The organism is Actinoplanes sp. NPDC020271 (assembly GCF_044388125.1).
Classification (GTDB): domain Bacteria; phylum Actinomycetota; class Actinomycetes; order Mycobacteriales; family Micromonosporaceae; genus Actinoplanes.
Genome location: NZ_JBIRWQ010000018.1, coordinates 6,594 through 63,270, shown reverse-complemented (window position 1 = coordinate 63,270; position 56,677 = coordinate 6,594). Strand labels below are relative to the sequence as shown.

Genomic DNA, 56,677 nt, shown 5'->3' with positions numbered 1-56,677 from the left:
CTGACCCGGCTGCCCGATCCGGTACGCCGGTGCACGCTCAGCTGGATCGCCGAGGACCTCAAGCAGCCCGACCCCTGGTACGCCTGGAACCTCGGCCGGTCCCGTGCCCGGGCCGCGCTGGACAAGCTGCCCAAGAGTGCGATCGGCAAACCGTCCGACTGCCGGGCCGCCGACGCGTACGACCTGCCCAAGAAACGCCGCTGACGCACGTCGCGGCCCGGTGGTGCCGGGCCGCGACACGTGTGGTGAAGTCTTTCGATACAGTCGCGCGCGGAGTACACGGGGAGGCTGCGAGCGACATGGTGGATTCGGCGGACGAGAAAGATCCCGGCCCGGCCTCCCCGGATGCTGCCCAGCCCTCGGATGCTGCCCAGCCCGCGGATGCTGCCCAGCCCGCGGATGCTGCCCAGCCCTCGGATGCTGCCCAGCCCTCGGACGCTGCCCAGCCCGGGGCGCCCGCTCTCCCTGCGTGGCCGGCACCGTCGCCCGTCGAGACCGACACCGCGCTCGGTCAGCCGGAGCAGCGCGCCGGCACCGCGCACGGCGAGAAGACCGAGCACGCGCCCCTGGCCCAGTTCGCCTCCCGGGCCGGCGGGCGTCCGCAGCCCGCGATCGGCACGCCGCCGGAGATCCAGGCGCCGGTCGACCCGTGGCCTTCGCCGATCCAGGGCCTGGTCCCGCCGGCCGGCGCCCAGTCGTTCTCGGACCTGGAGCTGATGCAGCTCCAGCGGCCCGCGACCAGCGCGGCCCGGAACACCCGCATCCTGGTGACGGTCCTGGCGGTCGCGGTCCTGGCCCTCGTCGCGGGTGCGGTCGGCGTGGTCGCGCGCGGCTGGTCCGACGACGAGCGGCAGAGCACCCCGGTCGCCTTGACGTCCTCGGCGGCGGCCCGCCCGTCGACCGGGACCGCGCCGCCGGCGGCCGTCCCGCCGTCGGCCACCGTCACCGAGAACGCGCCGGCGGTGCCGACCGGCCCGGTCCCGCAGACCGTCGTGCCCGACTACGTCGGCGACCTGGGCGAGATCTGCGAGGGCACGGTCTACTGGCCGGCGCTGCCGAAGCGGAGCTCCACCAAGGTGCCGCACCCGATCCTGGTCTACGGCGACACCGGCGGCGGCAATCGGATGATCTACACCATGTTCGACGCCACGTTCCTGAAATCGACCGCGGCCGTCAAGACCTGGTCAAGCTCCGACATGAAATCCTCGCAGGTCCAGATGGTGGCCTGCATGGAACGGATCGCGGTCGGCAAGAAAGTCCGCAGCTGCACCTACACGAGCCCGGGTTCGGACATCGAAGGCGGGACGGCCACGATGTACCACGCCACGTACCGCCTGCACGTGCACGAGACGGCCACCGGCAAGAAAATCCTGGACACCAAGCTCGAGGCGGACAGCCCCAAATGCCCGTATTCCCTCGGGGTGCCCGACGACCGGAAGGCCTACATGGAGGTCAAGGACTACACCCTGACCTCCACCATGAGCAAACTCTCCGGCCTCTGACCCTCAGACCGCGGTGCCGGCCATCAGATCGGCGAACGCCGCAGCCGCCGGCGGCGAACTGAACAGCCGGTCCAGCCGCGCCAGCGCCAGCCGCCGCCGGAACGCGTCGGACTCATCACCCGCGAAATGCATCATCTCCGTGTACCACCGGGAGAACTCCTGATAATCCCAGGTGCGCCGCAGACAGGCCGACGAATAGCCGGCCAGCCCGGACACGTCACCGTCCCGCTCGGCCGCCACGATCGCGCGCGCCAGCAGATAGGCGTCGGCGATCGCCAGATTCATTCCCTTGGCGCCCATCGGCGTGATGATGTGCGCCGCGTCGCCGACCAGAAACATTTTCCCGTACGCCATGGGCTCCGCCACGAAGCTGCGCATGTCCACCACCTCGCGCCCGGTGATCCGCCCGTCCCTCAACCCGTCGTCCCCGAGCCGCAGCCGCAGCTGCTCCCACGTGTACTCGTCTGGCCACTGCCGCGGATCCTCACCCGTCGGGTGCTGCAGGTAGAACCGGCTCGCGTGCGGCCCCCGCGCGAACTGCGCCGCAAACCCGTGCCGGCTCACGGCCATCAACGGGTACCGCGGAGCCGGCGACTCCGCCAGCACCGTGTACCACCCGATCCCGTGATCAAAGCTGTAGGTGGTCAGCACCCCGTCCGGAACACTGCGCCGGCTCACCCCGTGAAACCCGTCGCACCCCGCGACGTAGGAACAGCTCAGCTCCCCATCGCCATAGGTGACCCGCGGCCGCTCACGGTCCAGATCCCGAGGCGTCACGTCGCCCACCCCGAACCGCAGATCCCCGCCGCCGTCGAGAAAACTCCGGATCAGCCGCTGCACCAGCAGTTGCTGCGGCACCAACCGGCTCGGCCGCCCACCGGCCAGCCCCGGCACGTCGAGCAGCCTCGGCACCCCACCGACCCGGATCTCCAGCAGCGTCTCCAGCGGCGCCCCACCGGCCACCTGCTCGGCCAGCCCGAACTCCCCGAAGATCTCCTCCGCCCGATGATCGATGACCCCGGCCCGCTGCCGCCCCTCGACATACTCCCGGTCCCGCGCCTCAAGCACCACACATCCCACCCCGCGGCGCTGCAGAAAGTTGGCCAGCGACATCCCCGCCGGCCCCGCCCCCACAATCACCACGGTCGTCTCCGCCGCCATCCCGCCCCTCCGATCGTCCATTGCGGATGCTAAGCGCTCGGCGGCGGAATGCCCTGCCCGCCGGCCACCGGATCCGGCGGCCCGCACCGGCGCGGACTTCCCGCGCTTCGCCCCCGGGCACGGCCTCCTAGTCTGGGTCGATGTCAATCGAAGAGGAAGTGCTGGCGGCCGCGGCCGCCCGGTCCGCCGCGCTCGTCGCCGGGGATGCCGAGCAACTGAAGCGTCTGCATCACCCGAGCCTGCGGTGGACGACGCACCGCGGCGAGGTGCGTGACCGGGCGGCCTACCTGGCCGGCAACGAGCCCGGCACGCTGCGCTGGCTCGACCAGAAACTCTCCGGCGTGGACGTCGTGGTCGCCGGGACGGTCGCGGTGCTCACCGCCGAGGTGACCGACGTGGTGTCCCGTGACGGGCAGCCGCGCACGTTCCGGATGCGGCTGACTCTGACGTGGGTGGCCGGCCCGGACGGCTGGCAGTGCCTCGCCGGCCACGCTGGTCCGCAGCTGGACTGACATGGTGTCGAACGGCAGCGCCGGCCGCGCACCTGGCAGAACCGCGGCATCAGCGGACTCGAACGACTCGCGCCGTGCTGCGTTGTCGCAGGCGGTGACCTAACGGTTCGAGCGGCTCAGACGCCGCCAGATCCAGCTCGACGGCACCCGCCGGCCGTACAGGATGTATTGGCTCACCGAGTCGATGGTCACCGTGTCCATCAGCGCCCGCTGTTCCCGCCGCTGTCCGGCGAGCAGGAGCTGGTCGCCGGCCTGCAGTTCGTCGTCGTCGGCGGGTCCGAGCGTCACCTGCCCGTCCCGCAGGATGAGCAGCGGGACGATGTCGAGGCGCTGCTCCCGATCGTCGGGATGGCGCAGGAGATCGCCGAGTGTCGCCCGCCCCTCGCGCAGCCAGTGGTTGAGCGCCGGGGCGTCGCTCGCGTCCAGCGTCGTGCGCCACAGCCCGGGCAGACGGCGCCCGCAATGCCGTTGGAGGCGCTCGACCATGGTCTGGGCCCATTCGTCGCCGAGGGCCGGCATCTCCCGCAGGAAGCGCCACAGCAGCGGGGTGCTGAGCTGCGCGTAGATCTCGTGGGCGACCACTTCGGCCGGCACCAGCAGGGAGTCGATCTGCATGGCGGCGAACAGTGGCGCCGTCTCCGGCCGGTTCTGCCGGGACGTGACGAACAGTTCGGGATTGATGTGGCGGGCGGCGGCGACCAGCGACAGGTTGGTGGTGTCATTGTCAGTGCCGGCTACGAAGCCGACCGCGTGTGCCAGGTCGGCAGCGGCCATGACGTCCGGTTCGGAGCCGTCGCCGGGGATGACCCACGGTTCCGCTCCGGCTTGCGCCCGGATGTCGATCGCGGTGACGGTGAGGCCTTCGGCGTGCAGGTCCTCGGTGAGTTCCCGGCCGAACCGGCCGTAGCCGCACAGCACCCAGCGCCCGGCTCGCGGCGGCTGGGCCCGCTTCGGCAGTTCGGCGCCCGGCCCGCTTTCCAGCCAGGCCATCAACTGGTACGACGCCGGGGCGCGCAGGGCGAGTCGTAGATGATCCCCGTACCGGTCGAACGGATTCACCACCGTGGGTGATCCGAACGCGGCCATCCGGTGTTCGACGGCGGGCGACACCGTCCTGGCCATCACCGGCAGCTCCGGGCGCACCAGGGCGGCCGTCATCGTGACCGCCAGGTTCACGTCGTCGTCGTCGGTCAGGGCCAGCACCCCTTCGCAGTACGGGTGGCCGAGCCCGGCGTGTTCCATCGTCTGCGGGTTGCGCGCGTCACCGGCCAGCCCCGGCACGTCGGAGCGGTACGCGTCGATGTCCAGCGCGTCCACGCGCTCCGCGTCGGTGTCGATCACCACGAGCCGGCGGCCGAGCGCGTCGAGTTCCCGGCCCAGCAGCCGGCCGGTCTGCCCGTATCCGGCGATCAGCAGGAACGGCTCGCGAAGCCGGGCGACCGTACGGGTGAAACGCTGCAGCGCGAGCGCCTGGCGGAACGCGCGGTCCTGCAGCAGCGTCAGCAGCGAGCCGATCGCGTAGGCCCAGCCGATGACGGTGAGGTAGATGGTCGCCGTCACCCAGAGTCGCTGCGCGCCGGTGAACGCGTGCGGGATCTCGCCGTACCCGATGGTCGTGGCCGTGTAGCTCATGAAGTAGAACGCGTCGAAGAAGCCCATGCGTGTCGGCTGCCCGGCGTCGTCGCTACCCGGGATCAGCGTCAGGCCCAGCACGCTGACCGCGACGATGGTGATCAGGACGATCAGCGGTGCCCGCATCCGGCGCAGGATCAGGAAGACGGTGGGCGGGCCCTGTACGGCGACGGCGATCCGCGTCCAGCGGCGCGCCTCGCGGGGCCGATTCGATCCGGGCACGGCTGCCGCTCAGCGCCGCTGGAAGGAGACGGTCTCGACGACCAGCAGGACGACGGAGACGATATTGGCCAGCAGAGCGCCGCCGGACAACGACACCACGGCGGCCGTCGACTGGCCGTTCAGGCCGGCCGCCGAGACCTGTGTCGCCCAGATCCAGGCCAGCGCGGCCGCGATCAGCTGCAGGTCGGCGACCAGGCTGGTGGCCAGGTGCACCGCGCCGATCTGCGTGCGGTCGCCGAACTTCAGCACGGTGGCGATCAGGTTCACCACGACGGCGGCGAACAGTTCGTACTCGTTGTGCAGCTTCGGATCGGCGAGGTCACCGATGAAGAAACCGAAGTTCAGCGTCGCCGCGAGCAGCACGAAGAATCCGAAGATCACTTTTTCCAGACTCATCGGCACCCCCTGGCGGTCAGTGTGCCGCATTACCCCCGACCGACACCCGTCAAGCCTTGAACCGGTCCCGGTGTCGGCCTGCGCGTCCGGGTCGTCCCGGTCAGGACTCCTCCTTGCTTCCGAGCTGACGCTGTGCCCGTTCGGTGATGTCGCCGGAGACCTTGCCCATCATCGATTTGGCCCGGCCGAAGGCTCTCACTCCGAACCGGCCCGCGGCGCCGATGCCCTCAGCGCCGGTGTCGAGGACCTTGGTGCCCACCTCGGCTCCGGTGTCGAGAACCTTGTCGCGGACGTCCGCGGCGGCGTCCAGCCATCGCCTCGCCTCGCGTGATTGACGGTCACGTTCGATGCCGAGCAGGCCGGTGAACCGGACGACCGCGACGGCGACGTAGTTGGTCGAGTGCACTACCACCTGCGAGCTGGTCGGGTTCAGCAGCACCTTGGCGTTGGCGGTTCCGGCCGCGGCGTCCATCCGGGTCAGCAGACGCTCGGTGCTGTGGGAGATCACGTCCAGACGGTTCCGCCGGGCGATCCGGATGCCGACGCGGTGCTCTTCCCATTCCTCGGGAGACGCGTCCAGGACCCGGTCGAGTTCGAGCACCGCGACCGCGTCCTGGAGTTGAAAACAGCGGGCCAGCACCGCGAGCCACTCCTGAACTTTGATCTCGGCTTCCCTGGTCGTCTTGGCCAGGTCGCTGACATCAGTCGTCTCCAGCCTCTCGGCGATGGCGTCGAGCCGGCGCAACGCATATGCCTGGGTCCGAGCCAGCGGCACCGGCGTGGCCTGCACCTTCGACCACGTGATCTCGGAGACCCGGCCCACCTGCTCCCGGATCGTCAGCGCCTCGTCGATGACGAGCTCCACCCCGATCATGTCTGCCACCACGGCGTCCGTCTGGGCGCGGAGCACGGCGTCGACCTTGGCGTCGATCACGGCGAGATACTCGGTGATCTCCGCCATGCTCTGCTTCATCGCGAGCTGTGCCATGAGCCCGGCGGCACCGGTAAGAATCGCCGGGTTGGTCAGCATCCCCGTGGGACTTGCCTTCACCACTTGGAGAAGGCCGGTGATCTTGCCATGGTCGGTCAGGACCGCCCGCTTGACGTCGTTGCTCGGCCCGGTCATCAGGTTGTACTTCTTCATCGCCTGAGCGGACTCCGCGGTCAGCTGAACCCAGCGCCCCGAATGCTCGGCGGCCGCAGCGCCGGCCTTGGCGACCGTGGATCCGGTGCCGAGGGCCGAGCTGAGCCGTTTCAGCCCGAGGTCTTTCGACGGCAGCCGTTCCGCGGTGAGGAAACGATCGACCGCGGCCGGATGCCCGATGACCGCCAGACCGTCCCCATCAGTGATCAGCTGGATCTCGTTCTCCACCGCCGGCTCCTCAGAATGTGATCGCAAAGTGGTCTTACGCTCCGTCATCGTTCTGAATGAGCTCGCGAGTGCTGTCGGGCTCCGCCGCATCTGAGCCTTCATCGTAAGACGACAATCACTTCACGAAGTCTGGCCGTTCCGCCAGACCGGTATACGCCGCCTCGCCAGAATCGGCCGGTTCGGCCACCGGGTTCGGGCTCTCGGAGCCGCCGGCGGACGGGCGAGTTCGAAGCCGGCCTCCGCTGACTGAGAAGCGGCACTGTCTCGGATCAACGGCTGAGCCCCGGGATGAGCGGCCGGCCCCCGGAGGGCAGTGGCCGATCTCGAGGTTGTCCCGAGGCGGGCGACGCGGCGCTGAGAAGCCTCCTGCCAAACCTTTGCGCAGCCGTTATAGTGCTGCTAATTAATCGAGACTGATCTATCTTCAGCCTGGCCGGCTCAGTGGTTCAGGGCCATCGAGGGATCGGAGTTCGCCACCTTGGACAGGGAGACCTTCACATGGTGAAGACCAGTTCTGTGCCCTCGCGAGGGAAAGGGCACGGCAGAGGCTCCAGGAGTCCAGGGCGCGGGTTCTTGGCGTTCGGGCTGGCGTGGGCTGTGGCCGTGGGCTCACTCGGCGGGTTCGTGCGACCGACTTCGGCGTCCGCCGACGGAACGCCGGCGTACAAGGACACCTCGCTGCCGTTCAGCGTCCGTGCGGCGGACCTGGTCTCCCGTATGACGCTGGAGGAGAAGTACGACCAGCTCATAGCGATGCAGCCGCATGCGACCTGGCGTCCGAAGCCGAAGGCGATCGACCGGCTGGGCGTGAAGTCGTACGGGTACTGGGGGGAGGCGAATCATGGGATCTACTTCCCGACCATCCCCGGCAACGGCAACTACACGCAATATCCGCAGAGCACCTCGATCGCATCGACGTGGAATCCGGCCATCACCCGGGAGATTGCCGGCGGTATCGCCGACGAGGCCCGCGTCACCTACAACACGTCCTGCCCGCCGGGTGTGGCGAACCCCGACCCCGTCGGTGGCGCCTGTCACGGCTTGACCTATTGGTCGCCGAACCAGAACCTCAACCGCGATCCCCGGTGGGGGCGGGCGGACGAGTCGTACACCGAGGATCCCTTCCTGGCCGGCCAGGTGGCCGGCGCCTTCGTGACAGGTTTGCAGGGCGACACCGTGTCGCGTCCCGACACGATTCCCACCAGGGCGCACGACTACGTTCAGGCGGTTGCCACGCCGAAGCATTATCTGGCGAACAACTCCGAGGCGAACCGCGACTTCGGCACGTCGAACTTCACCGAGCGTTCGATGCACGAGTATTTCCTGCCGCCCTTCGCGGCCTCGGCCGGCAAGGCGGGCGCGCGGTCGCTGATGGCCGCCTACAACGCCTTGTCCTTGGTGGAGGACTACACGAGGGACTATCCGTCCGCCGCGAGCTACCCGACCCTGTGGAGCCCGCGCGACAATGCCACCCCCGGCGGTACTCCCGGGACGCCCGCTGCGGCGAGCCGGTACTCCCTCGAGACCATGCTGCGCCGGTCGTACGGCTTCGACGGTTACGTCGTCTCCGACTGCGATGCGATCACCCGCGTGTACGGAACCGGGACGTCGGGACATTCCTGGCATCCGGTCCAACTCGGCGGTCAGACGCAGATCGGCAAGACCCTCGGCAACGCCTGGGCGCTCAAGGCCGGAACCGACCTCGACTGCTCGGGCGGTGACTACCCCACGGCGACCGGCCTCCCGGCGGCTCAGAGTCAAGGCTTCGTCAGCGAGTCCGACCTCGATGTCGCGCTTGTCCGCGCCTTCACCGCACGGTTCCAGTTGGGCGAGTTCGACCCCGTCGGCTCGGTCCCCTGGAACAGCGAGTCCTACTCGCTGTCCGCGGCCGGTGATCCGGACGTCAAGCTGGCTTCGCCGGCGCACCGTGCGGTTGCGCACGAGTCCGCCCTCGAGGCGCCCGTGCTGCTGAAGAACACCCTCAGAACGCTCCCGTTCGCGGGCGCGGCGACCGGCAGGACAATCGCCCTGGGGCACGTGGACTCCCTCAACGCGTTCCAGTCGGGCTCCTACTCCGGGCCCACGGCTGTCAACACCACCTTCGCCCAAGCGCTGGCCGAGCGGACGGGGCTGCCCGCCTCGGCCGTGACCGCGGGGTCCAGAACGCCGTTCCTGTCCGACCACCTCGCGCTGTTCCCCGACGTCCTTGACGCCGACGGCACCGCGATCACCACCTCGGTGTGCGCCAGCAGCCCCTGCGATCCCGTGACGGACGCGGCGACCGCCGAGTACCAGATCTCGCAGGCCGACAATATCGTGGTCGTCGCCGGTCACCGGAACAACGACGGCGGCGAGGGCGCGGACCGCTCCACGGTCGTCATGCCACGCATGCAGGCCGAACTGATCCGGGACTCGATCGCCCCGCTCGCCCAGAAATACGGCAAGAAGATCGTGGTGTGGATCCAGGCCAAGACCATGGTCGACGTCAGCGCGTTCAAGGACCTGCCGGGCGTAGGGGCGATCGTCTGGTCGTCCTTCAACGGCATGTACCAGGGCAAGGCGATGCCCGAGTTGCTGTTCAACGACGCGGTGAAGCTCGAGGACGGGCGTACCGCGGTGGCCAACTTCTCGGGCAAGCTGCCGCTGACCTGGTACTCCGACGTTGACGCACAACTCGGGCCGGCGGCCGCTCCGGACCGCGCGATCGAGGACTACCGGATGACCAAGGCGGAAGGCGCCAAGTGCGGCCGGACCTATCTCTACTACCGGGTCGGTCCCGGCTGCGCGGCGCCCCACTACGTGTTCGGTCAAGGTCTGTCGTACTCGCCGTTCGTCTACGGCACCCCGAGACTGTCCTCTCCGAAGATCACTCCCGACGATGCGGTGACGGTCTCGGTGCCGGTGTCGAATCGGGTCGCCGACAACCCGGGTAAGGCCGTCGTGGAGGTCTACGCCCGAGCTCCGAAGGGAGCCGACGGGAGTCAGCGCCCGCTCAAGCAGCTGAAGGGTTTCGTCAAGAGCGGCCTGATCGCCGGGACTCCCGCGACCGTGAAAGTCACCATCGGTGCGGGTGACCTGTGGTTCTGGGACGACATGAAGCACACGAAGGTGTTCCCCACGGGAGACTGGACCATCCTGGCCGGTCCGAGCTCGGCCGGCGCGGACCTGAAGTCGGTGAGCCTGCGGGTGACCGGGCACCGCACGGCCGGCGTCGAGGTGGTCTCGGCCCAGCCGGACGCCACCGAGTTGAGCCTGGACACCCCCGACAACCGGATCAACGCCCAGCTGTCGGTCACCAAGCACGACATGACGTTCTGGGATCTCTCCGATCGGGCGCTCAAGGTGAAGTACACCTCCTCCGACCCGGCGGTCGCGACGGTCGACGCCAGCGGCTCCGTCAAGCCCGTGGCCACGGGCGCCGTCCTGATCACGGCCAAGGCCACCGCCAACCGGGAGAGCAAGTCGACCACCTTCCCGGTCGTGGTGACCTCCGGCGCACCGAACGCCGCCGGCTCGGCGTTCCCGAACGCCTACACGTCGCGGGTCGACTTCGGCGACCGGAAATTGCCGCTCGACCAGGCATCCTCGGGGACGAAGCTGTCCGCGAGTGTGGTCCCGGCCAACCCGGCAACGACGTACAGCTACCAGATCGCCCCGATGGACACCAACACCGCCGGAGCGAGCGTCACCTCGGCGGGAGTCCTGACCGCGGCCAGGACCGGGCACGTACGGGTCACCGTCACAGCAACCGGTGCCGGCGTGCAAACGTCAGAATCCGCCCTGATCACGATCACACCCAGGTGCCGGTTCAGCGGCGTGGGGCCACCGCCGGCCGGCGACGGCTCGCCCCCGGGCAGCGACGAGTTGCCGATCGACCGGGAAACGGCTCCGTCCAACGGCTGATCTCGCGTCACGCGGCCGGCCGCGAACGATCCTCCCGAGCAGGCCGGGTAGCCCGAGGGCGTCAGGTCCTCCGGCTACCCGGCAACGCTGTTGAGCACCTGTCTGGGCACCCCGGATCCGGACGAGGCTTTGCCGGCCGGGTGGTCGGCTGGGCCGCGGACACGCTCAAGACCACCATGTTGGCGATGTGCCCGGCGCCTCGTCGACGGAGATGACCAGCAATGAGCGGGCGGCCATGGCACGTACGGCTTCGTCCCGCCGAGCCCGCGCAGACGCTCGACGCCGCTTGGCACGCCAAGCTCGGGCGGCGGCTACGGACCAGATCTGCGTTACCGAGAACTACTCTATGTCAGGGTCAGAGGTCAGAAGCCAGGTGAGAGGCTGAGGCCCCGCGGGGTCGGGTTCGTACTCGCCGACATCGTTCAGGACGTGCCGGTGTACGGTCGCTCCACCGTCGCGCTCGACGACCCAGTATCGCGGAATGCCGGCTTTGGCGTACTCGGCCTTCTTGATGATCCGGTCAATGACTTCGGAACCGCCGGATACAACTTCGACGGCAAGCAGTAGCCCGGAGGTGCCCGCGTAGCTTGAGCGTGAGCGACGCGGGGGCATACCTTTGGCCCACACCGTCAGGTCGGGAACGCGGCCACCACCGACGTCGATGCCGCAGTCGGCCGCGAGCTGTTCGGCTTCGTAGCCGTGGCCGGCGAGCCAAAGGATCATGCGCATCACCAGCAACGCGTGTTCCGGGTCCGCGGGGGGCATGATAGAAAGCACTCCCTCGGGACTCAACTCGTACCGGTGGTTCTCGTCGGCGGCTGCCATGCTGGCGACGTCGTCCAGGGTCACGTGCGTCGGCATCTTTGCGCCGAAAGCTTGAGCGCTCACCGTGCCCCCTCCGCGATTCCCGAAGCCGACCGCAGCCTTTCGTCCCGACTACGATACCTGTCCGGCGTTCGCCGGACGCGTTCGACATGTGCACCGTTTCAAGGCCGCGAGCCGCCACGTCCTGCTGATCATCGTCCACTCCCGCGTCAAGCACTGGCCGACCGGTGGGTGACCGAGGTCTTCCATCTTAGGCCCCACCGAAGCGGTCGGCAGTGGTCCTGGGCCAGATCAGCATCATCGACAGGTCGGCAGAGTGCGCTGACCTCCGGCTGCAGTTCGAGCGCCTGACGAGTCGCGGCGAACGCGCGTGGTTTCGGCGTCCCGGGCTGGACGGCCAGGATCTCTGACGAGTGCGGTCTGGGTATTCGACCTCTGCCTCGGCGAACAGTGTCCCCTCGGCGTCGTTGTACGGGAAAGTGGGGAAGCCGCCTACCGTGACACCGGCGGCGATGTGAAGCAGATCGGGAAGGCGAAACAACGCGCCCTCGACGACTTCCCCGGCTTCGCCCTCACGTGAAGCAAGATCAACTCTCTGGAGATCAGCCGCAGCTGCATCTACGCCTGCCGATCAAGGGGCATCTTCTACCTGGGTGACCGATCGATGAGGTGATCGGTGCCTGCGGAGTCCGTGATCAGGCTCTGCGGCCTTCTATATGGCAAGGTCGGAGGTAAAGTTGTACGGTATAACGTACAACGCCAAAGGGGGATTGATGAAGGTCATAACCGCGTCCGACCTGCGCGCCAATCTTGCCAACGCGTTCGACGCTATCGAGGACGACGCCGAGGATCTTGTCGTCACCCGAAGCGGACACGAGCCGCTGGTGGTCATGCGTAAGAGTGAGTACGACGCCTGGCGGGAAACCGAGTACCTGTCTCGGGGCGCCAACGGCCGCGAGCTACGGCGCCGGATGGCGGAGATGGAAGCGGGTGAAGGCGTTGTGCGCGCGTTGATCGAGGATGGCGCGGAGCCTGGTAGGTGAAAATCCTGTGGCACCCGAGCGCGTGGGACGAGTACGTCCACTGGCATTCGGCTGACCGAAAAGTCCTCAAGCGGACCAATGCGTTGATCAAGGACATTCAGTGCGGCGAGGATGGTGGTATCGGGAAGCCTGAACTCCTCAAGGGCGACCTCTCGGGATGGGCATCCCGGCGGATCAACGAGGAACATCGACTGGTGTATCGAATCGCAGGGGCCTCCGATCAGTTGGAGATCCTGTCCTGCCGTTACCACTACGTGGATAAATAGCGTTGGACGTCCAACTCCGACCGAGGACCGTCGCTGGAGGGCGCAACCCGCGATGAGCCAGCCGGTCAGCGCGCCCCTGGAAGTCAGCTGACCAGCTCTCTGTCAAAGCCGGCGCTTGACATACCATGGGCAGCGAGTTGCGTTCGGCGCTGTCACGGCTGCCGGTGGTTCTGGCGCGGGCGTCAGTCTGGGCGGTGAGCCGGCACCATGCCCGACGCATCACGTCGTTTTTGCCCCGATCCTCGGTCGCGGCACGATCATCCTCGATATGGACATCGGCTTGTTGGTAGACCTGTTGTCAGGTCGGCGCGACGATACCTCTGCGCGAGCCCTGAGGCGATGTCAGGGTGCGTCAGCGCGCGACTGAAGGGCGGCGGCGTCGCGTACCAACATCCGGCGGTAGCCGGTGGCTATGATGCCGGCCGTTCGCAGATCGCGCAGGGCCTTCTGCAGCGTGATCTCGGCGGCGCCACACATGGTCGCCAGCTCGTCCTGAGTCAGGTGGATGTCGACGGCGATGCCGTTGTGGTCGCGATAGCCGTAGGCTGTAGCGATCTCCCAGAGGATCCGAGCCAGGCGTACCTTGACGGGGTGGGCCGCGAAGTCGACGCGCCGGCGGTTCGCGGTGCGCAGGCGGTTCGCGACGATGCCGGCCAGTTCCATGGCCGCGTCCGGATGGCCGCGGAGGAAGGCGCGAAGTTCGCTGCGCTGGATGATCCGGATCCTCGAGGTCCGGCACGCGGTCACCGTTGCTGAGCGCGGTTCGCCGATCACGTCGCCTGAGACGCGGACATCGATGAGCGCCTGCCGGCCGTCGGCCATCGCCACGGTCACCTTCGCGAGGGCGTCGTCCAGGAGAATCACGTGTGACTCCTGGACGCCCTCGCGCAGCAGCACGCGGGACGCCGCTGCGGTCCGCTCAACTCCCAGCCGGAGCAGCGCGCGGCGGCTGGTTTCGTCGATGCGACGCAAAAGCGTTCCGGGTAGCCAGGAAGTGTCGGTCACGCCTACCTCCGCGTCATCGAGGGATATGACCTCTCGTGCATGTCTGACTACATCACGTCACCTCTTTCCGTGCTACATGGCGATCGCCGCGATCGTGGTGAGCGCCGTCAAGGTCCCCGCCGCCATCGCGGCGACCGCAACAGCGGGACTGGCCCGCCCTACCCGGGAATGCTTGGCCACTGCGATGCCAGCCAGGACCGACACCAGATCCCAGGCCTCGTTGCGCTGTTCACGGGCGCTGATCGTGGCGGGTCGCTTGGTCGGCAAGGTGAACCGATTGGCGCGGCTGGCCGGAGACAGGCGCGGCGACACCGCTGCCAGTAGATGCCAGGCGCCGATTGTCAGAGCAGCGAGCCAGGCGACGGCTGCGACGGCGGTGGCAGCCAGCAGCGAAGTGCTGCCGCAGCGTTCCAGGGCCGGTACTTGCTGCAGGACGATGACAACCGAGCCGCCTAGCAGGCCGAGCATGCTCTGTGCCTTGACATCGGCGTGGCGAATGGTGGTCTGCAGCGACGTAGCGGTGTAGAGGGCGGAGCCGAGGTCGAGGTTGACGTCGGACTGATGGGCAACGGTCATGCTGTTCAGTGAATCGCTGGATGCCGGTGACGATGGCATCCTCCTACGTGTTCGAGCTGAAGATCAGGTTCCGGACAACCCATAGAAGTACGTAGTTGGCTGCTGTCTACGCCGGTAGGAAGGAGGGCGACCCGCACCCGTATCCGAAGGGCCCGTCATGCAGGATCCCCACCGCCGAGTCGTCGTCGCCGTCGACATGGAGAGTTACAGCAAGCGCAGCAACGTGCTGCAGCATCGCGCCCAGGTCGCGTTCAAGCAGATTATGGAGAAGGCTTGCGCGGAAGCCGGGTTGGACCGCAATAGCTGGCGTATCCAGCCAGGTGGCGACGGCGAGCTAGCCATCCTGCCGCCACAGGTCAGCGAGCGCGCGATCGTCGGGAAGCTCGCGCCGGTCGTAGATCGGCTGTTACGGGAACACAATCAAGGACTGGCTTCGGAGGCAAGGATTCGACTGCGTCTCGCGGTCCACCAGGGACTGGTTCATCTTGACGGCGCCAATGGCTTTCCCAGCGATGCGGTCGTGCATGTCTGCCGGTTGAACGACTCGCCGCAGCTCAAACAAGCGCTGCGGACGCACTGGGTTGCCAACGCCGCGCTGATCGTCTCCGACTCGCTGTATCGCGACGTCATCGTGCACTATCAGGACCTTCGGCCGGACCAGTTCGCCAAGGTTGTGGCCGAGATACCGGAAAAGAACTTCGAAGCGACAGCATGGATCCATGTTCCCGGCGAGACCATGGGCGGCGGCAGTTCTCGGGCGAACGAGCCGCGCCCGGCGCCGTCGGCCTCGGCCCCTGCGGCCGGTCAGGTCTTCCACGGCGTCACCACCCACGGGCCCACCCAGTTCGGCAACCACAACACCATGGGGAATCCCCGTGGATGACGAGCAGCCGCAGGATTCGCCCGTTGCGTCCGGACCTTCACGGGAGCACGAGGGGATGTCGGACGACGACGGCCCCATCGACCCCGGCGCGCTGAGCGTCGATCTGGATGTTGCCGAGGAGTTGTTCGGCGCCCGGTACCTCGGCCTGACTACCGTCGGGCAGTCTCAGCCCAGCATGCAGGTCACCGGCACTACCGCTCACGGGCCGACGCAACTCGGTGCACACAACACGATGCACAACAACTATTACGGGGAGAAGCCGCTTGATCCCATCATCGGTGTGCTTTCCGGTGTCGACGGTCTGCTGGCGGTCTATGCACCGACCGACGCGGACGCGACCCTCGACGCTTCGCTGGTGGAGCGGTCGACGCTCTGCCTGCTCGGCCCCCGGAACTCCGGGCGATTCAGTACGGCGGTAGCCGCGCTCGCCCGGCGGTACGGACCTTGGTGTGTGCATGAGGTGGTGCTGCCCACCGGCGTACCGCCCGAGCGGCTGATCGAAACGCCGGACCTGGTGGCAGGCGATAGCGGATTCGTGCTGAGGCTCGCGGAGGACGATCACCTCGCCGTGATGCGCAAGCTCACGCCCATGTTTCGCGGCCGCCACTCCAGTCTGCTCCTGATCAAAGAAGGCCGGGTGCGGCGGTGGGACCGGCACGGTGGTGAGGTGTCGCACTGCGCACCCGATCCGTTTGCCGTGTTCCACAACCACCTCGGTACGTTGCCGCAGTCCGTGCAGCTGACCGTGGATGAGAGCCGGGCGGCGGTGGACCACGAGCTCAAGGCGACCTACGGTCCGAAGGAGTGTGTCGCCCTCGCGGCAGCGGTCAAGGCCAAGTTGCCGTCGAATTCGGAGGCCCTGCACGCCATCCTTCAGGGCTCCCAGCCCAAGCGTCGGGAACGCGCTTCGAACATCATGCTGCCGAAGCCGGATGATCGTGCCCGCCTGCGCCGGACAAGTCAGCATGAGCGGGCCTTCCGGTTGGCATACGCGGTCTTCCGGCGCCGCCCGCTCCACTACGTTTTCGAAGCGGCGGACCTGCTTCTGAACGAGATTGACAGCGCGGCGCTTCGCTCGAACTGGGGCAGCATGGCACTGCAGCATCCAGTCCAGGAGTTGCTCGGCGAGGACCTGAAGGCCGACTGGGTGGCCGCCTCTGAATCGGGCACCGAGCGCATCGGATCCTCCCGCACCGCGTGGATCCGTGATCCTGGCCTGCGTGGTGCGATCATTGATGTGGCCTGGCACGATTTTGACGGCACTCGGCGGCCCCTGCTGAAGTGGCTCGATCGGCTGGTCCGAGAGAACGACGAGGTCATGCAGCGAGCGGCCGCCGAGGCCGCCGGACTACTGGCTGATCTCGACTTTGCCCGCGTGTACAAGGAATTGATCGACGACTGGGCGAAGTCGCCGAGGAGAGCGGTCCGTCAGGCTGCGGCGTGGGCCCTGACCTACTCGGCGAAGGGTGGCGATGCGGCGCCGAAGGTGCGGGCCAAGCTTCGCGAGTGGTGCTCTGGAAATTACAAGTATCAGCACGACACGGCCGCACGCGTCTACGCCAGCGGCCTTGAACAGACGTTCCTGGCGTGGAGCATGCTGGACCTGTTGCGAATAGCTGAGGATCCGATGCAGGAGCCTCGCCATGCGGTTGCGGCGGCGGTGAATCAGCTCTACCGCCCTGAGCGGGCCGGCTGGATCCTTGACGAGCTTGCTGGCTGGCCATCCGTCGCGCCATTCCGGGTACACGTCGCGCGGGCGGCCGTGGCATTGACTGCCCGGATCGAATCGACGTCCTTGGACGGCCGGCCCGATCTGCTGCAACGGATCGTCGAAGGACAGATCGATTCAGGAGGCCTGGGTCGCCTCTGGAGCTGCGCGTTCTTCGATCCGGTCTGCGCGTCGGAGGCTGGGGCCACCCTCGCTTCGTGGATTCGCTACGCGGACGGCAACGACGACGTGCGGGTACATGTTGTCGCGCTGCTGGACGCGATGATCTCGACCGCGGCGAGCCGACGACGGATCACCTTCTACCTGACCAGAGCGCCCGAAATTGGAAAAATAATTCCTAAGTGGGTAAAGATGGAAGGAAAGACGGCCCGTGAGCGTTGAGACCGGCCCGGTTGGGCCTTCGGTGAGTTGGTGGCTCCGGATCAGCGCTTGGCTTGGCCGGCTCTGGCGGGCGTTCATCCGGGCGTTGATCCCGCCGGATCCGCTGCCGGCGGCTCCGGTTCCGCCGACTCCGGTTCCGCCGCCTCCGCCCTCGCAGGTGCGTGGACGGCGCAAGCTGCAGACACCCCTGGTAGTACTGGCGGGTGGTCACGTCTTCACCTTCCGGGTGCACGCCACCTTTCACTGGTATGCGGAGGGCATCTACCAGGAGCAGTTGTCGAGTCTCATGGATGCCCTCGCGCCGTACCCGATCAGGCGGCTGACGGCGCTTGCAGCGCGGCACGCACGTAACCACGCACCCCACCACGCCCAGGACTTGGAGCAGGAACTGCAGCAGACACTCGTCGAGGACGGCCCGTGGCCGTTCGTCTGGCGGGGAGTGGGGGCGACCTGCCGACCGTACATATGGGTGGAGCTGGACGAGCAGGTCAAAGAGGCTGTCCGGCCGTACTGGGAGCAATTGATCAGACTGGATTGCGAGCATGATGTGCGGGTGCGTCGCGCCGAGTACACCGAGCGGCTCAGCCGGCAGTGGACGGATATCCTGACCGGCCTGCTCGGCAGCCCGGCCGCCGCGGGGGCCGCGGAGATGACCGAGAAGGAGCTCGCGGAAGTGGTGGGGCGCATCGTTGCGGAGCAGCGGGCGGCTGCGGAGAAGCTCGAGGACATGATGGCGGAGAAGGCCAACAGCGCCGACATGCAGGAGCGTTCCGAGCACTTCGAGCAGCTACGCGAGCGGTTGGAGCGCCGCGCCGACGGCCTTTTCCCATCAGCATCGAGTGCCCCGGCCGGCGATACGGGCGGCCTGGTGTGAAGGACCCGTGGCTGCATCTACGCCTACCCGTAGCCACCCGAACTGCTAGTTGTCCGTTCGCATGGCAATGTGCCCGGATCGCAGCCGTTGAGGCTCGCTAAAGGGGTTCGATGACCCGGCCGAACTGTGCGATCGAGCCATCCCGATCTATTTGGTCGAGGTCATCAGCAGCGAAGCTCGTTATCGGAGGATCGTCGGCCCGTCCGCGCCAGCCGGCCATGCGAACCGACTTCAACTCCAGGTCGACCTCGCCGTTCGCGGTGTGGAAGCCACCGCCGCGCTCGAACAACAGGATCAGAGGTTCGAAGGGATCCTCCAGCCGCTGGAGCAGATCAGCGTCGAGCGTGGGTCGAATCGCGGACCAGTGCAGAATGAAGGGCAGTAAGCGTTTGACGCTTCGGCTTCCACGGGTGTTCGCATCAGCCACAACATCGTCGATCAGATGTCGATCGGCGCGCACGGTGGAATCCACGCAGGCAGCGATGTCGAAGAACGGAACCGGTGAATCGCACCCGTAGGCGGCGGCCCAGCGCGCGGCACGGCGAAAGTACTCCTTCAGCAGTACCGCCTTGGACCAGGCCTTGTCGCCGTGACGGTCCCAATTGATGGCGCCGAGGCGGGCGGCCATGGCGCGTACGGCTTCGTCAGGTGTCATCGGTTCAATCCTCGCAGAGCGGTGGCGACAACCTCATCGAGGTTCGAAAGATCGTCGGCCAGGCGCAGGTGAGAGCCGTCGATGCCGAATAGTCGCCAGTGCGCCAGCGGCGCGTCGGGCCGGTATTCATGGGGAGCCACGTCATGGGCTCCGGGATGGTCGGGGCTGAGGATGGGATCGCCGTCCGCATCGAAGGCAGCGGGATGCGCCGATCGATAGGGCAGACCGGCGTCCATCAGCCGGTTCTCCACGTATTCATGAGCGGCAAGGCTGCGGAAAGCCTCCAGCTGCCCCGCATCGAGCGAGCCCGCGGCGGCTGCGTCCCAGAGGTCGGCGATGTCGTCGTCGGGAGTGAAGTAGCCGCGCTCGAAGTGGTTGGGTCCTAACGGAACGTCGTGCTGTTGGACGAACAGGTTCTGGCGCATGCCTTCGATGATTCGTGGGTCGATGCCGGTGTTCGCGGTGATCCGGGGCGTGTCTTGCGGGCTGTTGCGAATGCGCCGGTACGCCTCGGCGGCGCGCTCGGAGATGCCTTCGCCGCTGTGGACGAAGTCGGCGCCACGGGGAAAGTCGGGGCGGAACTCGCTGGTGACGGGCGGGTCAATCGGATCGGTGACGGCCAGATCGTGGTTGCGGGCGCGCAGCCTGGTGAAGGTGTCGGCGAGTTTGCCGAGCATGGGGTGCAGCCGGCGCAGGCTGCTGAGCAGGGCCCGGACGAAGTGCTGAATCTTGTTGACCCAGGTGGCGACGAGGGTGGCGACCTGGCCCGCGACGACGGGTGTGGCGAGGCCGAGGGTGACTCCTTCTTCGGCGAGCCACTGCGGTAGCCGGGCGGCGAGAGTGCCGATGAACTGGGCGATCAGGTCGCGGACGATGCCGCGGACCAGGGCCACGAGGAGGCCGGCACCTTCGACCGCGTACGAGATTCCCTGTGCCGCAGTGCTGAGCCCTTCCAGCACCTGAAGATGCGTGTCGGCGTGCCGGCGGTACGCGTCGCCGGCCGCGCCGAACCAGTCGGCGACCTCCGTACGGAGCCGATCGAGGTATTGCCGGCGGGCTTGGTCGGTGAACGCGGCGACGTTGGCCCACGTCGCCGCGTGGGCGGCGACCTCGTCGGCGTTGCCCGCGAGCCGATCCAGCGCGTCCCGGAGGGGGCGAACGTGTTCCATCAGCCATGCGACGCCCCAGGAGACCAGGGTGCCCAGTGGGTCGACGGTCAGCGACAGCATGTCCAGCCCGGCGCCCACCCCGCCGAGGGCAGGGTCGACCCAGCTGTGATTGCGGATGCCGTTGGTGATGTCGGCGGCGTCTTCGAGCAGGCCGAATCCGGTGTACGAGGTGGTCGAGCCGGTGCTTCCGGCCACCAACGGGTTCGCCGTCACAGGGGTTGACTCCCGGGTCGGGCGGCGTGGCGCAGATGGTCCGCAGCGGCGTCGTCAGTGCCCGTGATCTCGGCAGCCGCCGTGCGGAGGTGGTGAGCGCTCTCGCGCAGCGCTTCGCTGGTCTCGGCGAGCGTGCCGGCTGCCAGGGCGAAGATCGGGTTCAGCAGGCCCGGCAGGAACTGGCACAACTGGCCGTAAGCCGGGCTGTCCATCGTGATCTCGTCGACCGCGGAGCGGGCCTGCTCGACAGCGTCGGCGACGGCATCCGTGCTCTGGGCGTGCCGCTGCACGTCAGCGGCGGAGAATCGCAGTTCACCAGGCACGACGGTCGTGTCGCTGCTCGTCGGCCGGAGCCGGGAAGCGGGTCGCGTAGGAGTGCACCACGGCTTGTCCGGTTTCGGTGTCGAGGCCGACGGTCTGGCGGACCTGCTCGGTGACCTGTTCCGAGAGTTGTGCTTGGGCCTGCCCGATCAGCGTCATGATGAGCCGGCTCAGGTCCGCGCCGTTCGTCCGTAGGGCGCTGTCATCGAGGTCGAGCGATTGGAGTTGTCCGGCGGACCCGACCGTGACCGTGATGGACCCGTCCCGGCTGCGTGCGCTGCTGGTCAGCGCCGCCACCCGGCGAGACAGCTCCACCGTGCGGGAGGCCTGTGCATCCACTCCGGCCACCCAGGAATCGAGCCACTCCTCCGCCGCATCGGCATCATGCACGAACGTCAATCTATGTGCGCTGCAGGAGGCCGGGCAACCCGGTTGTCCCGTGTCGGACCCGGATGGTGGGAATCGGGCTGGCAGAATCGCCGCATGGCTGGTCTGGACCTCGTTCTGGTGCTGCGTTATCGCAAGGCGGTGACCTACGGCTTCCACGCGCTCCTCGGTGCCCTCGGCGAGCACGACACCACCACCCGCTACGAGGTCCGTTTCGGCGAGTCGGTCGAGGAGACCGCTCGTCACATCCGCGAGGCCGGCAATGTCCGCACCCTCGTGCTCTGGTCTTTCTATTCTCCTGACGCCGCTGCTCTGGCCGAGGAGTTGAAGCAGGTAAAAAGCTTGGCCAACGGGCCGAACGTGACGCATCTGGCCGGGGGAGTGCACGCCACCGCCGAGCCCGTGCAGACGCTCGACGCGGGCTGGGACATGGCCGCGATCGGCGAGGGCGAGTCCACGTTGATCAGCCTGGTCGACGCGAAGGGCGACCCGGCCGGCATCACCGGACTGGCCTATCACGATCACAATGGGCAAGTCGTCAAGACCGGGAAGGCGAAACAACGCCCCCTCGACGATTTTCCCGGCTTCGCCCTCAAGTGGAACAAGGTCAACGCCCTGGAGATCACCCGGGGCTGCATCTACGCCTGCCGTTTCTGCCAGACCCCGCTCATGTTCTCGGCCCGTTTCCGGCATCGCAGCGTCGCCAACGTCCGCTGGCACGTCGATCAGATGCGCGCCCGCGGCAACCGTGACGTCCGGTTCATCACGCCGACCGCGCTCTCCTACGGCAGTCAGACCGACGAGCCGAACCTGGCCGCGGTCGAGGAGTTGCTGGCCTCCTGCCGGGAGGGGATCGGCCCGGACGGGCGGGTCTTCTTCGGTTCGTTCCCCAGTGAGATCCGGCCCGAGCACGTGACCCGGGAGACCTTGCGGCTGGTCAAGAAGTACTGCGACAACATCATCGTGGGCGCCCAGTCCGGGTCGGACCGGGTGCTCGACGCGGCCAAGCGGGGGCACGGCGTCGAGGAGGTGAAGCGGGCGGCGCGGCTCGGCATCGAGGAGGGCTTCAAGATCAACGTTGACATGATCTTCGGGATGCCGGGGGAGAACCAGGAGGACGTCGACGACTCGTTGCGTCTGGCCCGTGAGCTGGCCGATCTCGGCGCCCGGATCCACGCGCACACGTTCATGCCGCTGCCCGGGACCCCGTGGCGGGACGCGCCGCCCGGGGACGTCGACCCGGCCACGATCCGGCAGGTGGATCGGCTGTCGCAGCGGGGCGCGCTCTACGGTCACTGGCAGAAGCAGCGCGACCACGCCGCCCGCCTGGCCGCGGCGGCGGAGGCCTATCCGCGCCCGGGGCGCAGCCGCACGATCCTGCCCCTGGCCGAATGACCTGCGCCACGCGAATGCAACCCTGACCCCTCGGCGCACGTCAGGGGTTCGTGAGATCAACTCGACTGTCGTTCCTGGCCGCGCTCCTCATCCTGGCCGGATGCGGGGTCGCGGTGTACGGCCTGATGGACCGCGGCACAGCCGTGCAGGCCCAGTCGCCGCTCCCGGAGCCGACGTCCCACGCACCGCCGGCGATCCCGGAGAAATCCGAGGCCCCGCGGGCGCAGAGGATCACCTACCCGGCCGGCGGCAGCCGGAAGTACGCGGTCGCCGCGGGGGAGACCGCCGCTCCGGCCGGCCAGAAGGGCACGCTGCTGCGCTACCGGATCGCCGTCGAGAAGGACATTCACGGCGTGACCGCCACCGAGTTCGCGTCCGCGGCGACCGCCACGCTGCGTGATCCGCGGAGTTGGACCGCGGGTGGGCAATGGCGGCTGCAGCGGGTCGGCCCGGACGATCGCGCCGACTTCACGATCTGGCTGGTCACGCCGAAGACCCGCGACTCGATCTGCGAGGGCGCCGCCGACGGCTACACGTCGTGCCGCAGCCACGACAACGTCGTCATCAACGTCGCCCGCTGGGCCAAGGGCGTCCCGGATTACGGCGCGAGCCTCGGCGTCTACCGCCAATACGTGATCAACCACGAGGTCGGCCACCGCCTCGGCCAGGCCCACGAACTCTGCCCCGGCAAGGGCGACCTCGCCCCGGTCATGCAGCAGCAGACACTCGGCCTGCACGGCTGCAGGCCCAACCCGTGGCCTTTCCTCGACGGCACCCGCCATCGCGGCCGGATCGGCGCCTACGACGACCAGGTACCCTCCCGCGACCAGGGCAATTCCTGAAGATCAACCCCATTTTCCGGTACGCCGAGCGTCGCCCCGCGGCCCGACGCGAGCGAGCGCCCCCGGGTCAGGCGGCAGCACCGGCCAGTTCGCGGGCCGGCGCACCGGGCGGCGGAGGTGGCAGTGGCCGCCGGGACCGCGCAGCCCAGATCGCCGCGTTCAGCGCCGCCCACGCCACCCCGAGCGCTATCGCCGCCACCGTCTCACTGGTCCGGCTCCACCCGAGGTACACCCACGAGCCGGCGCACGTAGCCACCAGCACCCCCGCCCCGGTCCAGACCGCGACCCGCCACTTCCACCGCAGCCCGTGCGTGAGCAGCCACGCGAGCAGCCCGGCGGCCGCCGCGACCTGGGCGGTGGCCCCGGCCGACATCCCGGCCAGCGCGGAGGCGGCCGCGTCCATCGGCAGGGGCCCGTCGAAGTCGGCCGGCCCGGGGAGGACGATCCGGTCGGCGGCCCGCCATCCGGGCGTGGACACCAGCGACAACGCCCCAGCGAACACGAGCGCGGGCAGCACCGGCCCCAGCGCCTCGAACAGCCCACCCGGGAAAAGCCCCGGCCGGGAAGCGCCGGGACCAGCGGCCCCGCGGGGGCGGCGGGACCACCACCAGCGCAGCACGGCGACCGGCACGGCGAACGTGATCAGCACGTCGGGCAGCACGGTCGTCGCGGTCCGCAACGCGAACAGGTACCCGTCGGAGGTCCACTGCCCACGCGCCCATTCCGCGATCGACGGGTCGGCCGCGGCGAGCCCACTGAACCGGACCACGGGTGGGATGACCTCGACGATCAGCACGGCCAGCAGGGTCAGCAGCCCGAGGCTGAGGGCGGCCGCCGCGATCGGGGGCCGGCCCCGGTCGAGCAGCCGGACGGGCGTGCGGCTCGGGGTCCGTACGGGAAAAGGGTGTTGACCTAGAAACCGGCCCACGAGCACCAGACCGACAACGATCAGTGTGAGGGCAGCCAGCGCCCCCGCTGCTCGACCGGCGCGGGCCGCGAGCACGTCGTATCCGGCCCCGGCCAGATAGCTGGTGCCGACCATCCAGAGAGCCCAGAGCGTTGCCGCCGGCGCATGCCAGAGAACGAACCGCCTGTAGGGTACGCCGTGACGCGCAGCCAGCCGTGGCATCAGCGTCCGCGCACCGACGATCCACTGTCCGATGAAGATCGCCCGCCCGCCGTACCGTGCGAAGAGTTTCTCGGCCCGGGCCAGGTGCCGCCCCGGTGGCGCCGAGGAGGCCCGCCGGTACGCGACGGTCCCGCCGAGCAGCGCCGCACCGACCGCGACCAGGAACGCCGGCAGCACCGGAACCACCCCGGCATTCGCCAGCAACCCCATCGCGATCAGCGCGGTCGCCGACGGCAGGACCATTCCCGCGACGATCGCGGCCTCGGCCGTGACCAGGGCCGCGACCACTACGAACACCAACACCGGCGGGAGCCCGCCGAGCCAGTCGCCGAGCCGGTCCATCGATGTTCCCCCGTTCGTGCGCACGCGGCGGCGTGCACTCCGGACGTTAGGGCTTGGGCGGACGGCCCGGATCCGTGATGCTCCTTAGGGATCCACCGATATCTACCCGGAGGGAGTCCGGATGCATCCGATGCTGCAGCGACTCGACGAGATCGCCGCCCAGGTGGCCGCCCGCGACGACACGATCGCACTACTCGGGCTGGGGTCGGCCGGTGCCCAGCGGGGCCGCCTCGACGACCACTCCGACCTCGACTTCTTTCTGGTCGTGGCCGAGGGCGCGACCACCCGGTACGCCACCGAGACCGACTGGCTGGCCGCCACCTGCCCGCTGGTCTGGAGTTTCGCCCACGAGCGCCGCGGCCGGAAGGCGCTCTTCGCCGACGGGATCTTCGTCGAGTACGGCGTCTTCACCGTCGGAGAGCTGCGCGGAGTCCCGTTCCGCGGGGCCCGGGCGGTGTGGCGCCGCGCCGACGCCCCGCCCGGCCTGACCGAGTCCGACGCCCTGGTGCCGCGGCCGCCGTTCGACACGGTCGAGTTCCACCTCAACGAGGCGCTCGCCCACCTGTACGTCGGACTGCACCGTGACCTGCGCGGCGAGCACCTGAGCGCGGCCCGTCTCATTCAGGGTCACGCCGTCGACCGCGTGATCGCGTTGTTGCGGTTGAGTGCGGGCGAACCGCCGTACCGTGATGTCTTCGATGATTCCCGTCGTGTCGAGCGGACCTATCCACCGCACGAGCTCCCGCTGGCGGAGATGGTCCCGGGCTACCGTGGCAACGCGGCGGCGGCCCGGGTCATCCTCGACTGGCTGGCCGCCCGGTTCCGGGTCCCGGCGCCGATGGGTGAGGCGATCGAGAGGCTGCTTCAGATGAAGATCGGCAGGCCGGCGTAGTTCTCGGCCAGCCCGGTCGCGCCCGCCTCGCTCGACGCCACCCACCGCAGCTGGGAGAGTTGCAGCTCGGCGTCGAACGGGTCGCCGGAGGTGTGCAGCATCGTCGTCATCCACCAGGAGAAGTGGGTGCACCGCCAGACGCGCCGCTGCGCGGTTTCCGAGTACGCGTCGGCCGGCCGGTCGTCCTTCTCGGCGATGCGCGCGACGAGCGCCTTGCTGAGCAGTGCCACGTCGGCGATGGCCAGGTTCAGTCCTTTCGCGCCGGTCGGCGGCACGATGTGCGCGGCGTCCCCGGCGAGGAACAGGTTGCCGTGCCGCATCGGGGTCTGCACGTAGCTGCGCATCGGCAGCACGCTCTTGTCGGTGATCGGGCCGGGGTTGAGCTTCCACCCGTTCTGCCCGTGCCCGAGGCGGGTGGCGAGCGCGTCCCAGATCTGGTCGTCGGACCACGTCTGCGGGTCGGTGCCGTTCGGGACCTGCAGGTAGAGGCGGCTGACCGTGGCCGAGCGCATCGAGTGCAGGGCGAAGCCGTCGGGGTGCCAGGCGTAGATCAGCTCGTCGGTCGACGGGGCGACGTCGGCGAGGATGCCGAACCAGGAGTAGGGGTAGACGCGCTCGAACGTCTTCGCCGCCGGGACAGCTTTGCGCGAGACGCCGAACGATCCGTCGCAGCCGGCGACGGCGAGCGCGTCGATGCGCGCACTCTGCCCGTTCTTGTCGGTGTAGGTCACGTAAGGAGAGCCTTCGATGTCATGCAGGCCGACATCGCTGACCTCGTAATGGATCTCCTGGCCCGCGGCTCGACGCGCCGCGATCAGGTCCTTCTGCACCTCGGTCTGCCCGTAGACCCAGACACTGCGACCGGTCAGGTTCACGAAGTCCAAGTGGTGCCGCTCGCCCGGCCACTGCAGGTAGATCCCGCGGTGCTCGTCCCCTTCGGCGCGCAACCGGGCACCGAGCCCGGCCGCCTCCAGCAGCTCGACGCTGGAGTGCTCGAGGATGCCGGCCCGGATCCGCGCCGCGACGTATTCCTCCGAGCGGGTCTCCAGGACCACGGACTCGACGCCGCCCTGGGCGAGCAGATGGGACAGAAGCAGACCGGCCGGGCCTGCGCCGATGATGGCGACCTGGGTACGCATGACCCCACCTTCAGCGCCGGGCGGCCCCGCGGCAAGGGGCTATTTCCACTGGACGGAAGCCAGCGTACGCCCGATGCCCTGCGCCGCGACCTGTAACGCCGACACCATGCGCGGCAGCTGACGCCGCAGATCGGGCACGACCATGCCGAGCGCGGCCACCACCGCGTCGCCGTTGCGCACCGGCACCGCGACCGAGCACGCGCCGAGGCTCATCTCCTCGCCGGTGGTCGCATACCCCTCGGCCCGGACCCGGCGCAACTGTTCCAGCAGTCGAGCGGGTTGCGTCACGGTGTAGGCGGTCACCCGCGTCAGATGCTGAAGGGCATTCGCGCGTACGTCGTCCGGCGCATACGCCAGCAGAACCTTGCCCACCCCGGTCGCGTGCAGCGGCAACCGTGACCCGATCTTGCTGACCACCGGCACCGAGACGTGCCCGGCGAGCCGATCGATGTAGAGCACCTCGAGTCCGTCGCGGACGGCCAGGTGCACGGTCGCGAGCGTCGCCCCGTAGAGGTCGTGCAGGAACGGGCTGGCCGCGGTCCGCAGTTCACTCTGCACCGGCGCGAGCAGCCCCAACTGCCAGATCCGCCGGCCGATCACATACCCGCCGTCCGGCTCGCGGGCCAGCGCGCCCCACCGGGCCAGCTCGCCGACGAGCCGGTGGGCGGTGCCGAGCGGGGTGCCGGAGCGCCGGGCCAGTTCGCTGAGCGTCAGGCTGCGGTGTTCGGTGTCGAACACTCCCAGGAGGTCGAGCGCCCGCGTGGTCACGCTCTTCGCCATCGGACACCTTTCCGTTCAACGGAAGAAGACTATCGCCTGCGGCGACCTTGACCGCCTAGCGTCGCAGAGATGAACACCCAGGCTGAGATCAACCAGGAGATCGAGGCGGCGGCGCAGCAGCCGGGCGGCCCGCAGCCCAAGATCGACTATGCGCCGTACCGCAGCAGCATCCTGCGGCACCCCAAGCAGCCCTTCCACCTCATCGACCCGGAGTCGGTCGAGCTGTGGGCTCCGGCGTTCGGGCACCGGGACGTCGCCGACGACGAGGCCGACCTGACCATCCAGCACGCCGGCACCCCGCTCGGCGAGCGGATCGTCGTCACCGGCCGGGTGCTCGACGGCGACGGGCGGCCGGTCGCGAACCAACTGGTCGAGGTGTGGCAGGCCAACGCGGCCGGGAGGTACCGCCACCAGCGTGACCAGCACCCCGCACCGCACGACCCGAACTTCACCGGCGTCGGGCGCGTGCTCACCGGCGCGGACGGGACGTACCGTTTCCAGACGATCAAGCCGGGGCCGTACCCGTGGCGCAACCACCTCAACGCGTGGCGCCCCGCGCACATCCACTTCTCGATCTTCGGGTCCGATTTCACCCAGCGTCTGGTGACCCAGATGTACTTCCCGGGCGACCCGCTCTTCAAGTACGACCCGATCTACCAGTCGATCACCGACCCGAAGTCCCGGGACCTGCTGATCGCCCAGTACGACCACGACCTCACCACCCCGGAGTGGAACACCGGATACCGTTGGGACATCGTGCTCACCGGCACCCACCGCACTCCGCTCGACACGGAGGACCAGGCATGAGCGAGCTTGCGAGCGAATCATCGGGCTCAGTTTCTGACTCATGGCGACGCCGGAGCGAAGCGGAGGTGGCGGCATGAGCGCGGTTCCCGGCCAGACGGTTGGCCCCTTCTTCCACCTGGGTCTCGAATACCCGCAGATGAACGAGTTGGTCCCGCCGGGCAACCCGCGCGCGATCCGCCTGCACGGCCGCGTCACCGACGGCGCCGGCGCCCCGGTCCCCGACGCGGTGATCGAGATCTGGCAGGCCGACGCGCACGGCCACATCGTCCACCAGCCCGGTTCGCTGCGCCGCGACGGCTGGACGTTCACCGGCTGGGGCCGCGCCGCGACCGACCCGGACGGCTTCTACTCGTTCGCCACCGTCGAACCCGGCCGCACCACCCCGGACCGTCCCGCGTTCTTCGCCGTGACCGTTTTCGCCCGCGGCCTGCTCGACCGGCTCTTCACCCGCGCCTACCTGCCCGACGCGGCCGAGGCCCTCGCCGCCGACCCGCTGCTGGCCGCGCTCGACCCGGAACGCCGCGACACGCTGATCACCGAACGCAGTGACCAGGGCCTGGTCTTCGACATCCACCTGCAGGGCGCGAACGAGACGGTGTTCCTCACCTACCCCCGCCTGCAGGACGCCTGGGCATGATCGCTGCCGCTACTTCTCACCCCACCCACCCTGGGGGAAGCTCCGCTGATCAGTATGGCGAACTTTCCCGAGATCCCGTGGCTGCCCTGTGGACGAACCGCCACTGTGGGAAACCGGGAATCCGGTGAGCGATCTGCTATGGCCCGGCGATCACCGCGCCGGGGACCTGTTCACCGACGCGGCCGTGGTGGCGGCCATGGTCCGCGTCGAGCACGCCTGGCTGACCGCGCTCGCCGGCCACCGGATCGCCGACCTCACCGTGCCCAGCGAGGCCGACCTCGCCGCCCTGGTCACGCCGGAGGACCTGCCCCGGCTGGCGGTCGGCGCCGAGTCCGGCGGCAACCCGCTGATCCCGCTGCTCAAGCTGCTCCGGGCCCGGCTCCGGGGCCGCAACACGGCCGCTGCGGGCTGGCTGCACAAGGGTCTGACCAGCCAGGATGTCGTCGACACGGCGATCGTCCTGTGCCTGCGCGACGCCCGCGACCGGGTCCGGGCCGACCTGCGCTCGCAGATCGGCTCGCTCTCCCGGCTCGCCGGTGAGCACCGCGAGACCCGGATGGCCGGGCGCACGCTCACCCAGCACGCCATCCCGATCACGTTCGGGTTGAAGGCGGCCGGCTGGCTCACCGGTGTCCTCGACGCCCGTGACCAGCTCGCCGCCGTGACGTTCCCGATCCAGGTCGGGGGAGCGGCCGGGAGCCTCGCCGCTCCGACCGCGCTCACCGGTGACCCGGGCCGGGCCCGCGAACTGGTCACGACCACCGCCGAGCGACTGGGACTGCCGTCGCGGGAGCCGTGGCACACCAGCCGCGCGCCGGTGACCAGGATTGCCGACGCGTTCGTGACCTGCACCGACGCGTGGGGGAGGATCGCCAACGACGTGCTGGTCGGCTCCCGGCCGGAGGTGCACGAGCTGATCGAGGGCGCGGCCGAGGGCAAGGGCGGCTCGTCCGCGATGCCGAACAAGCAGAACCCGGTCCACGCGGTCCTGATCAAGCGCGCCGCACTGGCCGGTCCGCCGTTCGCCGCCCTGGTCCACGTGGGCGCGTCCGCCGCGGTCGACGAGCGGCCCGACGGCGGCTGGCACGTCGAGTGGGCCACCTTGAGAACCCTTTCCCGCCGTACGGTCGTCGCCGGCGCGCAGACCGCCGAGCTGCTCGCCGGGCTGCGCGTGGACACCGGCAAGATGCTGGCGACCCTGCACGACGCCCGGCCCGGCATCGACGCCGAACAGCAGTCGATCACGCCCGGCGTGACCCCGGACCACCCCTACCTCGGCGCGACCGACGAGATCATCGACGCGGTGCTGGCACGGGCCGCGGCGGGACCGCGCTGAGGTCGTACCGGAAAAAGGGAATGTGTTTGTGATGGGAAGGAACGCTGTGCTGACCGCGACCGTGTTCACCGACGCCCCCGACCGCCCGTTGCTGCTGCTCGGATCGTCCGTCGGCACCTCGGCGGAGAGCCTGTGGGCGCGGTGCGCGTCCCGGCTCTACGGCCGCTACCACGTGGTCGGCTTCGACCTGCCCGGGCACGGGCGCAGTTCCCCGGCGAACGGCCCGTTCACGATCGACGACCTGGCCCGGGAGGTCGTCGCGCTCGCCGACCGGCTGCGGCCCGGCGAGCGCTTCCTTTACGCGGGCGATTCGATCGGCGGCGCGATCGGCCTGCAGGTGCTGCTGGACGCCCCGGAGCGGATCACCGCCGCGGCGCTGCTCTGCACCGGCGCCAAGATCGGTGAGGCGGCGGCCTGGGGCGAACGCGCCGCGCTGGTCCGCGCCAAGGGCACCGACGCGGTCGTGGCCGGTTCGATCGAACGCTGGTTCAACGCCGACTTCCCCGCGGCCGACCGGGAACCTCTGCTCGACGCGCTGCGGGCCACCGACGACGAAAGCTACGCGCGCTGCTGCGAGGCGCTGGCCGCATTCGACGTACGCGACAGATTGCCGGAAATCACCGCGCCGGTGCTCGCCGTGGCCGGTGGCCAGGACAAACCTACCCCCACCGCCGGTCTGGAACTGATCGCGGGAAGCGTGCGGCACGGCCGTCTCGTGGTCCTCGACAACGTGGCCCACCTGGCCCCGGCCGAGTCCCCGCAGGTCGTCGCGTTCCTCCTCGACCAGTACTTCGACGAGTCCCGCGCCGCCGGAATCGCCGTCCGCCGTGAGGTGCTCGGCCCCGCGCACGTCGACCGCGCCACCGCCGCCACCACCTCGTTCACCCGCGACTTCCAGGATCTGATCACCCGGTACGCGTGGGGCGACATCTGGACCCGGCCCGGTCTCGACCGTCGCAGCCGGTCGATGGTGACGCTGACGGCGCTGGTCGCGCTCGGTCACCACGAGGAGCTGGCGATGCACGTACGGGCGGCCCGCACCAACGGCCTGACCGTCGACGAGATCAAGGAAGTCCTGCTCCAGACGGCGATCTACTGCGGAGTGCCCGCGGCCAACACCGCGTTCCGCATAGCCCAGCAGGTCCTCGACGACCTCTGATCCCCAGAACTGCGGCGGGCGGGCGGCACAGCGCGGTGCACCCGGCCGCCGTTGCGAGCCGGTCCCGGCTGGTTCTCATGGGCTTGTTCGTGCCTCGTGACGCCCACCGGAACCAGCCGGGAGAGCGGGCGCGGCAGCCACGGTGACCACACGCGGGCGTCGCGTGCGTCCCGGCGGGTCAGGCGGGCTGGTCGGCGGCGGTGGCGGTGGGGCCGGAGAGCTGCGGTTCGGCGATCACGGGTTGGCGCAGGCCCGGGTGGCCGGCGGGGAGGGTGCGCTGGATGACCCACCAGCTGACCGCCAGGCATCCGGCGACCAGCGGCCAGCTCAGCGCGATCCGCGCGACGGCCAGCGCTCCGGTCTGCCCGGCCGCGTACAGCGGCAGGAACACCGCCACGCGGATCACGTACTGCAGAACCCAGACCCAGCTGGCGCGCGAGTAGGCCCGGAGCAGCTCCGGGTCGCGGCGCCAGCGGGTCTTCTGGCCGAGGACGGCGCCGACCACGACGCCGAGCAACGGCCAGCGGATCACGATGCTGATCGCCCACACCAGGACGCTCGCGCCGTTGCTGAGCAGCTGGAGCAGGAAGAAGTTCTCCGCTTTGCCGGTACGCAACGCGATCAGCGCGGCAACGCAGACGCCGAGCAGGCCGAACAGGACGGCGCGGGGTTTGTCGCCGCGGCGCAGGCGCCACACGACGACGCCGAGGGCGCAGATCAGCGCACCGGCCGTTCCGGCCCAGATGGAGTGGAACGTGAGCCAGCCGATCAGGAAGCCGACGGCCGGCCACGACGCGTCGATGGCGGCGCGCCGCCCGTTGAGCAGTTCTGCCAGCGATTCCGGCTGCGCCATGTCCACCCCGTTCTCAGTTAGGGCAGCCTAACCCGGACGGCCGGGCCGGTCGACGTGGCCCGCCGGAAAACTGGGCCGGCCGAGAGGAGCCGGTAACCTCACGCCGCCCGGTCGGTCGTATCACAACGGGAAGCGGCTGCCGGGAGGCCGAGGTGGAAGCCCTGCCCCTGCCGGTATCCGATCTCTTCCAGCCGCCGCGCCTGCGCCGCCGTCTCGACCCCTTTGGCGATGGCGTCGATCCCCAGGTCAGCCGCGAGCCGCGCGATCGCCCGGGCCACCGCGGTGTGCCGTCCGTCGTCGGTCACCCGCGCGGCGAACGCCGGGTGCACCTTGACCGCCGCGACCGGCACCTCGGCCAGCAGCGCCAGCGACGCCCGCCCGGCGCCGAAGTCGTCGAGCGCGATCCGCGCGCCGAGGTCCCGGACCCGGTGCAGCCCGGCGAGCGCGCTGCTGTCGTCCATCGCCGCCTCGATCACCTCGATGATCAGCCGCTCCGGCGGCAGCCCGGACGTGGCCAGCGCGGCCGCCACCCGGTCGGCGAACCCGGGTTCCCGCAGTTCGTGCGGGGACACGTTGACGTAGGTGACCGGCGCCTGCCCGCCGTCCCGGCAGGCGGTCGCGAGGACCCACGCGCCCAGCGGCACGATCAGCCCGCTGCGTATCGCGACCGGCAGGAACTCCGCGGGTGGCACCTCGCCGCGGTCCGGGTCGGTCCAGCGGACGAGGGCTTCCACCCCGGTGGTGATCCCGTCGCCGAATCGGGCGACCGGCTGGTAGTGCAGTGACAGCCGCCCGCTCTCCAGGGCCCGGCGCAGCGCGGTGAGCGTCGCGCGGTGATCGATCACCCGGGTCCGCATGCCGGGCCGGTGGTGGACGCATCGGCCCTTGCCGCCGTCCTTCGCCGCGTACAGCGCGACGTCAGCGTGCCGCAGCAGGTCCTCGCCGGTCTCGCCGGCTCGCCGCCGGGCCACGCCGATGCTGGCGCGCGGGGTGAGCGGATGACCGGCGACGTCGAGGGACCGGGTCAGTGCGGCGGTGATGCGCCGGGCGGTCCGTTCGTGGTCGGCGCCGTCGGTGAGGAGTACGGCGAACTCGTCCCCGCCGAGCCGGGCCACGAGACCGCTCTCGGGCACTGCTTCTCGCAGCATCCCGGCCACCGCGATCAGGAAGTGGTCACCGACCTCGTGCCCGAGGCTGTCGTTGATCCCTTTGAAGTCGTCGAGGTCGATCAGCAGTACCGCCGTGGCCTCGTCGAGCCGCCGGGTGAACAGCGCCCGGTTGGCCGCGCCGGTGAGCGGGTCGGAGTCGGCCAGGTCACGCAGGCGGCGTTCCAGGGCGCGCCGTTCGGTGATGTCCAGCATCGCCCCGGACAGCCCGGTCACCGCGCCACGGTCGTCGGTGAGGACACCCTTGTAGAAGGTGACGTCGTGCAGGGAGCCGTCGGCGTAGACCACCTGGGCGTCGTAGACCTGTTTGCCGCCGGCGTCGAAAAGCGCCTGGTCCGCCGCGGCGTAGACGTCGGCCTGTTCCTCGGCCCAGATGCCGTGCACGGTACGTCCGATGATCTTGTCGCGGCTGACCCCGACGTACGCCTCGAACGCCGTGTTGCAGGCGCCGTAGGCCCCGTCGGCGTCCTTGCTGAAGATCGGCGCCGGAATGTTGTCGATCGCGGTCTGCAGCTGGTGGGTGGTCCGGGCGGCCTGCCGGATCCCGTCCTCGGTGAGCAGGACGTCGACGGGCCCGCGATGTCCGGACGCGCGCAACTCGTCGAGCGCGGCAAGCGCCGCGCCGAGATCGTCGACGGGTCCGATCGTGGGCTTCATCAAGCTGCACATCGGCCGCGGCCATGCGGAGCTGAGAAAGGTGACGGGGAACGAGGTGGGGCTGCCTCGTTCCCCGTCCATGGTGCGACAGCACTGCGTGCGAGCACGCTGGGGATGAGCTGCGCCTCCGTTCGGTCAAGGTCTGGGAGCGCTCCCAGTTAACCGGACTGTAGCAATTGTTGCCGCTCGATGCGAGGGGTCAGACCGCAGAACACGCGATCACAGGAGTGGACGGTGTGCCCGCCGCGACGAAGCCGAAGCTCGTCGACCCTCCGGCGGAAAGCGTCCCGTTGTAGGTGGCATTCGTCGCCTGTATCGCGTTACCGCTGGTCAGCACCGTTGCGTTCCACGACTGCTGCACGGTCTGGGCCGCGCCGTAGGTGAGCGTCACGGCCCACCCCTTGACCGCCGCTTTGCCCGCCGTGACGGTCACGGTCGCCTGGTAAGCCCCGGACCACTGCGACGCCACCGCGACGGTCGCGGCGCAGGCGCCGGTGGCCGGCGAGGTGGACGCCGACGGCGAGGTCGACGGCGAGGTCGACGGCGAGGTGGACGGGCTGGGCGAGGAGCCGCCACCGCCGAAGTTCACGTCGCTGCAGAAGTAGTACGACTGGTCCAGGTGACTGGCCTGCCAGATCGTGTAGACCATGGCCCGCCCGGTCCGCCCCGGCACGCTCACCGGGATGTCCATCTGGACGCCGTTGCTGAGCTGCTCGGTCCACTGCGCCGCGGGTGTGTTCGGCACCTCTTTGACCAGGTCCAGATCGGACCATTTCAGGGCGGTCGTGACCGGGTTGTAGGACGGTTTGGTCACGTACACCCGGATGTAGTCGGCGCCGTGGCGTGCGCCGTCGAACAGGTTCAGCGTGAACGAGTTGGCCAGGCTGGTCGCCTTCCAGTCACCGATCGTGTCCATCGCGGCATACCGCCCGTTCTGGGTCCTCCCGGCGCTGCACAGCTGACCGTCCGGGATCGCGGCCTGGTGATTGCCGGCCACGCCCTCGCGGAAGAGGCCGTTCCAGTTCCACATCGCCTGCGGATCCGCCTGCCACGCCTGGTAGCACATCGGGTCCTCGGTCGCCATCTCCGGCGCCTGGAACTTGTCGCCCCAGCGCTCGAAGCACCCGTAGTTGCGCGAGGCGGGACTGAGGACGTTGCCGTGCGCCGACGCGGGGGAGCTCGGTGCGGCGATCACGACGAGTGCCGCGACGAGGGCGGCAATCAAGGCGGAGAACAAAAATCTTGCGCGTACGACGTTGTGCATGTGAAGTCAGCACTCCTGAGCGCAGGGCCGTTGCCCGTGGCGACGGCCGCGGATGGGGGATGCCGGGAGCTGCCCTGGCTCCCGGGGTGCCGCGCGCGCTCGCGGCAGTGCTGTGCGCCCAGACTGCCGAATGGATCGAGTCAAGTCAATGCACGCGTAATTCGGATGCCCCGTCCGCCCGTACGCACATAGGTTGTCGGAATGTCCGCCGAAGCCGCCCGTGCCGCCGAACTCCTCACGCAACTCTCGAATCCCGCCCGCCTGCGTGCGTTCGCCGGCCTGGTGGCTCGTGGCTCGGAGGGGTTCTCGATCGCCGAGATGTCGTTCCTGCTGGACATGAGCAAGCCGGAGGCCGGTGAGGCACTGGGCCGCCTGGCCGGGCTGGGACTGGCCAGTGGCTCCGGCGACGGGTATTACCGGGCCAAGCCGGAGGTGCTGCGCGAGGCGGCGCAGGCCCTGGTCGGGACACTCCCCATCGCCCCACTGCTCAAGGACTATCCGCAGCTCAAGAGCTTCTTCTCGCACGGCCGCCTGACCGGTCTACCGCCGACCATGAGTGACCGCTACGAGCAGGTCGCCGAGTTGCTCGCCCGTTTCCTCGCCGTCGAGGGCGTCCTGACCGAGGACGACGTGAACAAGCGCATCGCCCTGGTCGCCGACGACGTCGCCGCCGTCCGCCGCATGCTCGTCGACACCGGCTGGCTCGAACGCGATCGCGCCGGCACCTCCTACGGCGCCGGCCGCGTCTACACCTCGTAGCCCCGAGCAGCCAGAGCCCGGAACATCCCTGCGGCCAGCCGGCCTGCCATGGCTGGGCCGCAGGGATGTTCCGGGCCGGGTTCGGCACCCGGGCCGGCCGGCGCGCGGGCTGGGCCGCAGGATCGTCGAGTCCCGCGGCGAGCAACGGCGGGATCACCCGGTCTCCGCTTCAGGTCCGGGCGACCAGCTCCGGCGGCGTGGCCCGCAGCACCTCCCGTTCGTCGGCGAAGACCGGCTGCGTGGTCAGCGGGCGCGGGGTCAGCCCGCCGCGATCTTCGCGCTCAGCGGGCCGGCCATGGCGCCGGCCGCGCGCGGGGCCGCCCGGCCACAACGGCCTGAGCGGAGCCCGGTCCGGGCCCCGCTCGGTGATCACGTCGTGGCTCTGCCCGGCGGGCAGGAAGAGCTCAGCTAGTCGCTGGTGACGTTCAGGGCGAGCGCGGAGCGCGGGACGATCGCGAGCGTGGCCGCGGCCAGGACCGCGGTGGCCACGCCGAGGACGCCGATCGCCGGTCGCAGGCTACCGGTCGCGGCGGAGAGCCCGTTGATCAGGACGGGGGAGAGGAACTCGCCGACGAAGAGCGCGCCGGTCCACAGCCCCGTGCCCCGGCCGCGCTCCTCGAAGCCGAGGCTGTTCGTCGCCCAGGTCAGCAGCGTCGGCAGCAGCAGGCCGGTGCCGGCGCCGGTGATCACCGCTCCGAGCGTGATCACCGGCACCGCGGCGGTGGCCGAGAGGATCAGGAACCCGGCCGCCGCGAGTCCGAAAGCGATCGGCAGCAACTGGCGCGGGGTCTTCGCCGAGAGCTTCGCGAACGATCCGGCGGCGATGGCGGTGGCCAGCGACATCAGGGCGCTGAGGGCGCCGATCGTGCCGGTGGACTTCACGCCGACCTCGTCGAGCACGAACGACAGTTCCACGATCAGCGCGTAGAAGACGAGACCGCCGGCCAGCGTGACCAGGCACGGCGTCCGCAACGCCCGCCACGGCAGCGGCGGCAGGCCCCGACGCCCGGCCGCCGGAGCCGCGGAGAGCCCGGCGGGCGAGTCGGAGGAGGCGGCGCGGGCGGAGCGGGCGGGCTGCCAGATCAGCAGGGCCATCGGGACGGCCAGGACCAGGGCGACCGTGTAGAGCCAGAACGGCGCGCGCCAGCCTGACCCGCCGATCGCGCCGCCGAGTCCCAGGAACACCGTCGCCGACACGGATGCCAGCAACGTCTGCAGTCCCAGGTAACGGCTGCGCTGACGACCGGACCAGTAGTCGGCGATCAACGTCGTGCAACACGTCATGATCGCCGCCTCGCAGAGTCCGACGAGGACGCGACTGAAGATGATCGCCGGCAGCGACGACAGGTAGAGCGGCGCCGTCCCGCAGAGGGCGTACCCGACCATCGCGGCGACCAGCAGCCGTTTGCGGTCGACGGCGTCCACGATGAACCCGGCGAACGGCGCGGTCAGCCCGATCACCAGCGCGGGCACGGTCAGCACGACGGGAACGAGCACGTCGGCTCCGGCGACGCCGGCGAAGTGGTCGGTCATCTGCGGCAGGACCGGCGCGATCAGGACCGCGCCGAGCACGGACAGGCAGCTGCCGGCGAGCAGCAGCACGAGCTGGCCCGCACCGGCGCGGCGCAGGGTGACGGCATCAGACATGGAGAGCCTTCCGAGGAGGAGACGCCGGTGGCCCAGGTCACATCCGGCAGGCCCTGAATATGGTCAGAGTCCCGGCCGTCACGGAAGCCGCGATCCGCTGATGCCGGTTATCACTCAGCCTTATGCCGCAGCGTGGCCGCGGCCGAGAGGATCAACTCCCGGAACCACGCGTGGGCCGGGTCGTTGCGGTACATCGGGTTCCACCAGAACGCCTCGGCCACCGGCACCACGTCGAACGGGCAGTCCAGGATCCGGATCCCGGTCACCGGCGCCAGCATCCGGGCCAGCTTCTCCTGGATCAGCGCCATCCGCCGCGTCCCGGTGATCAGGAACGGCAGCTGGACGAACCCGTCGACGACCACCTCCACGTGCGCCTCGATCCCGAGCATCCGCAGCTGGCGGGCGGCCGGCGCGAACGCGGTCGGCCGGTCGAAGATCACCGCCCACGGGAGTGTCCGCAGCTCGTCGAGGCTCAGCGTGTCCCCGACGGTCGGATGGTCGTCGGACACGATGCACACCCAGCGGTCCTCGAACAGGTCCAGATAGGGCAGGTCCGTGACGAAGCCGTGCGGGATCACGAGGCCGTCGGCGGCGCGCAGCGTGTCGGCGACATGATCCACGGCGTACGGCGTCGTCTGTTCCAGCCGCAACCGCACGCCCGGCGCGAGTTGCCCGAGCCGCCGGGCCAGCAGCGGGCCGAGCACCGCCGCGGCGTAGTCGGAGATCACCAGCGTGAACTCACGGTCCAGTTGTGACGGGTCGAAGTCGGCGGTCGAGTCGAAGACCCGGCGCACGCCGGCCAGGGCGGGGCCGGTCAGCAGCGCGACCCGGGCGGCGAGCGGTGTCAGCTCGTACCGGTTGCCGACGCGGGTGAGCAGCGGGTCGCCGAAGTGCCGGCGCAGCCGGGCGAGCGCGCCGCTGACCGCGGGCTGGCTGACGCCGAGCTGTTCGGAGGTGCGGGTCACGTTCCGCTCGCGCAGCAGCGTGTCGAGCGTGACCAGCAGGTTGAGATCGAGGTTGGCCAGTACCCGGTCGACCGCCATCCCGTCACTATAAGCCCGGCTGATTGCTCGCATCAGCAAGTCGACCTTCCGTAATACCCCGGTCTCCGGAGACAGTGGTCCCAGTCACACGAAACGGGAGGGAAACCGCCGTGCCAGCAGTTCGTAACGTTCTGGTCGTCGGTGGTGGTGCAGCCGGCACCGCCGCGGCGATCCTGCTCGCCGAGGGTGGCGTCGCGGTCGACCTCATCGACCTCAAGCCCGACGTCTCCGCCCTCGGCTCCGGAATCACGTTGCAGGGCAACGCCCTGCGGGTGCTGCGTCAGCTCGGCGTCTGGGAGGACATCCGCGCCGAGGGGTACGCGTTCGACACGCTCGGTCTGCGCGCCCCCGACCCAGCCGGCACGCTGATCGCCGAGCTCACCGACATCCGCACCGGCGGCCCGGACCTGCCGGCGACGCTCGGCATGTACCGCCCGGCGCTGGCGAAGATCCTGATCAAGCGGGCCGGGGAGGCCGGCGCGACGATCCGGTTCGGCGCCCGGCCGGAGGCCCTGGAGCAGGACGGCGACGCGGTCACGGTGCGCCTGGCCGACGGCACCACCAAGCGGTACGACCTGGTCATCGGCGCCGACGGGCTGCGTTCCTGGACGCGGCGCGCGGCCGGGATCGACGGCGAACCGCAGCCGGTCGGCATGGGTATCTGGCGCACGTTCACCGGGCGGCCGGAATCGATCACCCGGACCGACCTCTTCTACGGCGGCCCCGCCTACATCGCCGGGTACTGCCCGACCGGGCCCGACAGCATCTACGCGTACCTGGTCGAGGCGGTGCAGGACCGGTTCAGCCTCAGCCCCGAAAAGGCGCTCGCGACGATGCGCGAGCTGGCCGGGGCGTACCACGGGCCGTGGGACGACATCCGGGAGACGCTGACCGATCCGAGCCGGGTCAACTACACCGCGTTCGAGAGTCACGTGCTGGACGGGCCGTGGCACCGGGGCCGGGTCGTGGTGATCGGCGACGCCGCGCACAGCTGCCCGCCCACCCTCGCGCAGGGCGCGGCCCAGGCCCTGGAGGACGCGTCGGTCCTGGCTGAGCTGCTGCTCCGCGACGACGCGGTGACCGACGAGCTGTGGAGCGAGTTCACCGCGCGGCGACTCCCGCGTGCCAAGGAGGTCGTCGAGGCCTCCCTGCAACTGTGCCGCTGGCTGCTGGCCCGCGAGCGTGGCGACGTCCCCGGCCTGATGGCCCGGATCTCCCACCTCGTCGCAGAGCCTGCCTGAGGACCGTGCCCGCCTGAATCCGGAGAGAAGTGCCATGAGCAACGACGAACGACTGATCACTCACCTGCGGCACGTGGACCTGGCCGTGCCGGACTACGACAAGCAGCTCGAGTTCTACACGACCATGTGGGGCCTGGACGCCGAGACCAGCGACGAGGGCATCGCGTTCCTGGCCGCGGCCGGCTCGCCCGAGCAGTACTCGGTGCGGCTGCGCAAGGCCGAGGAGAAGCGCCTGGACCTGATCGCGTTCGGCGCCGCGCACGAGACCGACGTGAACGCGCTGGCGGAGCGTCTCGCCCGGGCCGGCGTGAAGCTGGTCAGCGAGCCGGGCGCGCTGCAGACCCCGGGCGGCGGCTACGGCTTCCGTTTCTTCGACCTGGACGGCCGTACCGTCGAAGTCTCCTGCGACGTCGAAGTGCGCCGGCACCGCAAGCTGGAGGAGGGCGAATCGGTCCCGGTCAAGCTCTCGCACGTGGTGATCAACTCGCCGAACCCGGAGGCGACCGTCGCCTTCTACGACGAGCACCTGAACTTTGCACTTTCGGACACCTTGATGCACCCGCGGATGGGCTCGATGATGTGGTTCCTGCGCACCAACCGCTGGCACCACAGCCTGGCGATCGCCCGCGGCCCGCACGTCTCGCTGCACCACGCGTCGTTCGAGATGCGCGGCATCGACGAGTACATGCGCGGCACCGGCCGGCTGCTGCGCGGCGGCGTCGAGAAGGTGTGGGGCCCCGGGCGGCACATGGCCGGGAACAACACCTTCAGCTACTTCCTCGACCCGCACGGGAACACCATCGAGTACACCACTGAGCTGGAAGAACTCGACGAGGACACGTGGCACCCGCACCTCTACGACTTCTCCGACCCGACCGTGAGCGATCAGTGGGGGACGGCGAACCCGATGAACGAGTTCGTCGCCAAGCAGTCGTTCAACGACCCCGACCGCGGCATCTTCGTCGCGCCCCCGGTGTGACGATGAGGATTGCCACCTATCAGGATGAGAACGGCGTCCGGTCGGGCGTGATCCGGGACGGCTCGATCTTCCCGTTCGTCGATGACGTCGACGTGCTTCACGTGATCGAGAACGGTCTCGTGGACGTTGCCAAAACCGGAACCCCGATTTCCGCGGTACGGCTTCTGGCCCCACTGCGGCCGCCCTCGGTTCGCGACTTCGTGGCGTTCGAGGAGCACGTCGAGGGTGTCCGGCGCAGCATCGACGGCTCGGCCGGAGTGCCCGAGGCCTGGTACGACGCGCCGACGTTCTACTTCACCAACCCGCACGCGATCTACGGTCCCGGCGACGACATCCCGTTCCCGGCCGCGTCCGTGGCCCGCGACTTCGAACTGGAGGTCGCCGCCATCGCGGGACCCGGCCGGACGATCTTCGGGTACACCGTCTTCAACGACTTCTCGGCCCGGGACCTGCAGGGACGCGAGATGAAGGTGAACCTGGGACCGGCCAAGGGCAAGGACTTCGCCTCGAGCCTCGGGCCCTGGATCGTGACGGCGGATGAGCTGGATCCGTACAAGATCGATGGTTTTCTCGATCTGTGGTGTGCGGCCGAGGTCAATGGCGTCGAGGTCGGGCGGGACCTGCTCAGCAACATGGGCTGGACGTTCGAGACGATGCTGGACTACGCCGCGCGGGACAGTGTGGTGAAGCCCGGTGACGTGCTCGGATCCGGAACGGTGGGCAACGGCGGATGCCTGGCCGAGTTGTGGGGCCGCAACGGGACCCGGAATCCGCCGCCCTTGACGGACGGCGACGAGGTCACGCTGACGGTGCAGGGGATCGGCAGCCTGACGAATCGCGTCACCTCCGGACATCCCACTGAGCCGCTGGCCCCTGTTCGCCGACGTGACCCGGCCAGCGCTCGCGCAGAAAGGCGATAACTCGATGTTCGAATACTTCCCCGGCAACTACGTCTGGAACCTGGGCGTGGTCGCCACCCTGAACAGCGGCGGCCTGATCGACGAGGTCGACCGCGCCTGCCGCCCGATCCGCGAACTCGGCGCGCAGGGTGCGGACGTCGGCACCAAGGAGTTCATGGCGTCGTGGGCCGCGGTCGCCGAGGACCTGGCGACGCAGGCGGCGGCCGACGAGAAGGCCGGCCACCTGCGCACCGCGGGACAGAAATACCTGCGCGCCACGAACTACCTGGCCCAGGCCGAGCGCATGCAGTCGGCCAAGAAGCCGGACCGGAACGTCTTCTACCGCCGCTGCCTGGAACTGCAGCAGAAGGCGTTCGACCTGATCGACCCGGCCACCACCCGGGTGGCGATCCCGTTCGAGGGCGCGCTGCTCCCGGCGTACTTCACGAAGGCCTCTGACGGCCCGGCACCGGTGATCATCATGTTCAACGGGCTGGACTCGACCAAGGAACACATGTACTCCTCGGGCTTCCCGCAGGAGATGGCCGCCCGTGGCATCTCCACGCTGATGGTCGACACCCCGGGCAGCGGCGAGGCGCTCCGGCTCCTCGGCCTGACCAGCCGGGTCGAGTCCGAGGACTGGGCGCGGGCCTGCGTCGACTACCTGCTGACCCGCGACGACGTCGAGACCGACAAGATCGGACTCGTCGGGTGGTCGCTCGGTGGCTACTACGCGCCGCGCGCCGCCGCGTTCGAGAAGCGGCTCGCGCTCGTCGTGGCCTGGGGCGCCAACCACGACTGGGGCGCGGTGCAGAAACGCCGGCTCGAACGCGAAGGCGAGAACCCGGTCCCGCACTACTGGGACCACGTGCTCTGGGTGTGGGGCGAGACCGACCTGGACACCTTCATCACGAAAGCCGAGGCGGTCAACCTCGACGGCGTGGTCGAGAAGATCACCGTGCCGTTCCTGATCGCGCACGGCGAGAACGACCGGCAGATCCCGCTGCAGTACGCCCACCGCTCCTACGAGCAGGCGGTCAACGCGCCCCGGCGTGACCTGCGGATCTTCACGGCGGCCGAGGGCGGGGCCGAACACATCGGGCTCGACCACTTCGCGCACGTGCGGACGTACATCGCCGACTGGATCACGGACGTCCTGGCATGATCGATCGCACGGATCCCGAGGGCGCCATCGCCGCGGCCACCGAACGGTGCTCCAACTGGGGGCGGTGGGGGGCCGACGACGTACAGGGAACAATGAATTTCCTGACGCCGGAGAAACGGGCGTATGCCGCGACCCTGGTGCGCCGCGGAACCTCGTTCTCACTGTCGCAGTCGTTCGACGCCAACGGGCCGCAGAAAGGCTGGCGGCGGCGCACCAACCCGGTGCACACCATGCTCGACACCGGCACCGACGCGGTCACCGGTGTGCAAGGCTTCCCGCACGGGCTCGGCGGCGCCGACGACGTGATCGCGATGCCGTTGCAGTGCTCGACGCAGTGGGACGGGCTCGGCCACATCTTCGACCACGGCCACGCCTGGAACGGCCGGCCCGCCGAAAAAGTCGTGACCAGCCTCGGCGACGGCGTCACCGGCATCGAGACGGTCGCGTCAGTGATCGCCGGGCGAGGGGTGCTGCTCGACGTCGGACGGGCTCTCGGCACCGGCGGCGAACTTCCGGACGGCTTCGCCATCACGGAAGAACACCTGGTGGAGACCATCGCCCGGCAAGGCGCCACGTCCGCTGTGGGTCAAGGCGACATCGTTCTCGTACGTACGGGTCAGCTCACCCGAGCCCGGCGGAACGGCTGGGGTGACTACGCGGGCGGTCCGGCGCCCGGCCTGTCGTTCACCACCGCGGACTGGCTGCACCGTACGGAGATCGCCGCGATCGCCACCGACACGTGGGGCTTCGAAGTGCGGCCCAACGAGTTCGACGACGCGTTCCAGCCGTTGCACCAGGTGGCGATCCCGCACATCGGGCTGTTCCTCGGCGAGATGTGGGACCCGGACGAACTCGCGGCGGACTGCGCGGCCGACGGCGTCTACGAGTTCTGGCTGACGGCGGCCCCTCTCCCGATCACCGGGGCGGTCGGCAGCCCGGTCAACCCGATCGCGGTGAAGTAGCCCGGCCCAGCTGGAAAAAGGGGCGCGTCCACCGGACGCGCCCCTTTTCCGTGGCGGAGCACAGGCGGTGGCGGCCGCCCAGCGCGCTCCTGTTCGATAAAGCTCTTCAGTTCAGATCCGCCTCAGCCGGCTTGGTGCTGCGCTGTCCGGCTGTCCTGCGTTGCCCGGCTGTCCTGCGTTGCCCAGCCGTCCTGCGCTGTCCAGCCGTCCTGCGCTGTCCAGCCGTCCTGCGCTGTCCAGCTCGGCGACTTGTGGCTGCCGGCTCAGCCGGCTCGTGGTGGCCGACTCGTCCGGCTTTCGCCGTCCGGCTCAGACGGTGGCGGTTGCCGGCTCCGCGGCCGGGCGGCGCCTGGTGACCCAGCGCTCGAAGATCAGCGTGGTCAGCGGCGGGATCGACGCGCCCAGCGCGAAGAACGTCCGCCACAACGACCACCGCTCGGCCCGCGACACCCAGAACGTCGCGGCGAGATAGGCGACGAACAGCGCGCCGTGCACCCGCCCGAACAGCCACACCCCCGCATCCGTCGTGTGCGAGACGTGCTTGAGGTACATCCCCACGAGCAGCCCGGTCCACGAGAACGCCTCGGCGACCGCTGTCACGCGGAACACCCGGAACGCTTCCACCCGCAACCCCCTCCACGATCCATGCCCCGCCGACGGTACGACCCCGAAGTTGAGTGTTTCCTGGCAGCCCGGCCTGCTGATCGTCGCTGTGCGGCCCGGACGCGGGCCGGCGGTCGGCGGTGAACCCGGTCAGGTCTCGCGGGCGACTCCGGTGGGATCGCATCTGTCCGGTGCGCGGTTCGCCGACCTGTATGCCGGCCGGCCGTTGAAGAAGGCGGGTGACTGCGGAGCGCTCAGAAGTGCAGCCGCCGAAGTTGCCCGGAGGGAGTTATGGCGTCGGTGCCGAGCGGATGAAACGGGCGAATCGGGGTAAATCTGAACCGCAAGTTCATGGCTGAGGGCAGGGGGAATCGGTGCCGGACATCGTGGAGATCATCAAGGAGCAGCACAAGCAGGTCGACGACCTGCTGAGCCAGGCCGAGGAGGACGGCTCGGACACGGCCGCCCTGCTTCAGGAGGTGGCCCGGATGCTGCTGCCGCATTCCGAGGCCGAGGAGGACTTCGTCTACCCGGCGATCCGCGACAAGGCGGAGGAGACCGGCGACGAGGTGCGTGACGGCGTCGAGGAGCACCGTCAGATCGAGGAGATGCTGAAGAACCTGCTCGACGGCAGCCCGGACGATCCCGGCTACGACGGCACGCTCGCGGCGATCATCGGCGAGTTGCGGCATCACGTGCAGGAGGAAGAGGAGGATCTGCTTCCGATCCTGGCCGATCGCCTCACCGACGAGGAGCGTGCGGAGATGGGGCAGCGGTTCGTCGAGGCGACGACCGGCGCGCTCCCCGAGACTCCCGTGACGGACGGCGACGGCGGCCACGAGACGCGCCGGGAGCTTTACGAGAAGGCCAAGGACCAGCACATTCCGGGGCGTTCCCGGATGTCGAAGGAGGAACTGGCCGAAGCGGTCAGCGGGGATTGAACCTCATCCTGGAGGTGTGGATCACACAAGACTCGGCAAGATCTACATTCTCGGGCATGTCGCTGCAAACGCATCGAAGCCACACCACGGTCGTTGCGCCTCGACCGGTGCTGGCACCACACCTTCAGGAGATCATCGAGTCTCTCGCCGCCGGTCAGACGGCGCGCGAGATGGCTGCCCGCTTGTACATCTCACCGAACACGGTCAAGTCGCGGCTGCGTACGCTCTATCAGCAGCTCGGCGCCCGTGACCAGGCACATGCCGTGGCCATCGGCTTCCGGATCGGGATCCTGCGGGCGGCCGCTGAGGCCGACCCGGGCCCCGACCGGCAGCCGGTCATGATCGGCACTCTCGACCCGGACAGTCTCCGTGACACGATCGCCGACCTGACCGCGCTGCTGCGCATCGTGGAACGGGTCCGGGAACTCGACGGCGGCCACCTGCCGGACCTGCTGCGGCAGGTGGGGGAGTTGGCCAGCCGGCCACAGGAGGATCCTCGCGGCGCGCTGGAGCGGATCGCAAAATTAGCCGCCGAGGCCGGATTCGGCGTGGATGAGGCGCGCGCCGAGCCGTATTCCCGACAATAATGGACTGGTGGGTGACCGTCCGGTGGAGCGGATGCGGCCGTGCCGTCGCTGCGGTCACCCGACCCGGGTGGACCGCATGGTGCAGGGCTACGGGCGTAACTGTGCCGCGCTGATGGGCCTGATCGGTGGCTCGGTCGACACCGGGCACGCCGGCCCGGATCTGTTGGACCTGCTCGAGGTCGAGCCGGAGGACTGTTGCGACGGCTGGGACCGTCCGGCCGACAACGACTTCATCGGCGGACGCCGACCCCGGTCAGTATGAGGGACGCGGCCGGGTCGCTGAGCTGCTCGACGGCTCCTTCCGGGCGCCATCCGGGCCCGCGCACCACTCCCGGGTCGGCCAGCTGCCACCCGTCGAACAGTCGCGCGAACCGTTGCTCGTCGCGCGGCACGAACGGTGTCCCGGTCCGGCTGTAGAGGTCGGCGACCCGGTCCACGCCTTCGGGGTCGAGGCCGCCGCTGGCGTGCGACAGCGCGAGCAGGCTGCCCGCCACGACCGCCTCGCGGTAACCGTGCAGCGTCGCGTCGAGCACCGGCCCGTCGGGGACGAAGTGCAGCACCGCGAACATCAGGATGCCGACCGGCCGTCCGAGATCGATCACCGTGTTCAGGGCCGGGTCGTCGAGCACCGCGGCCGGGTCGCGCAGGTCGCCCTGGACCACCACGGTCCGCGGGTCGTCGCCGAGCAGGTCGCGGGCGTAGAGGACGGCGGTCGGGTCCACGTCGACGTAGGCCACCCGTGCCTCCGGGTCGGCGGCGAGGGCCACCTCGTGCACGTTGCCCTCGGTCGGGATGCCGGAGCCGAGGTCGATGAACTGGCGTACCCCGTTCGCGACGGCCCAGCGCACCACCCGGTGCAGGAACGCGCGGTTGGCCCGGGCGAGTGCCGCCATCTCAGGGACGATCTCCATGATCCGTGAGGCGACCGACCGGTCCACGGCGAAGTTGTGCGTGCCGCCGAGGAAGGCGTCGTAGACCCGAGCGGAGCTGGGCCGGTTCGGATCGATGGTCACGACGTCGACGATGCCCGGGAGACGGCGAACCCATGCCTGGAATTCCGGAAATTTGGTAGTTTGGTGGGGGAGGGGACGGGTGTGGAGTCACGCAATGAGCTGCCGCGGCTCCTGATCGACACCGCGCCGGATGCGATCATCATCTGCCGCTCGGACGGCGTCGTGACGATCGCGAACCGCCGCGCGCACGACATGTTCGGCTATCCCCCCGGCCGGCTCGTCGGCACCTTCGTCGACGACCTCTTCCCCGACGACGTCAGACCGGCGCTCCCCAAGAAACGCGCCCAGTACCTGGCCGGCGAGACCCGTCCGCTGCGGCGTGTGCCGGTGCGCGGCCGGCGCCGCGACGGCTCGGTCTTCCCGGTGGAGATCTCGCTCTCCGGGGTCAGCGCCCCCGACGGTGAGACGTACGTGACCTCGGTCCTGCGCGACGACACCGCCCAGCGCCGGGACGCCGCGGCCCGCGCCCTGCTCGCCTCGGTCGTCCAGTCCTCGCACGACGCGATCGTCACCGCCGACCTGAACAACCGGATCCTGTCCTGGAACCCGGGCGCCGAGCTGCTCTACGGCTTCCCGGCCGAGCAGATGATCGGCGTCCCGATCGACGAGATCATCCCGGCCGAGCGCCGTGCCGACGAGCAGCAGATCCGCGACCTGGTCCGGATGGGCGGCCGGGTCGACCGGTACCGATCACTGCGGCTCACCGCCTCGGGTCAGCCGGTCGCGGTCGCGATGCTGGTCTCGCCGCTGCTCGACGAGCACGGCACGCTGGTCGGCACCACCAGCACCGCGCGGGACATCAGCGAGCGGGAACGCACCGAGGCCCGCGTCCAGGCGATCCTCGACGCCGCGCCGGACGCGCTGCTCGGCGTCTCCGAGGCGGGCCAGGTGGTGCTGGTCAACGCGGCGACCGAGCGCCTGTTCGGGCATCCCCGGCACGACCTGATCCACCTGCCGGTCGGGCGCCTGCTGCCGGACGGCCTGCCCCCGGTCTCGGCGGTGCTGCGGACCGGCGGCGACTCGTCCACCCCGCTGGACACCGAGCGGACCGAGGACCGGGAGCAGCGCTGGGCCAAGCGCCGGGCGATCCGCAGCGACGGCGCCGAGCTGCCGGTCGACATCACGGTCAGCGCGCTGCACATCGACAGCGGCGTGATCACCGTGGCCGCGGTCCGCGACATCACCGACCGGCTCGCCGCCGAGGCCGAACGCCGCCGGCTGCGCGAGGAGACCGACCGGCAGAAGCTGGAGGCCCGCATGCAGCAGGCCCAGCGCCTGGAGAGCCTGGGCCAGCTGGCCGGCGGCATCGCCCACGACTTCAACAACCTGCTCGCGGTGATCCTCAACTACGCGGCGTTCATCATCGAGGACGCCGCCGGCAGCCCACCGGCCGCGGACGCCGAGCAGATCGCCCGGGCCGCCCGGCGCGGCAGCGACCTCACCCACCAGCTCCTCGCGTTCGCCCGGCGCGAGGTGATCCGGCCCCGGCCGCTGGACCTCAACGCGGTGGTCACCGAGGTGCACCAGATGCTCGACCGGTCCCTCGGGGAACACATCAATCTGACCGTACGGACCAGTCCCGGCCTGCCCGCGGTGATGGCCGACCCGGGACAGCTGGAACAGGTGCTCGTCAACCTCGCGGTCAACGCCCGGGACGCGATGCCCACCGGTGGCCGTCTCACCATCGACACCGCCGACGTCCGGGTCGACGCCGAGCACTCCGCCGCCCGCGCCGGGCTCAGCCCCGGGCACTACCTGCGGCTGCGCGTCTCCGACACCGGCACCGGCATGCCCAAGGAGGTGATCGACAAGGCGTTCGAGCCGTTCTTCACCACGAAACCCAGTGGGCAGGGCACCGGGCTGGGGCTGGCCACCGTCTACGGCATCGTCACCCAGGCCGGCGGGACCGTGCAGATCTACTCCGAGCCGGGCATGGGCACCACGTTCACCATCCTGCTGCCGGTCACCGACGTGCAGGCGCAGGAGGTCACCACCGAGGAGAGCGACGAACGGCTGGCCGGGCACGGCGCCACCGTGCTGCTGGCCGAGGACGAGGACGCGCTGCGCGAGGTCACCTCCCGGATCCTGGTCCGCGGCGGGTACACGGTGCTCGCCGCGAACGGGGGCGAGGAGGCACTCCGGCTCGCCGCGACGCAGCCGGTCGACGTGCTGCTCACCGACGTGATCATGCCGGGGATGCTGGGCAAGGACCTGGCCGACGCGGTGACGAGCCGTCACCCCCGGACCAAGGTGCTGTTCATGTCCGGTTATGCCCAGCCGGTGCTGACCGACCACGGGACTCTCGCGTCCGGCGTGCACCTGCTGGAGAAGCCGTTCACCAGCGCGGAACTGATGCGTGCCTTGCACGATGAGCTCCAAGCGAAGCCTTGACGAGTTAACTTCTTCGATGTGTGGGTAAGCGGGCGTCATGCCGTACCGGAAAATCGGTCGCCTCATGGCGGCCGCCCTCCTCGGTCTCACCCCGATCGCTGCCGCCCGTGACGTCCCGGCGCCCGGCGCACCCGGCGAGGACCGGCAGTACCTGCCCGCCGACAAGACCGGCCTGGTCACGTCGGCCGGGCCGGAGAGCACGATCTGGGCGACCGTGCAACGCACCGGTGGTCTCGGCGAGATCTTCTACCCCGACCTCGGCACGCCGAGCGCGCGGGCGCTGAGCTTCGTCGTCACCGGCCCGTCCGGCCCGGAGACCGCGGCGTCCGTGGACACCGCCATGACCGACGACCGCAGCCTGAGTTTCCGGCAGCGGCTGGCCGGCCCCTCCGGCCGGTGGCGACTCTCCCTCGCGTACGCGACCGACCCGCACCGGGCCACCGTCCTCGCCGACGTGGTTTTCACCGCCCGTCCGGGCTACCGCCTGCACGCGGTCTTCGACCCGGCACTGGGCAACAGCAGGAGCGGAGATTCCGGCCGTACGGAGGGACGTGCTCTTCTGGCCTCCGACGGTGACGTGGCCAGCGCTTTCGTGGCCGCGCCGGCCTTCCGCACCACGTCCAGCGGCTTCACCGGGACCAGCGACGGGCTCGACGCGCGATACACCTCCGCCGGGCCCGGCTACCTGGTGCAGGCCGGGCAGCTCGGCACCGGCCACACCACGCTCGCCCTCGGCTTCGGCCCGTCCACGAGCGCGGCGCTCGACGGGGCCCGGGCCGGGCTGCGACGCGGCTTCGGCGCCGGCGCCCGCGAGTACGCCGCCGGCTGGCACCACTACCTCGGCACCCTGCACCGGCCGCCGGCCGTTGCCGACCGCGCGCTCTGGCAGACCTCCGCGATGGTCCTGGCCGCCAGTGAGGACAAGATCCACCGCGGCGCGTACGTGGCCTCGCCCGGCTCGCCGTGGGCCTTCGGGCGCGACGACCCGTCCGGGCCGTACCACCTGGTCTGGTCCCGCGACCTCTACCAGATCGCGACCGGTCTGCTCGCCGCCGGTGACCGGGCCGGCGCGACCCGGGCGCTGGACTACCTGTTCACCGTCCAGCAGAAGCCGGACGGCTCGTTCCCGCAGAACTCCCGGCTCGACGGCACCCCGGTCTGGGACGGGCTGCAGCTCGACGAGGTCGGGCTGCCGATCGTGCTCGCCTACCAGCTCGGCCGCACCGACGCGGCGACCTGGGCACACGTGAAGAAGGCGGCGGATTTCCTGGTCGGCTTCGAGCAGGACGGCAACCACGCGCCGTGGAGCCCGCAGGACCGGTGGGAGAACCAGTCCGGGTACTCGCCGGCCACCATCGCCGCCGAGATCGCCGGACTCGTCTGCGCCGCGTCGATCGCCGCCGACAACGGGTACGACACGGCCGCGGCACGCTATCTGACCGTTGCCGACCAGTGGCGCGCGAACGTCAAGGCGTGGACCGTCACCACCACCGGGCCGTACTCGGCCGCGCCGTACTTCCTGCGGCTGACCAAGGACGGGAAACCCGACCGGGGTACGACGTACGACATCGGTGACAGCGGCCCGTCCGGAGTCGATCAGCGGCGGGTGGTGGATCCCGGGTTCCTCGAACTCGTCCGGCTCGGTGTCCTGCCGGCCGCCGATCCCGACGTACGCAGCTCGCTGCGCGTGATCGACGCCGAGCTCGGCGCGGGCCCGTACTGGCACCGGGCGTCCTTCGACGGGTACGGCGAGAAGGCCGACGGCAGCCAGTGGGACTACCCGCTGCCGGCCGATTCGCAGATCACCCGGGGCCGGGCGTGGCCGCTGCTCAACGGCGAGCGCGGCGAATACCTGCTGGCCCGCGGCTCGCACGCCGCGGCCCGCGCGCAGCTGAAGGTCCTGGCCGGCGCGGCCGGGCCCAGCCGGATGCTGCCCGAGCAGGTGTGGGACCAGTACCCGCCGAACCGGCCGCTCGGCACGCCGAGCACCTCGGCGACGCCGCTGGCCTGGACACACGCCCAGTACCTGCGGCTCGCCGCGGACCTGGCCGCCGGGCGGGTCCTGGAGCAGCCCGCGGCCGTCGCCGGCCGTTACCCCGGGCCCGCGGTGGCCGCCCGGTGACGCGGCGCTACTCGCAGACGACCCCGTCCTTGTCGGCGTCCCGGTACCAGGCGTATTCCGGGTCCACACCCTTGGTGTACGGCCCGTATCCGGCCTTCTTCGCCGCCTTGCAGGTGCCGAACCGCGGGTCGGTGCCGCCGCTGCCACCGTCGCCGTCGCCGGTGTCCGGCTCGTCGGGCTCGTCCGCGTCACCGGACTCGCAGGCGATGCCGTCGCCGTCGCGATCCAGCGCCTTGCGGTAGCCGGGGTCGCTCTTGCGCAGGCCGGAGTGCCCGGCGTCGTACACGGCATCGCAGTTGGCGTAGTAGACCGGCTTCACCGTGGTCTTCACCGGCGTCGGCCTGGTCGTCGTCACGGCCTTCGTGGTCGCCACCGGCACCGCGGTCGTGGGACTCGGGCTCGGGCTCGCCTCCTGCGTCGGCTCCGGCGCGGCGAGCGGCTCCGTGGAGATGGCGGCCGACGGCTGGATCGAACCGGCGTTGTCCGTTCTGGGCGAGTCCGGCGCGAAGATCGACGCCCCGCACGCGACCAGGACCACCACACCGACCACCCCGAGCAGCGCCTTGCCCGGGGTCACCTTCGCCGACGGTTTACTCACCTGCGGGTACGGCGCGGGCGCCGGATACGGCAGCGGCTGCCCGGGCACGGTCGGCGGATACTCGTGACCCGGGGCGACGGGCGGGCCCGGATACGGCGTATCGGACGAACCGGACCAAGGATCCTGCGGCGGCGGCAAACTCACAGCAGGAGCTTCGTGTCCGAAGACGCCCATCACCACCCACCGATCGGCCCGTCACCGCGACGCGAGTCGATCCCGCCCCTGACCGAACGGCCCACTCACCCCCATCGATCGACCCGGCCCGGCGGCGACTCACACCGTTCCCGCCACACCCCGGGCACCCCGGACAGCCCGGTCCGCGCGCCGACCACCCCGCCCGCGACGGCGCAGGTGGTGTCGACGTCCCCGCCCGCCGAGGCGGTCGTCCACAGCGTCGCGACCAGGTCGTTCGGGTGCCGGGCGGCGCACCACAGTGCGTACGGCACGGTGTCCGGCGCGGAGATCCGCAATCCGCTCCCGACCGCCGCGGCGACCACCACGGGGTCGGCGCCGCCCGGGAACTCGGCGGCGGCCCGGAGTCCGTCCCTGACCTGACCGGCCGGGGTCCACCCGGCCACGGCCGCAAGCGTCCACGACCCGTCGCCGGTGCTCATCGCGGCGGCCACCGCCACCGCGATCACCAGGCCGCCCTCGGGCCGGGGGGTGAGGTGGCGGGGTGAGTCAGCCGGGTGAGGCGGAGAAGGGCGCGCTGACCGGCGGCGGCACGAGCGGCGTCGCGGGTGTCTCCGGCGGCTCGCCGGAGGTGAAGACGCCCAGGCAGGCGCAGATCGCGACCACCATCGCGGCGATCAGCAGCAGCACGGCGACGGCGAGCCCGGGATAGCGCTGCGGCGGCGGCCCGAGGGCCCCGCGCAGGAAGGCGAGCAGCGGCGCCCGGTACTCCAGTTCGGCCGTCTGCCCGGGCAGCGCCACCACGGTCGTCTCGGCCGCGCCGATCCGGGCCGGCAGCAGGTACGGCACGTGCACGTGCACGTGGTGTTCGCCGAACGCGACGGGCGTGGTGACCCGCCCCCAGCTCGCCGGCACGTTCTTGCCGTCGATCTCCAGCACGGGGGTGAAGAGCCCGAGCACGAAGGCGAGCGGCGCGTATCGCATGGTCACCGCGATGGTCGCGCCGCCGTCGCCCCGCGCCGGGTCGAGCGGCGGGAAGCCGGGGGAGAAGGGCCGATAGGGCGGCGCCAGGATGGCCACGCTGCACCTTTCCTCGAAGTCCGCCGATGCAGGATATGCCCGTGGGGCCAGAGTACGGAAAACCTCTCGCGTCCACTGTGGATGTGCCGGCCGGGCCGGGGCGGGCGGCTCCCACCGGCCCGTCACCGGACGGACGAAGTAACGCGTGAGGTCACACCCGTAGGCATCCGCGTCACCGTCCCGTAACGCGAGGACTAGAGTCCGGTTCGGGTGCCGAATGCCTCAACCTCGGGAGACAAACTCATGACTAAGACACCGGTCACCGTCACCGTGACGGGCGCTGCCGGCCAGATCGGCTACGCGCTGCTGTACCGCATCGCCTCCGGTCACCTGCTGGGCGCCGATGTGCCGGTCCGGCTGCGCCTGCTGGAGATCCCGGCCGCGGCCAAGGCGGCTCAGGGCGTGGCCCTCGAGCTCGACGACTGCGCGTTCCCGCTGCTCTCCGGCGTCGACGTGTTCGACGACCCGAAGGCCGCGTTCGACGGCGTCAACGTGGCGCTGCTGGTCGGCGCCCGCCCGCGCACCAAGGGCATGGAGCGGGGTGACCTGCTCGAGGCCAACGGTGGCATCTTCGGCCCGCAGGGCGCGGCGATCAACGCCGGTGCCGCCTCCGACGTACGGGTGCTGGTCGTCGGCAACCCGGCGAACACGAACGCGCTGATCGCCCAGCAGCACGCGCCCGACGTGCCGGCCGACCGCTTCACCGCGATGACCCGGCTCGACCACAACCGTGCGCTGGCCCAGCTCTCCAAGAAGCTGGACGTGCCGGTCGCCGAGCTGCGCAAGGTGACGATCTGGGGCAACCACTCCGCCACGCAGTACCCGGACGTCTTCCACGCCGAGGCCGCCGGCCGCCCGGTCAAGGACCTGGTCGACCAGGCCTGGCTCGCCGACGAGTTCATCCCGCGGGTCGCCAAGCGCGGCGCCGAGATCATCGAGGTCCGGGGCGCGTCCTCGGCCGCCTCCGCCGCGTCGGCCGCCCTCGACCACGTCCACACCTGGGTCAACGGGACCGCCGAGGGTGACTGGACGTCGGCCGCGATCGTCTCCGACGGCTCCTACGGTGTCCCGGCCGGGCTGATCAGCTCGTTCCCGGTCACCGCCAAGGACGGCAAGTGGGAGATCGTGCAGGGGCTGGAGATCAACGAGTTCTCCCGCGCCCGCATCGACGCCTCGGTCGCCGAGCTGCAGGAGGAGCGCGCGGCTGTCCAGGGCCTCGGCTTGATCAAGTAAAAACCAGAAGCAAAGGCCGCTCATCCCGTACGGCGATGAGCGGCCTTTGATTTTCTCAGAGTCCGGTCACGTAGAGCTTGCGCAGCGGCTCCGACACCGTCCAGACGGTTTTCGTGCCCTCGGCGAGGCGGACCAGGTCGCCCGGCCGCACCTCGAAGGTCGCGCCGTCGGCCTCGATCGTGGCCCGCCCGCCGAGCACCAGGAACGCCTCCTCGGACTCGACGTCGCGCACCGCGCCCACGCTCATCTCCCAGACGCCGGCCTCCACGCCCAGCCCGTCGAGTGTGGTGACGGTCACCGCGCCGGTGGTCGGCGAGCCGGCGACCACCTCGTCCGGGTGAACGGGCTCGTGGACAACGGTGACATCGGCGAGGTGCCAGATCGAGACTGGGTCCATGAGCTTGCACGATAGCCGTACGCTGCTCTGCAAGATCGGCTGGTGGGAGAGGGTTGCCACGCTCCTGTCAGACGGTGTTGCTAGGTTTTCGAGGAACCCGGGATAGAAGCACAAGAGAGGGCATCGTGGTCTTCAAGAAGCTGTTGGGCGCCATGGGAGTGGGCGGCCCGAGCGTCGACACCGTGCTGGACAATCCGAGCACCTATCCGGGCGCCCCGCTCACCGGTCGCGTCAACCTGACCGGCGGCACCCAGGAAGCGGACATCGAGCACATCACGCTCGCCCTGGTCACCCGCATGGAGGTGGAGGGCGGCGGCAGCGACTATTCGACCACCGGCGACTTCTACCGGCTGACCGTCTCCGGCCCGATGCGGCTGCACCCCGGTCAGCAGCTGTCGATCCCGTTCCGCATCGACATGCCGTGGGAGACGCCGATCACCACGGCCTACGGGCAGCCGCTGCGCGGCATGGTGATGGGCGTGCGCACCGAGGTGTCGATCGCCCGGGCGCTGGACAAGGGCGACCTCGACCCGGTCTACGTGCACCCGCTGCCGATCCACCAGAAGATCCTGGACGCCTTCGGCCAGCTCGGCTTCCGCTTCAAGTCCGCCGACCTGGAGTACGGGCAGATCTACGGCGTCCACCAGACGCTCCCGTTCTACCAGGAGATCGAGTACTGGCCGGCCTCGCAGTACGCCCACGCCGTCAACGAGGTCGAGCTGACGTTCGTGACCAGCCCGCACTCGGTCGAGGTGGTGCTGGAGTTCGACAAGCGCGGCGGCCTGTTCCACAGCGGCCAGGACACCTACGGGCGCTACACGGTCTCCCACCACGACGCTGACACCACCGACTGGCGTTCGGTCGTCGACGGCTGGGTGCGCCAGGCGGTCGACCACCACCGCTCCCGCCCGGGCTACGGTGCGCCGCACGGCGGCCACGGCGCTTACGGCGCGCCGGGCTACCCGCCGCCCCCGCCGCCCGGGTACGGGCACGGCGCCCCGGCCTACGGGCACGGCGGCCACGGTGGCGGTTACGGTCACCACGGCCACTACCGTGGCGGCCACGGCAGCGGCATGGGCGGCGCCATCCTCGGCGCGGTCGGCGGTCTGGCCGCCGGCTACGTGATCGGCGAGGCCGTCGAGGACGTCTTCGAGGACTTCGGCGACGACGACTGACCCGCTGGCCAGCACACTCCTGGCCCGGCCACCTCCCACAGGCGGCCGGGCCGTCACGTCCCAGCCCCACGCCGCCTCGCCCCCAGGCGGCCTCGTCCCCACGCCGCCTCGCGCGCCGCCTCACACGCCCGCCTGTCGCGCCGCGCTCGGGCTGCGTCGTGCACCTTCCGTCCGCCTCGCCTCGCCTCGCCCGCCTCGCCTCGCCTCGCCCGCCTCGCCTCGCCTCGCCCGCCTCGCCTCGCCTCGCCCGCCTCGCCTCGCCTCGCCCGCCTCGCCTCGCCTCGC

56 protein-coding genes and 1 pseudogene (1 of these 57 running past the window's edge) are annotated in these 56,677 nt (G+C 69.9%); 31 read left to right on the top strand and 26 right to left on the bottom strand.

Translation table 11 applies throughout. The features are described from left to right. Positions 1-204: the 3' end of a DUF4153 domain-containing protein gene (locus ACH442_RS31950; RefSeq protein ID WP_396341851.1), read on the top strand. The gene continues 2,034 nt to the left of window position 1, outside the view; only the last 204 of its 2,238 coding nucleotides appear in the window; the start codon falls outside the window, past its left edge; the stop codon is at positions 202-204. A 95-nt stretch (positions 205-299) separates the two neighbouring features. After that, positions 300-1,502 carry a hypothetical protein gene (locus ACH442_RS31945; protein ID WP_396341850.1) on the top strand — a complete coding sequence of 401 codons (1,203 nt, stop codon included), beginning with the start codon at positions 300-302 and terminating at the stop codon, positions 1,500-1,502. A 3-nt stretch (positions 1,503-1,505) separates the two neighbouring features. Here ACH442_RS31945 and ACH442_RS31940 read toward each other — a convergent pair whose 3' ends face one another. Continuing rightward, positions 1,506-2,684, bottom strand: coding sequence for a 4-hydroxybenzoate 3-monooxygenase (locus ACH442_RS31940; RefSeq protein ID WP_396341849.1), 1,179 nt, complete (start codon positions 2,682-2,684; stop codon positions 1,506-1,508). 119 nt (positions 2,685-2,803) lie between these two features. Between ACH442_RS31940 and ACH442_RS31935 the strand changes: the two genes are divergently transcribed. Beyond that, positions 2,804-3,175 carry a nuclear transport factor 2 family protein gene (locus ACH442_RS31935; RefSeq protein WP_396341848.1) on the top strand — a complete coding sequence of 124 codons (372 nt, stop codon included), beginning with the start codon at positions 2,804-2,806 and terminating at the stop codon, positions 3,173-3,175. A gap of 99 nt (positions 3,176-3,274) precedes the next feature. Here ACH442_RS31935 and ACH442_RS31930 read toward each other — a convergent pair whose 3' ends face one another. The 3 genes from ACH442_RS31930 to ACH442_RS31920 form a co-directional block, all read right to left on the bottom strand. Continuing rightward, positions 3,275-5,029 (bottom strand): potassium channel family protein, encoded by a 1,755-nt coding sequence (locus ACH442_RS31930; RefSeq protein WP_396341847.1) that lies wholly within the window; start codon positions 5,027-5,029, stop codon positions 3,275-3,277. Between the two features lie 9 nt (positions 5,030-5,038). Next, positions 5,039-5,425 carry a DUF6394 family protein gene (locus tag ACH442_RS31925; protein WP_396341846.1) on the bottom strand — a complete coding sequence of 129 codons (387 nt, stop codon included), beginning with the start codon at positions 5,423-5,425 and terminating at the stop codon, positions 5,039-5,041. Positions 5,426-5,525: 100 nt separating this feature from the next. Further along, entirely contained in the window at positions 5,526-6,797 is a 1,272-nt protein-coding gene (locus ACH442_RS31920) for a hypothetical protein (RefSeq protein WP_396341845.1), read from the bottom strand. A gap of 624 nt (positions 6,798-7,421) precedes the next feature. On the opposite strand from ACH442_RS31920, the gene ACH442_RS31915 reads away from it, so the two are divergent. Next, on the top strand, positions 7,422-10,700 hold the full coding sequence (locus ACH442_RS31915) for a glycoside hydrolase family 3 C-terminal domain-containing protein (RefSeq protein ID WP_396341844.1): 3,279 nt from the start codon (positions 7,422-7,424) through the stop codon (positions 10,698-10,700). Positions 10,701-11,039: 339 nt separating this feature from the next. Here the strand turns inward: ACH442_RS31915 and ACH442_RS31910 are convergent, their stop codons facing one another. After that, the gene (locus ACH442_RS31910) at positions 11,040-11,549 is read right to left on the bottom strand and encodes a Uma2 family endonuclease (RefSeq protein ID WP_396341843.1); all 510 of its coding nucleotides are present in this window, start codon (positions 11,547-11,549) and stop codon (positions 11,040-11,042) included. Positions 11,550-12,298: 749 nt separating this feature from the next. Between ACH442_RS31910 and ACH442_RS31905 the strand changes: the two genes are divergently transcribed. Beyond that, positions 12,299-12,568 carry a type II toxin-antitoxin system Phd/YefM family antitoxin gene (locus tag ACH442_RS31905; protein ID WP_396341842.1) on the top strand — a complete coding sequence of 90 codons (270 nt, stop codon included), beginning with the start codon at positions 12,299-12,301 and terminating at the stop codon, positions 12,566-12,568. After that, positions 12,565-12,834, top strand: a complete 270-nt coding sequence (locus ACH442_RS31900; protein ID WP_396341841.1) for a Txe/YoeB family addiction module toxin — start codon at positions 12,565-12,567, stop codon at positions 12,832-12,834. The genes ACH442_RS31905 and ACH442_RS31900 overlap by 4 nt, the downstream gene beginning before the upstream one ends. A gap of 342 nt (positions 12,835-13,176) precedes the next feature. Here ACH442_RS31900 and ACH442_RS31895 read toward each other — a convergent pair whose 3' ends face one another. After that, the gene (locus ACH442_RS31895; RefSeq protein WP_396341840.1) at positions 13,177-13,839 is read right to left on the bottom strand and encodes a Crp/Fnr family transcriptional regulator; all 663 of its coding nucleotides are present in this window, start codon (positions 13,837-13,839) and stop codon (positions 13,177-13,179) included. A 72-nt stretch (positions 13,840-13,911) separates the two neighbouring features. Continuing rightward, positions 13,912-14,415 carry a hypothetical protein gene (locus ACH442_RS31890; protein ID WP_396341839.1) on the bottom strand — a complete coding sequence of 168 codons (504 nt, stop codon included), beginning with the start codon at positions 14,413-14,415 and terminating at the stop codon, positions 13,912-13,914. Between the two features lie 157 nt (positions 14,416-14,572). Between ACH442_RS31890 and ACH442_RS31885 the strand changes: the two genes are divergently transcribed. The 3 genes from ACH442_RS31885 (at position 14,573) to ACH442_RS31875 (ending at position 18,282) form a co-directional block, all read left to right on the top strand. Next, positions 14,573-15,298: a hypothetical protein gene (locus ACH442_RS31885; RefSeq protein ID WP_396341838.1), complete on the top strand. Its 726-nt coding sequence runs from the start codon at positions 14,573-14,575 to the stop codon at positions 15,296-15,298. Continuing rightward, positions 15,291-17,408 carry a hypothetical protein gene (locus ACH442_RS31880; RefSeq protein ID WP_396341837.1) on the top strand — a complete coding sequence of 706 codons (2,118 nt, stop codon included), beginning with the start codon at positions 15,291-15,293 and terminating at the stop codon, positions 17,406-17,408. Before ACH442_RS31885 ends, ACH442_RS31880 begins: the two co-directional genes overlap by 8 nt. A gap of 175 nt (positions 17,409-17,583) precedes the next feature. Then, complete coding sequence (locus ACH442_RS31875) at positions 17,584-18,282, top strand: hypothetical protein (protein WP_396341975.1); 699 nt, start codon at positions 17,584-17,586, stop codon at positions 18,280-18,282. Positions 18,283-18,379: 97 nt separating this feature from the next. Here ACH442_RS31875 and ACH442_RS31870 read toward each other — a convergent pair whose 3' ends face one another. From ACH442_RS31870 to ACH442_RS31855, 4 genes are read right to left on the bottom strand one after another with little or no spacing between them, the layout of a single operon-like run. Next, positions 18,380-18,937 carry a hypothetical protein gene (locus ACH442_RS31870; RefSeq protein ID WP_396341836.1) on the bottom strand — a complete coding sequence of 186 codons (558 nt, stop codon included), beginning with the start codon at positions 18,935-18,937 and terminating at the stop codon, positions 18,380-18,382. Next, positions 18,934-20,319, bottom strand: a complete 1,386-nt coding sequence (locus tag ACH442_RS31865; protein ID WP_396341835.1) for a WXG100 family type VII secretion target — start codon at positions 20,317-20,319, stop codon at positions 18,934-18,936. Before ACH442_RS31865 ends, ACH442_RS31870 begins: the two co-directional genes overlap by 4 nt. Then, positions 20,316-20,642 carry a type VII secretion target gene (locus ACH442_RS31860; protein ID WP_396341834.1) on the bottom strand — a complete coding sequence of 109 codons (327 nt, stop codon included), beginning with the start codon at positions 20,640-20,642 and terminating at the stop codon, positions 20,316-20,318. The genes ACH442_RS31865 and ACH442_RS31860 overlap by 4 nt, the downstream gene beginning before the upstream one ends. Further along, positions 20,632-21,030 (bottom strand): YbaB/EbfC family nucleoid-associated protein, encoded by a 399-nt coding sequence (locus tag ACH442_RS31855; protein WP_396341833.1) that lies wholly within the window; start codon positions 21,028-21,030, stop codon positions 20,632-20,634. Before ACH442_RS31855 ends, ACH442_RS31860 begins: the two co-directional genes overlap by 11 nt. 93 nt (positions 21,031-21,123) lie before the next feature. On the opposite strand from ACH442_RS31855, the gene ACH442_RS31850 reads away from it, so the two are divergent. Beyond that, entirely contained in the window at positions 21,124-22,422 is a 1,299-nt protein-coding gene (locus tag ACH442_RS31850; protein WP_396341832.1) for a TIGR04013 family B12-binding domain/radical SAM domain-containing protein, read from the top strand. 50 nt (positions 22,423-22,472) lie between these two features. Then, positions 22,473-23,264: a DUF3152 domain-containing protein gene (locus tag ACH442_RS31845; RefSeq protein WP_396341831.1), complete on the top strand. Its 792-nt coding sequence runs from the start codon at positions 22,473-22,475 to the stop codon at positions 23,262-23,264. A gap of 67 nt (positions 23,265-23,331) precedes the next feature. Here the strand turns inward: ACH442_RS31845 and ACH442_RS31840 are convergent, their stop codons facing one another. Beyond that, positions 23,332-24,735, bottom strand: coding sequence for a DedA family protein (locus tag ACH442_RS31840; protein ID WP_396341830.1), 1,404 nt, complete (start codon positions 24,733-24,735; stop codon positions 23,332-23,334). A 121-nt stretch (positions 24,736-24,856) separates the two neighbouring features. Between ACH442_RS31840 and ACH442_RS31835 the strand changes: the two genes are divergently transcribed. Next, complete coding sequence (locus ACH442_RS31835) at positions 24,857-25,627, top strand: hypothetical protein (RefSeq protein ID WP_396341829.1); 771 nt, start codon at positions 24,857-24,859, stop codon at positions 25,625-25,627. On the opposite strand, the gene ACH442_RS31830 is transcribed toward ACH442_RS31835, so the two are convergent. Continuing rightward, a complete protein-coding gene (locus ACH442_RS31830; protein WP_396341828.1) occupies positions 25,600-26,766 on the bottom strand; it encodes a 4-hydroxybenzoate 3-monooxygenase in 1,167 nt (388 codons plus the stop codon). The two genes, ACH442_RS31835 and ACH442_RS31830, sit on opposite strands and share 28 nt — an antisense overlap. Before the next feature lie 39 nt (positions 26,767-26,805). Continuing rightward, complete coding sequence (locus tag ACH442_RS31825) at positions 26,806-27,546, bottom strand: IclR family transcriptional regulator (RefSeq protein ID WP_396341827.1); 741 nt, start codon at positions 27,544-27,546, stop codon at positions 26,806-26,808. Between the two features lie 69 nt (positions 27,547-27,615). Here ACH442_RS31825 and pcaH point away from each other — a divergent pair, with 69 nt between their 5' ends. From pcaH to pcaC, 5 genes and pseudogenes are all read left to right on the top strand, one after another. Beyond that, on the top strand, positions 27,616-28,353 hold the full coding sequence (gene pcaH, locus ACH442_RS31820; protein ID WP_396341826.1) for a protocatechuate 3,4-dioxygenase subunit beta: 738 nt from the start codon (positions 27,616-27,618) through the stop codon (positions 28,351-28,353). A 73-nt stretch (positions 28,354-28,426) separates the two neighbouring features. Next, positions 28,427-28,990: a protocatechuate 3,4-dioxygenase subunit alpha gene (gene pcaG / locus ACH442_RS31815; RefSeq protein WP_396341825.1), complete on the top strand. Its 564-nt coding sequence runs from the start codon at positions 28,427-28,429 to the stop codon at positions 28,988-28,990. A 124-nt stretch (positions 28,991-29,114) separates the two neighbouring features. Further along, entirely contained in the window at positions 29,115-30,326 is a 1,212-nt protein-coding gene (locus tag ACH442_RS31810) for a lyase family protein (protein ID WP_396341824.1), read from the top strand. A 31-nt stretch (positions 30,327-30,357) separates the two neighbouring features. Continuing rightward, a pseudogene (locus ACH442_RS31805) lies at positions 30,358-31,086 on the top strand (alpha/beta fold hydrolase); the annotation flags it as partial. A gap of 54 nt (positions 31,087-31,140) precedes the next feature. Continuing rightward, positions 31,141-31,485: a 4-carboxymuconolactone decarboxylase gene (gene pcaC, locus ACH442_RS31800; protein ID WP_396341974.1), complete on the top strand. Its 345-nt coding sequence runs from the start codon at positions 31,141-31,143 to the stop codon at positions 31,483-31,485. Between the two features lie 178 nt (positions 31,486-31,663). Here pcaC and ACH442_RS31795 read toward each other — a convergent pair whose 3' ends face one another. The 3 genes from ACH442_RS31795 to ACH442_RS31785 form a co-directional block, all read right to left on the bottom strand. Then, on the bottom strand, positions 31,664-32,338 hold the full coding sequence (locus tag ACH442_RS31795) for a DUF3159 domain-containing protein (RefSeq protein ID WP_396341823.1): 675 nt from the start codon (positions 32,336-32,338) through the stop codon (positions 31,664-31,666). Positions 32,339-32,436: 98 nt separating this feature from the next. Next, on the bottom strand, positions 32,437-34,161 hold the full coding sequence (locus tag ACH442_RS31790) for a putative bifunctional diguanylate cyclase/phosphodiesterase (RefSeq protein WP_396341822.1): 1,725 nt from the start codon (positions 34,159-34,161) through the stop codon (positions 32,437-32,439). A gap of 199 nt (positions 34,162-34,360) precedes the next feature. Continuing rightward, complete coding sequence (locus ACH442_RS31785; RefSeq protein WP_396341821.1) at positions 34,361-35,425, bottom strand: lytic polysaccharide monooxygenase; 1,065 nt, start codon at positions 35,423-35,425, stop codon at positions 34,361-34,363. A gap of 201 nt (positions 35,426-35,626) precedes the next feature. On the opposite strand from ACH442_RS31785, the gene ACH442_RS31780 reads away from it, so the two are divergent. Next, positions 35,627-36,184 carry a DUF2087 domain-containing protein gene (locus ACH442_RS31780; RefSeq protein WP_396341820.1) on the top strand — a complete coding sequence of 186 codons (558 nt, stop codon included), beginning with the start codon at positions 35,627-35,629 and terminating at the stop codon, positions 36,182-36,184. Positions 36,185-36,353: 169 nt separating this feature from the next. On the opposite strand, the gene ACH442_RS31775 is transcribed toward ACH442_RS31780, so the two are convergent. The 3 genes from ACH442_RS31775 to ACH442_RS31765 all read right to left on the bottom strand — a co-directional run bounded on the left by ACH442_RS31775 (position 36,354) and on the right by ACH442_RS31765 (position 38,874). After that, complete coding sequence (locus tag ACH442_RS31775; protein WP_396341819.1) at positions 36,354-36,557, bottom strand: hypothetical protein; 204 nt, start codon at positions 36,555-36,557, stop codon at positions 36,354-36,356. 35 nt (positions 36,558-36,592) lie between these two features. Beyond that, positions 36,593-37,831, bottom strand: a complete 1,239-nt coding sequence (locus ACH442_RS31770; protein ID WP_396341818.1) for an MFS transporter — start codon at positions 37,829-37,831, stop codon at positions 36,593-36,595. A 110-nt stretch (positions 37,832-37,941) separates the two neighbouring features. Then, positions 37,942-38,874: a LysR family transcriptional regulator gene (locus ACH442_RS31765; protein ID WP_396341817.1), complete on the bottom strand. Its 933-nt coding sequence runs from the start codon at positions 38,872-38,874 to the stop codon at positions 37,942-37,944. A gap of 110 nt (positions 38,875-38,984) precedes the next feature. On the opposite strand from ACH442_RS31765, the gene ACH442_RS31760 reads away from it, so the two are divergent. Genes ACH442_RS31760 through ACH442_RS31740 form a run of 5 tightly spaced genes read left to right on the top strand, consistent with a single transcriptional unit; the run spans position 38,985 to position 44,120 of the window. Beyond that, on the top strand, positions 38,985-40,115 hold the full coding sequence (locus tag ACH442_RS31760) for an FAD-dependent monooxygenase (protein WP_396341816.1): 1,131 nt from the start codon (positions 38,985-38,987) through the stop codon (positions 40,113-40,115). 34 nt (positions 40,116-40,149) lie between these two features. Beyond that, positions 40,150-41,094, top strand: coding sequence for a VOC family protein (locus tag ACH442_RS31755; protein ID WP_396341815.1), 945 nt, complete (start codon positions 40,150-40,152; stop codon positions 41,092-41,094). 2 nt (positions 41,095-41,096) lie between these two features. Continuing rightward, positions 41,097-42,014: a fumarylacetoacetate hydrolase family protein gene (locus ACH442_RS31750; RefSeq protein ID WP_396341814.1), complete on the top strand. Its 918-nt coding sequence runs from the start codon at positions 41,097-41,099 to the stop codon at positions 42,012-42,014. A gap of 4 nt (positions 42,015-42,018) precedes the next feature. Further along, positions 42,019-43,158, top strand: coding sequence for an alpha/beta hydrolase family protein (locus ACH442_RS31745; protein WP_396341813.1), 1,140 nt, complete (start codon positions 42,019-42,021; stop codon positions 43,156-43,158). Beyond that, complete coding sequence (locus tag ACH442_RS31740; RefSeq protein ID WP_396341812.1) at positions 43,155-44,120, top strand: cyclase family protein; 966 nt, start codon at positions 43,155-43,157, stop codon at positions 44,118-44,120. The genes ACH442_RS31745 and ACH442_RS31740 overlap by 4 nt, the downstream gene beginning before the upstream one ends. Positions 44,121-44,429: 309 nt before the next feature. On the opposite strand, the gene ACH442_RS31735 is transcribed toward ACH442_RS31740, so the two are convergent. Continuing rightward, positions 44,430-44,744, bottom strand: a complete 315-nt coding sequence (locus ACH442_RS31735) for a DUF3817 domain-containing protein (protein WP_396341811.1) — start codon at positions 44,742-44,744, stop codon at positions 44,430-44,432. A gap of 353 nt (positions 44,745-45,097) precedes the next feature. On the opposite strand from ACH442_RS31735, the gene ACH442_RS31730 reads away from it, so the two are divergent. The 3 genes from ACH442_RS31730 to ACH442_RS31720 are packed head-to-tail and all read left to right on the top strand — an operon-like array spanning position 45,098 to position 46,513. Continuing rightward, entirely contained in the window at positions 45,098-45,664 is a 567-nt protein-coding gene (locus tag ACH442_RS31730; RefSeq protein ID WP_396341810.1) for a hemerythrin domain-containing protein, read from the top strand. A gap of 56 nt (positions 45,665-45,720) precedes the next feature. Next, entirely contained in the window at positions 45,721-46,251 is a 531-nt protein-coding gene (locus ACH442_RS31725; RefSeq protein WP_396341809.1) for a LuxR C-terminal-related transcriptional regulator, read from the top strand. 7 nt (positions 46,252-46,258) lie between these two features. Further along, positions 46,259-46,513: a hypothetical protein gene (locus tag ACH442_RS31720; protein WP_396341808.1), complete on the top strand. Its 255-nt coding sequence runs from the start codon at positions 46,259-46,261 to the stop codon at positions 46,511-46,513. Here the strand turns inward: ACH442_RS31720 and ACH442_RS31715 are convergent. Next, on the bottom strand, positions 46,482-47,264 hold the full coding sequence (locus tag ACH442_RS31715; RefSeq protein ID WP_396341807.1) for an SAM-dependent methyltransferase: 783 nt from the start codon (positions 47,262-47,264) through the stop codon (positions 46,482-46,484). The two genes, ACH442_RS31720 and ACH442_RS31715, sit on opposite strands and share 32 nt — an antisense overlap. Positions 47,265-47,345: 81 nt before the next feature. Here ACH442_RS31715 and ACH442_RS31710 point away from each other — a divergent pair, with 81 nt between their 5' ends. Beyond that, positions 47,346-49,655, top strand: a complete 2,310-nt coding sequence (locus tag ACH442_RS31710; protein ID WP_396341806.1) for a PAS domain S-box protein — start codon at positions 47,346-47,348, stop codon at positions 49,653-49,655. Between the two features lie 37 nt (positions 49,656-49,692). Next, positions 49,693-51,777 carry a glycoside hydrolase family 15 protein gene (locus tag ACH442_RS31705; RefSeq protein ID WP_396341805.1) on the top strand — a complete coding sequence of 695 codons (2,085 nt, stop codon included), beginning with the start codon at positions 49,693-49,695 and terminating at the stop codon, positions 51,775-51,777. Between the two features lie 7 nt (positions 51,778-51,784). Here ACH442_RS31705 and ACH442_RS31700 read toward each other — a convergent pair whose 3' ends face one another. Further along, complete coding sequence (locus ACH442_RS31700) at positions 51,785-52,108, bottom strand: excalibur calcium-binding domain-containing protein (protein ID WP_396341804.1); 324 nt, start codon at positions 52,106-52,108, stop codon at positions 51,785-51,787. Here ACH442_RS31700 and ACH442_RS31695 point away from each other — a divergent pair. Further along, positions 52,098-52,442: a hypothetical protein gene (locus tag ACH442_RS31695; RefSeq protein ID WP_396341803.1), complete on the top strand. Its 345-nt coding sequence runs from the start codon at positions 52,098-52,100 to the stop codon at positions 52,440-52,442. The genes ACH442_RS31700 and ACH442_RS31695 overlap by 11 nt on opposite strands. Before the next feature lie 172 nt (positions 52,443-52,614). On the opposite strand, the gene ACH442_RS31690 is transcribed toward ACH442_RS31695, so the two are convergent. Both ACH442_RS31690 and ACH442_RS31685 read right to left on the bottom strand, forming a co-directional pair. After that, positions 52,615-53,016 (bottom strand): ADP-ribosylglycohydrolase family protein, encoded by a 402-nt coding sequence (locus ACH442_RS31690; protein ID WP_396341802.1) that lies wholly within the window; start codon positions 53,014-53,016, stop codon positions 52,615-52,617. A gap of 40 nt (positions 53,017-53,056) precedes the next feature. Continuing rightward, positions 53,057-53,587 carry a hypothetical protein gene (locus ACH442_RS31685; protein WP_396341801.1) on the bottom strand — a complete coding sequence of 177 codons (531 nt, stop codon included), beginning with the start codon at positions 53,585-53,587 and terminating at the stop codon, positions 53,057-53,059. 243 nt (positions 53,588-53,830) lie between these two features. Between ACH442_RS31685 and ACH442_RS31680 the strand changes: the two genes are divergently transcribed. Next, a complete protein-coding gene (locus ACH442_RS31680; protein WP_396341800.1) occupies positions 53,831-54,820 on the top strand; it encodes a malate dehydrogenase in 990 nt (329 codons plus the stop codon). Positions 54,821-54,875: 55 nt separating this feature from the next. Here ACH442_RS31680 and ACH442_RS31675 read toward each other — a convergent pair whose 3' ends face one another. Next, positions 54,876-55,217 (bottom strand): cupin domain-containing protein, encoded by a 342-nt coding sequence (locus tag ACH442_RS31675; RefSeq protein WP_396341799.1) that lies wholly within the window; start codon positions 55,215-55,217, stop codon positions 54,876-54,878. Between the two features lie 125 nt (positions 55,218-55,342). Here ACH442_RS31675 and ACH442_RS31670 point away from each other — a divergent pair, with 125 nt between their 5' ends. Continuing rightward, positions 55,343-56,392, top strand: coding sequence for a sporulation protein (locus ACH442_RS31670; RefSeq protein WP_396341798.1), 1,050 nt, complete (start codon positions 55,343-55,345; stop codon positions 56,390-56,392). The last annotated feature ends 285 nt before the right edge of the window (positions 56,393-56,677 follow it).

Coding starts and splice junctions, on each gene's coding strand:
- ACH442_RS31725 (WP_396341809.1), top strand. CDS start 45,721: ATGTCGCTGCAAACGCATCGAAGCCACACCACGGTCGTTGCGCCTCGA.
- ACH442_RS31745 (WP_396341813.1), top strand. CDS start 42,019: ATGTTCGAATACTTCCCCGGCAACTACGTCTGGAACCTGGGCGTGGTC.
- ACH442_RS31870 (WP_396341836.1), bottom strand. CDS start 18,937: ATGACACCTGACGAAGCCGTACGCGCCATGGCCGCCCGCCTCGGCGCC.
- ACH442_RS31945 (WP_396341850.1), top strand. CDS start 300: ATGGTGGATTCGGCGGACGAGAAAGATCCCGGCCCGGCCTCCCCGGAT.
- ACH442_RS31765 (WP_396341817.1), bottom strand. CDS start 38,874: ATGGCGGTCGACCGGGTACTGGCCAACCTCGATCTCAACCTGCTGGTC.
- pcaG (WP_396341825.1), top strand. CDS start 28,427: ATGAGCGCGGTTCCCGGCCAGACGGTTGGCCCCTTCTTCCACCTGGGT.
- ACH442_RS31925 (WP_396341846.1), bottom strand. CDS start 5,425: ATGAGTCTGGAAAAAGTGATCTTCGGATTCTTCGTGCTGCTCGCGGCG.
- ACH442_RS31905 (WP_396341842.1), top strand. CDS start 12,299: ATGAAGGTCATAACCGCGTCCGACCTGCGCGCCAATCTTGCCAACGCG.
- ACH442_RS31680 (WP_396341800.1), top strand. CDS start 53,831: ATGACTAAGACACCGGTCACCGTCACCGTGACGGGCGCTGCCGGCCAG.
- ACH442_RS31825 (WP_396341827.1), bottom strand. CDS start 27,546: ATGGCGAAGAGCGTGACCACGCGGGCGCTCGACCTCCTGGGAGTGTTC.
- ACH442_RS31830 (WP_396341828.1), bottom strand. CDS start 26,766: ATGCGTACCCAGGTCGCCATCATCGGCGCAGGCCCGGCCGGTCTGCTT.
- ACH442_RS31795 (WP_396341823.1), bottom strand. CDS start 32,338: ATGGCGCAGCCGGAATCGCTGGCAGAACTGCTCAACGGGCGGCGCGCC.
- ACH442_RS31750 (WP_396341814.1), top strand. CDS start 41,097: ATGAGGATTGCCACCTATCAGGATGAGAACGGCGTCCGGTCGGGCGTG.
- ACH442_RS31885 (WP_396341838.1), top strand. CDS start 14,573: ATGCAGGATCCCCACCGCCGAGTCGTCGTCGCCGTCGACATGGAGAGT.
- ACH442_RS31780 (WP_396341820.1), top strand. CDS start 35,627: ATGTCCGCCGAAGCCGCCCGTGCCGCCGAACTCCTCACGCAACTCTCG.
- ACH442_RS31785 (WP_396341821.1), bottom strand. CDS start 35,425: ATGCACAACGTCGTACGCGCAAGATTTTTGTTCTCCGCCTTGATTGCC.
- ACH442_RS31675 (WP_396341799.1), bottom strand. CDS start 55,217: ATGGACCCAGTCTCGATCTGGCACCTCGCCGATGTCACCGTTGTCCAC.
- ACH442_RS31850 (WP_396341832.1), top strand. CDS start 21,124: ATGGCTGGTCTGGACCTCGTTCTGGTGCTGCGTTATCGCAAGGCGGTG.
- ACH442_RS31935 (WP_396341848.1), top strand. CDS start 2,804: ATGTCAATCGAAGAGGAAGTGCTGGCGGCCGCGGCCGCCCGGTCCGCC.
- ACH442_RS31790 (WP_396341822.1), bottom strand. CDS start 34,161: ATGAAGCCCACGATCGGACCCGTCGACGATCTCGGCGCGGCGCTTGCC.
- pcaH (WP_396341826.1), top strand. CDS start 27,616: ATGAACACCCAGGCTGAGATCAACCAGGAGATCGAGGCGGCGGCGCAG.
- ACH442_RS31770 (WP_396341818.1), bottom strand. CDS start 37,831: ATGTCTGATGCCGTCACCCTGCGCCGCGCCGGTGCGGGCCAGCTCGTG.
- ACH442_RS31940 (WP_396341849.1), bottom strand. CDS start 2,684: ATGGACGATCGGAGGGGCGGGATGGCGGCGGAGACGACCGTGGTGATT.
- ACH442_RS31740 (WP_396341812.1), top strand. CDS start 43,155: ATGATCGATCGCACGGATCCCGAGGGCGCCATCGCCGCGGCCACCGAA.
- ACH442_RS31835 (WP_396341829.1), top strand. CDS start 24,857: ATGCATCCGATGCTGCAGCGACTCGACGAGATCGCCGCCCAGGTGGCC.
- ACH442_RS31890 (WP_396341839.1), bottom strand. CDS start 14,415: ATGACCGTTGCCCATCAGTCCGACGTCAACCTCGACCTCGGCTCCGCC.
- ACH442_RS31840 (WP_396341830.1), bottom strand. CDS start 24,735: ATGGACCGGCTCGGCGACTGGCTCGGCGGGCTCCCGCCGGTGTTGGTG.
- ACH442_RS31705 (WP_396341805.1), top strand. CDS start 49,693: ATGCCGTACCGGAAAATCGGTCGCCTCATGGCGGCCGCCCTCCTCGGT.
- ACH442_RS31755 (WP_396341815.1), top strand. CDS start 40,150: ATGAGCAACGACGAACGACTGATCACTCACCTGCGGCACGTGGACCTG.